The organism is Collinsella sp. AF04-24 (genome assembly GCF_003465685.1).
GTDB lineage: Bacteria > Actinomycetota > Coriobacteriia > Coriobacteriales > Coriobacteriaceae > Collinsella > Collinsella aerofaciens_AP.
Genome location: NZ_QSBK01000015.1, coordinates 1 through 57,671 on the forward strand (window position 1 = coordinate 1; position 57,671 = coordinate 57,671).

The 57,671-nt window shown below is 61.3% G+C and carries 46 protein-coding genes (1 of these 46 running past the window's edge); 27 read left to right on the forward strand and 19 right to left on the reverse strand.

The features are described 5' to 3' along the window. Nucleotides 1-267: 267 nt before the first annotated feature. Together DWV32_RS07000 and DWV32_RS07005 are read right to left on the reverse strand one after the other, a co-directional pair. A complete protein-coding gene (locus DWV32_RS07000) occupies nucleotides 268-1,779 on the reverse strand; it encodes a nucleoside hydrolase-like domain-containing protein (protein ID WP_117757696.1) in 1,512 nt (503 codons plus the stop codon). Nucleotides 1,780-2,044: 265 nt separating this feature from the next. Beyond that, on the reverse strand, nucleotides 2,045-3,382 hold the full coding sequence (locus DWV32_RS07005; protein WP_117757697.1) for a PHB depolymerase family esterase: 1,338 nt from the start codon (nucleotides 3,380-3,382) through the stop codon (nucleotides 2,045-2,047). Between the two features lie 490 nt (nucleotides 3,383-3,872). Between DWV32_RS07005 and DWV32_RS07010 the strand changes: the two genes are divergently transcribed. Continuing rightward, a complete protein-coding gene (locus DWV32_RS07010) occupies nucleotides 3,873-5,300 on the forward strand; it encodes a PTS transporter subunit EIIC (RefSeq protein WP_117757698.1) in 1,428 nt (475 codons plus the stop codon). Nucleotides 5,301-5,526: 226 nt separating this feature from the next. After that, complete coding sequence (locus DWV32_RS07015; protein ID WP_117757699.1) at nucleotides 5,527-6,840, forward strand: DUF4038 domain-containing protein; 1,314 nt, start codon at nucleotides 5,527-5,529, stop codon at nucleotides 6,838-6,840. Nucleotides 6,841-6,990: 150 nt separating this feature from the next. Here the strand turns inward: DWV32_RS07015 and DWV32_RS07020 are convergent, their stop codons facing one another. Next, nucleotides 6,991-7,845 (reverse strand): MurR/RpiR family transcriptional regulator, encoded by an 855-nt coding sequence (locus tag DWV32_RS07020; protein WP_117757700.1) that lies wholly within the window; start codon nucleotides 7,843-7,845, stop codon nucleotides 6,991-6,993. Between the two features lie 285 nt (nucleotides 7,846-8,130). Then, entirely contained in the window at nucleotides 8,131-10,746 is a 2,616-nt protein-coding gene (locus DWV32_RS07025; protein WP_158566106.1) for a glycosyl hydrolase, read from the reverse strand. Nucleotides 10,747-10,843: 97 nt separating this feature from the next. Between DWV32_RS07025 and DWV32_RS10145 the strand changes: the two genes are divergently transcribed. The 4 genes from DWV32_RS10145 to DWV32_RS07050 all read left to right on the forward strand — a co-directional run bounded on the left by DWV32_RS10145 (nucleotide 10,844) and on the right by DWV32_RS07050 (nucleotide 14,991). Beyond that, entirely contained in the window at nucleotides 10,844-11,872 is a 1,029-nt protein-coding gene (locus tag DWV32_RS10145; RefSeq protein ID WP_158566108.1) for an AraC family transcriptional regulator, read from the forward strand. A 247-nt stretch (nucleotides 11,873-12,119) separates the two neighbouring features. Then, a complete protein-coding gene (locus DWV32_RS07040) occupies nucleotides 12,120-13,559 on the forward strand; it encodes a glycoside hydrolase family 1 protein (RefSeq protein WP_117757703.1) in 1,440 nt (479 codons plus the stop codon). Between the two features lie 103 nt (nucleotides 13,560-13,662). Beyond that, nucleotides 13,663-14,199 (forward strand): PTS glucose transporter subunit IIA, encoded by a 537-nt coding sequence (locus DWV32_RS07045; RefSeq protein WP_117634515.1) that lies wholly within the window; start codon nucleotides 13,663-13,665, stop codon nucleotides 14,197-14,199. Nucleotides 14,200-14,433: 234 nt separating this feature from the next. Next, the gene (locus DWV32_RS07050; RefSeq protein WP_117757704.1) at nucleotides 14,434-14,991 is read left to right on the forward strand and encodes a hypothetical protein; all 558 of its coding nucleotides are present in this window, start codon (nucleotides 14,434-14,436) and stop codon (nucleotides 14,989-14,991) included. A gap of 493 nt (nucleotides 14,992-15,484) precedes the next feature. Here the strand turns inward: DWV32_RS07050 and DWV32_RS07055 are convergent, their stop codons facing one another. From DWV32_RS07055 to trxA, 8 genes are all read right to left on the reverse strand, one after another. Next, on the reverse strand, nucleotides 15,485-16,153 hold the full coding sequence (locus DWV32_RS07055) for an HAD family hydrolase (protein WP_117757705.1): 669 nt from the start codon (nucleotides 16,151-16,153) through the stop codon (nucleotides 15,485-15,487). 105 nt (nucleotides 16,154-16,258) lie between these two features. Then, complete coding sequence (hypE, locus tag DWV32_RS07060) at nucleotides 16,259-17,293, reverse strand: hydrogenase expression/formation protein HypE (protein WP_117757706.1); 1,035 nt, start codon at nucleotides 17,291-17,293, stop codon at nucleotides 16,259-16,261. Nucleotides 17,294-17,341: 48 nt separating this feature from the next. Beyond that, nucleotides 17,342-18,454 carry a hydrogenase formation protein HypD gene (hypD, locus tag DWV32_RS07065; RefSeq protein WP_117757707.1) on the reverse strand — a complete coding sequence of 371 codons (1,113 nt, stop codon included), beginning with the start codon at nucleotides 18,452-18,454 and terminating at the stop codon, nucleotides 17,342-17,344. Next, nucleotides 18,454-18,714 carry a HypC/HybG/HupF family hydrogenase formation chaperone gene (locus tag DWV32_RS07070; protein ID WP_117757708.1) on the reverse strand — a complete coding sequence of 87 codons (261 nt, stop codon included), beginning with the start codon at nucleotides 18,712-18,714 and terminating at the stop codon, nucleotides 18,454-18,456. The genes hypD and DWV32_RS07070 overlap by 1 nt, the downstream gene beginning before the upstream one ends. Nucleotides 18,715-18,845: 131 nt before the next feature. Next, nucleotides 18,846-21,302, reverse strand: a complete 2,457-nt coding sequence (hypF, locus tag DWV32_RS07075; protein WP_117757709.1) for a carbamoyltransferase HypF — start codon at nucleotides 21,300-21,302, stop codon at nucleotides 18,846-18,848. Nucleotides 21,303-21,420: 118 nt separating this feature from the next. After that, nucleotides 21,421-21,915 (reverse strand): nickel-responsive transcriptional regulator NikR, encoded by a 495-nt coding sequence (nikR, locus tag DWV32_RS07080; RefSeq protein WP_117757710.1) that lies wholly within the window; start codon nucleotides 21,913-21,915, stop codon nucleotides 21,421-21,423. Between the two features lies 1 nt (nucleotide 21,916). Next, the gene (locus DWV32_RS07085; RefSeq protein WP_006235225.1) at nucleotides 21,917-22,165 is read right to left on the reverse strand and encodes a hypothetical protein; all 249 of its coding nucleotides are present in this window, start codon (nucleotides 22,163-22,165) and stop codon (nucleotides 21,917-21,919) included. Between the two features lie 221 nt (nucleotides 22,166-22,386). Continuing rightward, nucleotides 22,387-22,707, reverse strand: coding sequence for a thioredoxin (gene trxA, locus DWV32_RS07090; protein ID WP_117757734.1), 321 nt, complete (start codon nucleotides 22,705-22,707; stop codon nucleotides 22,387-22,389). A 136-nt stretch (nucleotides 22,708-22,843) separates the two neighbouring features. Here trxA and DWV32_RS07095 point away from each other — a divergent pair, with 136 nt between their 5' ends. After that, nucleotides 22,844-23,419 (forward strand): hypothetical protein, encoded by a 576-nt coding sequence (locus tag DWV32_RS07095; RefSeq protein ID WP_117564541.1) that lies wholly within the window; start codon nucleotides 22,844-22,846, stop codon nucleotides 23,417-23,419. A gap of 18 nt (nucleotides 23,420-23,437) precedes the next feature. On the opposite strand, the gene DWV32_RS07100 is transcribed toward DWV32_RS07095, so the two are convergent. Further along, nucleotides 23,438-23,860, reverse strand: coding sequence for a GHKL domain-containing protein (locus tag DWV32_RS07100; RefSeq protein ID WP_158561612.1), 423 nt, complete (start codon nucleotides 23,858-23,860; stop codon nucleotides 23,438-23,440). A 292-nt stretch (nucleotides 23,861-24,152) separates the two neighbouring features. Here DWV32_RS07100 and DWV32_RS07105 point away from each other — a divergent pair, with 292 nt between their 5' ends. The 6 genes from DWV32_RS07105 (at nucleotide 24,153) to DWV32_RS07135 (ending at nucleotide 31,384) form a co-directional block, all read left to right on the forward strand. After that, complete coding sequence (locus DWV32_RS07105) at nucleotides 24,153-25,259, forward strand: hypothetical protein (RefSeq protein ID WP_233540429.1); 1,107 nt, start codon at nucleotides 24,153-24,155, stop codon at nucleotides 25,257-25,259. A gap of 82 nt (nucleotides 25,260-25,341) precedes the next feature. Beyond that, nucleotides 25,342-26,523 carry an IS3 family transposase gene (locus DWV32_RS07110; RefSeq protein WP_117757713.1) on the forward strand — a complete coding sequence of 394 codons (1,182 nt, stop codon included), beginning with the start codon at nucleotides 25,342-25,344 and terminating at the stop codon, nucleotides 26,521-26,523. 994 nt (nucleotides 26,524-27,517) lie between these two features. Further along, nucleotides 27,518-28,543 carry a quinolinate synthase NadA gene (nadA, locus tag DWV32_RS07120; RefSeq protein WP_117736750.1) on the forward strand — a complete coding sequence of 342 codons (1,026 nt, stop codon included), beginning with the start codon at nucleotides 27,518-27,520 and terminating at the stop codon, nucleotides 28,541-28,543. A 55-nt stretch (nucleotides 28,544-28,598) separates the two neighbouring features. Next, nucleotides 28,599-29,975 carry an L-aspartate oxidase gene (locus DWV32_RS07125; RefSeq protein WP_233540430.1) on the forward strand — a complete coding sequence of 459 codons (1,377 nt, stop codon included), beginning with the start codon at nucleotides 28,599-28,601 and terminating at the stop codon, nucleotides 29,973-29,975. A gap of 3 nt (nucleotides 29,976-29,978) precedes the next feature. Continuing rightward, entirely contained in the window at nucleotides 29,979-30,839 is an 861-nt protein-coding gene (gene nadC, locus DWV32_RS07130; RefSeq protein WP_117757715.1) for a carboxylating nicotinate-nucleotide diphosphorylase, read from the forward strand. Beyond that, nucleotides 30,839-31,384 (forward strand): transcription repressor NadR, encoded by a 546-nt coding sequence (locus DWV32_RS07135; protein WP_117757716.1) that lies wholly within the window; start codon nucleotides 30,839-30,841, stop codon nucleotides 31,382-31,384. Before nadC ends, DWV32_RS07135 begins: the two co-directional genes overlap by 1 nt. Nucleotides 31,385-31,621: 237 nt before the next feature. On the opposite strand, the gene DWV32_RS07140 is transcribed toward DWV32_RS07135, so the two are convergent. Continuing rightward, nucleotides 31,622-31,807, reverse strand: a complete 186-nt coding sequence (locus DWV32_RS07140; RefSeq protein ID WP_006235216.1) for a DUF362 domain-containing protein — start codon at nucleotides 31,805-31,807, stop codon at nucleotides 31,622-31,624. A 656-nt stretch (nucleotides 31,808-32,463) separates the two neighbouring features. Here DWV32_RS07140 and dnaK point away from each other — a divergent pair. The 6 genes from dnaK to tnpA all read left to right on the forward strand — a co-directional run bounded on the left by dnaK (nucleotide 32,464) and on the right by tnpA (nucleotide 40,136). Further along, complete coding sequence (dnaK, locus tag DWV32_RS07145) at nucleotides 32,464-34,353, forward strand: molecular chaperone DnaK (RefSeq protein ID WP_117757717.1); 1,890 nt, start codon at nucleotides 32,464-32,466, stop codon at nucleotides 34,351-34,353. Between the two features lie 2 nt (nucleotides 34,354-34,355). After that, nucleotides 34,356-35,198: a nucleotide exchange factor GrpE gene (locus DWV32_RS07150; protein ID WP_117757718.1), complete on the forward strand. Its 843-nt coding sequence runs from the start codon at nucleotides 34,356-34,358 to the stop codon at nucleotides 35,196-35,198. A gap of 107 nt (nucleotides 35,199-35,305) precedes the next feature. Beyond that, on the forward strand, nucleotides 35,306-36,271 hold the full coding sequence (locus tag DWV32_RS07155; protein ID WP_117757719.1) for a DnaJ C-terminal domain-containing protein: 966 nt from the start codon (nucleotides 35,306-35,308) through the stop codon (nucleotides 36,269-36,271). Between the two features lie 72 nt (nucleotides 36,272-36,343). Then, nucleotides 36,344-36,760, forward strand: a complete 417-nt coding sequence (locus DWV32_RS07160; protein ID WP_089573643.1) for a heat shock protein transcriptional repressor HspR — start codon at nucleotides 36,344-36,346, stop codon at nucleotides 36,758-36,760. 287 nt (nucleotides 36,761-37,047) lie between these two features. Further along, a complete protein-coding gene (locus DWV32_RS07165; RefSeq protein ID WP_117757720.1) occupies nucleotides 37,048-39,348 on the forward strand; it encodes a hydratase in 2,301 nt (766 codons plus the stop codon). 329 nt (nucleotides 39,349-39,677) lie between these two features. Continuing rightward, nucleotides 39,678-40,136: an IS200/IS605 family transposase gene (tnpA, locus tag DWV32_RS07170; protein WP_089573702.1), complete on the forward strand. Its 459-nt coding sequence runs from the start codon at nucleotides 39,678-39,680 to the stop codon at nucleotides 40,134-40,136. 175 nt (nucleotides 40,137-40,311) lie between these two features. Here the strand turns inward: tnpA and DWV32_RS07175 are convergent, their stop codons facing one another. Beyond that, complete coding sequence (locus DWV32_RS07175) at nucleotides 40,312-40,959, reverse strand: hypothetical protein (protein ID WP_117757721.1); 648 nt, start codon at nucleotides 40,957-40,959, stop codon at nucleotides 40,312-40,314. 669 nt (nucleotides 40,960-41,628) lie between these two features. Here DWV32_RS07175 and DWV32_RS07180 point away from each other — a divergent pair. Further along, nucleotides 41,629-42,744 (forward strand): ATP-binding protein, encoded by a 1,116-nt coding sequence (locus DWV32_RS07180; protein ID WP_158559633.1) that lies wholly within the window; start codon nucleotides 41,629-41,631, stop codon nucleotides 42,742-42,744. 245 nt (nucleotides 42,745-42,989) lie between these two features. Here DWV32_RS07180 and DWV32_RS07185 read toward each other — a convergent pair whose 3' ends face one another. Continuing rightward, nucleotides 42,990-43,658 (reverse strand): hypothetical protein, encoded by a 669-nt coding sequence (locus DWV32_RS07185; RefSeq protein ID WP_089573291.1) that lies wholly within the window; start codon nucleotides 43,656-43,658, stop codon nucleotides 42,990-42,992. A gap of 401 nt (nucleotides 43,659-44,059) precedes the next feature. Here DWV32_RS07185 and clpB point away from each other — a divergent pair, with 401 nt between their 5' ends. From clpB to DWV32_RS07200, 3 genes are all read left to right on the forward strand, one after another. Then, nucleotides 44,060-46,687: an ATP-dependent chaperone ClpB gene (gene clpB, locus DWV32_RS07190; RefSeq protein ID WP_117757722.1), complete on the forward strand. Its 2,628-nt coding sequence runs from the start codon at nucleotides 44,060-44,062 to the stop codon at nucleotides 46,685-46,687. A 134-nt stretch (nucleotides 46,688-46,821) separates the two neighbouring features. Further along, entirely contained in the window at nucleotides 46,822-47,016 is a 195-nt protein-coding gene (locus tag DWV32_RS07195) for a hypothetical protein (RefSeq protein WP_233502698.1), read from the forward strand. 208 nt (nucleotides 47,017-47,224) lie between these two features. Beyond that, nucleotides 47,225-48,577 carry an ATP-binding protein gene (locus tag DWV32_RS07200; protein ID WP_117757723.1) on the forward strand — a complete coding sequence of 451 codons (1,353 nt, stop codon included), beginning with the start codon at nucleotides 47,225-47,227 and terminating at the stop codon, nucleotides 48,575-48,577. 73 nt (nucleotides 48,578-48,650) lie between these two features. Here DWV32_RS07200 and DWV32_RS07205 read toward each other — a convergent pair whose 3' ends face one another. From DWV32_RS07205 to DWV32_RS07215, 3 genes are all read right to left on the reverse strand, one after another. Next, the gene (locus DWV32_RS07205; RefSeq protein WP_117757724.1) at nucleotides 48,651-50,153 is read right to left on the reverse strand and encodes a hypothetical protein; all 1,503 of its coding nucleotides are present in this window, start codon (nucleotides 50,151-50,153) and stop codon (nucleotides 48,651-48,653) included. 238 nt (nucleotides 50,154-50,391) lie between these two features. Then, nucleotides 50,392-51,399: a DUF5692 family protein gene (locus tag DWV32_RS07210; protein WP_117757725.1), complete on the reverse strand. Its 1,008-nt coding sequence runs from the start codon at nucleotides 51,397-51,399 to the stop codon at nucleotides 50,392-50,394. A 63-nt stretch (nucleotides 51,400-51,462) separates the two neighbouring features. After that, nucleotides 51,463-52,125 carry a TetR/AcrR family transcriptional regulator gene (locus DWV32_RS07215; RefSeq protein WP_117757726.1) on the reverse strand — a complete coding sequence of 221 codons (663 nt, stop codon included), beginning with the start codon at nucleotides 52,123-52,125 and terminating at the stop codon, nucleotides 51,463-51,465. 187 nt (nucleotides 52,126-52,312) lie between these two features. Between DWV32_RS07215 and DWV32_RS07220 the strand changes: the two genes are divergently transcribed. From DWV32_RS07220 to DWV32_RS07235, 4 genes are all read left to right on the forward strand, one after another. Further along, nucleotides 52,313-55,090 carry an FAD-dependent oxidoreductase gene (locus DWV32_RS07220; protein WP_187361841.1) on the forward strand — a complete coding sequence of 926 codons (2,778 nt, stop codon included), beginning with the start codon at nucleotides 52,313-52,315 and terminating at the stop codon, nucleotides 55,088-55,090. A gap of 34 nt (nucleotides 55,091-55,124) precedes the next feature. After that, nucleotides 55,125-55,550 carry a hydrogenase maturation nickel metallochaperone HypA gene (locus DWV32_RS07225; protein WP_117757727.1) on the forward strand — a complete coding sequence of 142 codons (426 nt, stop codon included), beginning with the start codon at nucleotides 55,125-55,127 and terminating at the stop codon, nucleotides 55,548-55,550. A 386-nt stretch (nucleotides 55,551-55,936) separates the two neighbouring features. Further along, entirely contained in the window at nucleotides 55,937-56,926 is a 990-nt protein-coding gene (locus DWV32_RS07230; protein ID WP_117757728.1) for a PTS sugar transporter subunit IIB, read from the forward strand. Between the two features lie 18 nt (nucleotides 56,927-56,944). Next, a protein-coding gene (locus tag DWV32_RS07235) for a mannose/fructose/sorbose family PTS transporter subunit IIC (RefSeq protein ID WP_117629683.1) crosses the window boundary here: on the forward strand, nucleotides 56,945-57,671 show its 5' portion. 92 nt of this gene lie beyond the right edge of the window; the window shows 727 of its 819 coding nt (coding positions 1-727); its start codon is at nucleotides 56,945-56,947; its stop codon lies off the right edge, out of view.

Here is a 57,671-nt window from a genome sequence, read left to right on the forward strand (position 1 = left end):
GCGGGGGCTCCTGTCGTTTCCGTGCCCCTGGATTGGGTCATAGTGTCTGTCGTTGCCAAAACATCGGCGTTGCCGCTGCTGTGGGGGTACTCATTGGGGACGTACTTAAATGAGTGCCCGCAGAATGAGAGTGGATAATCTCCCGTTTTTGGTCTGTTTGCGGGCTCAAAGTGGGAGATTATCCACCCTCGTCATTTTGGCACTTGGGGACGTTCCTTTTGTGCCGACATCTGGGGACACTCCTTGTCGAATGTGGGCCGCCGGTTGCTATGCGACGGTGATAGCGACCTGGGCGTAGCGGCTGCAGGGGCGCTCGGCGCGCGTCTGCACGGTGAGGGTGAGCACGAAGCGGTCACCGGGCCGTGCGTCGGCGGGCACGACGAAAGTGGTGTCCACTGTGCATTCTTGCCACAGCGACAGATCCTGGGCGCCCGCATAGCTCGACGGGTCCACGGCGACATCCCAATGTGCATCAAAGCCCTTGTCGTCGGGGTCGACGATGGTCGCTGCAAGGGTGGCGCGCTCGCCGGCTGTAGCGCTGCGGTCGGCTGTGACCTCGACAACATATGCCGGATGCGAGCAAACTGCCGGATCATGGGCGCACCATTGCGCGCGGGCGGCAAAGTCTTCCTGATAGGCACGCAGGTAGGGATTGGGGTTGTCGCCTACGGGCGTGCTGATGGCGGCAAGGCCGGCGGGTGCGTCCGCATCAGGATACCCATCAAGAAACATGCGGCCGAGCAACGTATCGAAGCCGCGGTCATCGATGCCGCGCAGGCCAAACGGCAGCAGCGGAATATAGGTCATGCTGTCGCCTTCGGCCATAAAGTCGCCGCGCTCAAACTGCATCGCGGGTATGCCTTCTAGACCCCAATCCAGACGAGCATGCTTGCCAAACTGAAAGCGTTCGGGCTCGTTTTCGTAGACCTTACCGTCGCCGTAGAGCATATAGCGCGCCATGAGGGGGCCGTTGCCCTGCGTGAGATTTTGCTCGGGCCAAGGAGCCTTAAACAGCGGCAGCGTATCGGGCTGAGCCATCTTGGCGTCGACATAGCCGCCATACATATAGGGCACGCACCAAAAGATGAGCTCGGGAAAGAGCTCGCGCCCATGGTCGAGCCATGAGTTGTCCTGCCCTACGCCATCGGCAACCCCCATCACGCGCACCTTCCGATAGATCCGCTGCCGCACGGCGGGCCACTCGGGTGCGTTCTGCCATTGTTCGGCGATGGACATGAGGGCGCGAACGATAGTGTTCATACCGCCCCAGCTGAGCAGCCACAGCGCGCGGGGGTCATCATCCATGATGGCGTCGGCGATGACGCGCGACCCGGGCGTTTCCTCGCGCACGTCGCCCTCGAAGGCGGCGTTGCCCATATAGGTGCGCTCGATCATCTGAGCGGGCGTGGGGAAGGACGGCTCGCCGGCGGCAGCGGCGTTAGCGTTGAGCTGCGGCCAGGCCTGGGCATATTCGTTGCTCCACAGGCTTTCGATCCAACCCTCGGGGAATGGGCGATACTCCATGAGCGAGCCAGCTTCGGGGTCGGGCTCGTGCGGAACGACGTCCCAGGTATAGGAGCGCACGCCTTTGGTCCGCCAATGCGGATTCACCTCGCCCAGCGTGTGGACGCCATCGCCAAGAAAGTGATATTGCGAAGCCGTGTACACCACAGCCTGCACATCGAGCACATTGAGATACAGAGCCAAGTGAACCAGAGAGTTCATATCATCGACTTCCATATCGGTGGTGACAATCACCCGAGTCAAATTCTGAGACATAGGAACAACTCCAACCACGATTTTTTTCAGCCAGTTACGCGCAAGGCAAGACGGGACCCACGCTCACATCGCCACCGACCCAGCGGCCCGCCGGAAGCGCCCGGCCAGCGTTTCGAACAACGTTAACTCAGGGTGCCCCGCCCTTTAGTTTTGTGAACATTCCGCAGCGCGGGCCCGTTTATCCGATGCTCCGAAGGAGCAGGATGAACGGGCCCATGCGCGAGGACGTTCACAAAACTAAAGGGCGGGGCACCCGATGGAATGGTTACCTCGAAACCCTGGCCGACCACTCCCAGCAGCCCACCGGCTCGCCGTCGATGAGTACGTTGCCCCCGTCGAAGTCTTGATAACACAGGTCGTTGAACTGGTGAATCCACACGCCGTGATTGAACGTCTTCTTGGCCGAGCCGTCGGCCTCACGGTACACGCCGGTCAGGTCCTCGACATGGCTAAAGTAGGTGAGGTGCACGTTGGCGTCGGCATCACGCAGGCGCACCGTGAGCGGCAGCACCGTCTGCTGCGGGCACACGAGCTCGTCGCCCTTGGAGTGCGTAAACCACAGCGGCGTCTTGGAGAGTGCGGCCACGTCCTCGTCCGTGGCGTTGTACCACGGTGCGCAGCAGGGAAGGCCCGCGGCGAAGAAATCGGGGTAGTCGGCGCACAGGCGCAGGGTCATAAAGCCGCCGTTGGAAAGGCCGGCGACCACGATGCGGTCGGTGTCGATGCGGTCGGCATGCTCGGCGACAAACTCGTCGATGAGCGCCTTAATGACGGGGGAGTAGATGCTCTGGTTGGAGTGGCCGAGCTGCTCAGTGCCGTTGTCCATCCAAAACGTGGGCGACTGCGGCACGAGAACCCAGGCAAAGCCGCCAAAGTAGCGTTGGATCTGCGCCTGGCTGATGGCCGTCACGCGGTTGCCGATATAAGCGCGCGTGGCGCCCTCGCCTTGCGTAGCGCCCTTGCCCTCGCCAGCGCCGTGCAGGTACACCACGAGCGGGGCCTTCTGGGGCACGACTGTCGTTTCGGGCGCGAAGGGGTTGAAGCAGGCGGAGTCCTCGGCCTTAAAGCTGGGCTCAAAGAAGCCGTACTCGAGCGCGATGCCGTTGACGGCGGTCTTTTGCGTGGCATTGCTCCAGCCCTTGAGCGCGGGACAGATGTCGCCGCGGCAGGTGTCAAAGACCAGGCCGCAGGTTGGATCGTCACCGTCATTGCCGGGAAGGGCCGCGAGCTGCGTGATGCGCAGCTGGTCGTCGAGCAAGCGCGAGCCCATCACGCTGCCCTCGATCTTCTTGGTCAGGCGCTGCTCGGCGATCTCGAGCGCCACATGGGTACCAAAGGCGAGCTTGCGTCCGCACTCATCGCACGGATAGGCGGCGAGGACGTCGACATAGCCTACGGAAGGTGCGGCGTGGTCGGCGCCGCGCTCTTTGCGCATCAGGATCTCGCCCGTGCGTTCATGGCGCTCTACATATATATGGAAGGTGCGCGCATCGATATCGTTGGCGCGAACGGTGCACGGCAGGTCGAGCACGACTTTGCTGATCCAGGGGCCAAAGTCTCCCAGCGTGGTGACGGTTGCGTAGGTGCACGATTTGAGTTCCATGAGCTGCCTCCTCTGCGCCGCGAGTGGTAAACATCAGCGGCAATACAACTTAAACATGTTTAGTTTAATGCAGAGCTACAGAACAGGCAGATGAACTCGGTAAACGGTCAAAATGAACACTCAACAAATTACTAAACATTCGTTTATCACCATTTAGCAGGGCTTTTGTTGATGGGTCAACAAAGAATAGAGGTGTTTACCAAATTAAAAGACCACGTAAATAGGCATTTAGCAGCAGAGCATCAAATAGACAATCCCTTACCGTTAAAGTACGTTCACCCCCGATTTCCTACCGTTCACCGGACTACAGACGGCAAAATTGCCACAAATTAGACGTTCCGTGTAAACTAAAGTCCGTAAACGTTCAGTAAACACATTGTTTACGACAGCGTATCCAAGGGTTCGGTGGCCGTAAGGGGTTATAGTCGCCGAGCCAAAGGCGTGCCTACGCCCAAACGAGTAGGCACACGATGATATGGGGAGGGGTCCCATGGCAGTAGATAACAAGCAGATTGCCACCGATGTCCTCGAGCTCGTGGGCGGTGCGGAGAATGTTTCCGTCGCCACCAACTGCATGACGCGTCTGCGTCTGACGCTCAAGGACAACAACAAGGCCGACGTGGAGAAGATCAAGAAGGTCAAGGGTGTTCTGGGTTGCCAGTTCGCCGGCAGCCAGCTCCAGGTCATCATCGGCCAGAACGTGCCCAAGGTGCTCGCCGAGTTCGTCGCCATGTCCGGCGTCAAGCAGGGTGCCGCGGTCGACGAGAACCTCGATGCTCCCAAGGAGAAGTTCGAGCTCAAGAACCTGCCGAACATCATCCTCGACTATCTGTCGGGCTCCATGACCCAGCTGATCCCGCTGCTCATGGCCGGCGGTCTGTTCCGCACCATCGCTGCGGTCCTCGGTCCCACCATGCTCGGCGTTCTCTCTGACACCGATCCGACCTACACGTTCCTCTACACCACCCTGTACGAGGCCACGTTCACCTTTATCCCCATCTACCTGGGCTATGCCGCCGCTAAGAAGCTCGGCGCCTCCCCGGTTCTGGGCATGCTCCTCGGCGGCGCCCTCATGGCCCCGTCCGTCGTGAGTGTCGCGACCCAGGATGGCGGCGGAATCATCTCCGTCTACGGCATTCAGATCGCCGCTGCCAACTATCAGCAGTCCGTCCTGCCGATTATCCTTTCGGTGCCTGTCCTCTACTTCGTCGAGAAGTTCTTTAAGAAGGTCATGCCCGACGTGCTCTCCACGGTCTTCACGCCGTTCTGCACCATGATCGTTACCATCCCCATCGCCTTCATCGTCCTCGCCCCGCTCGGCAACGAGATCGGCAGCCTCATCGCTAACGCCCTCTTCGGTCTCGCTGACATGGGTGGCATCGGTATCCTGCTCGTCATGGCCGTCCTCGGCGCCTTCTGGCAGCTCTTCGTGGTCTGCGGTATGCACATGCCCGTCATCCTGCTCGCTCAGGTTCAGATCATCGCTGCCGGCTACGATCCCTTCGTCTTCGTTTCCACCAACTGCGCTATGGCCGCTGTCTGGGGCTGCGCCTTTGGTGCCTTCCTCAAGATGAAGAACCCCGACGAGAAGGGTCTTGCCCTGGGTTACGTCATCTCCGCCATCGCCGGCGGCGTCACCGAGCCCGCGCTCTTCGGTATCCTCATGCGCTTCCGCCGCACCACGCTCGGCATGTTCATCGGCGGTGCCATCGGCGCTGTGTTCTCGGGCCTCATGGGCGTTACCTATTACCTCGCAGGCGGTGCCTCCAACTTCCTGGTCTTCACCAACTACCTGCAGGGTGGCCAGATGAACACCGTCTGGGCTATCGTCGGTATGGCAATCTCCTTTGCTATTGCCGCTGCCGTCGTCTTTGTCTCCGGCTTCTCCAAGGAGGAGCTCGCCGAGATGGAGGCCTAGTCGCCCCGGCCTTGGTCTAAATAAGACCCCCTACACGACAGGGCCCCGCTTGGCATAAGCCCGGCGGGGCCTTCCTGTAGACTTTTTAGGAGAGACGTAAGGGCCCTGTGCTTCGCGTGCATTCAATTTGAGCTGAGCAACTGCAGCCGCAGACTCTATTGTGATAATGCGGCATGCGACTTCTTTACCTCCCTCCTAGCAAGTCTCCCCAAGAGAAAGGTGCCATATGAGCTTGGGAAAACTGACCGTCAATACCCGTGAGGACGGGTTCCTCTGCGACGGCAAACCATTCTTTTGGTTTGCCGATACGTGTTGGAGTGCCTTTACGAGCATCACCGAGGACGATTGGGACTACTACCTGACCCGCCGTGCCGAGCAGGGCATGAACGTGCTGCAGATCAACACCCTTCCGCAGTGGGACCGCTGCCTGCCCGACCTGGGCATTTGGCCCTACGCGAGCGAGGATGGCGTGCACTTTGATTGGAGCGTACCCAACCAGGAGTACTGGGACCGCGCCCGCCGCATGTGCCAGGCAGCCGTGGAGCACGGCATTCGCCCGGCGCTCGTGCTCATGTGGTGCAACTACGTGCCCGGTACCTGGGGCTCCGTGATCGCCGAGCGCCTGGGTGCCGAGGTCATGCCGCGCGAGGAGGTTCGCGCCCACGTTGCCCGCGTCGTCGAGAACCTGGGCGAGTTCGACCCCGTCTATGTGGTGACAGGCGACACCGACTTTAAGACCGACGAGGCTATCGCCTATTACGGGGATGCACTCGACGAGGTCACCAAGCTGGCTCCCGAGTCCTTGCACACCATGCATATCAACCGTGGCAACCGCGCCCTGCCCGAGCAGTTTGCCGATCGCTTGGACTTCTACATGTTCCAGCCCGGCCACAACTATAGCGGTCAGGAGGAAGCTTGGAAGCTGCCCGAGGATTTTCGCGCGCAGTATCCCAAAAAGCCGATGGTCAATTCCGAGCCCTGCTACGAGCAAATGGGCGCGAGCCGCAACGTGTACTGGCGTTTTACCGCGCAGGATTGTCGCGCGAGTGTTTGGTCGAGCATTCTGGCCGGTGCCAGTGCCGGCATTACCTACGGTGCGCACGGCGTGTGGAACTGGCAGACCTCTCAGAGCCGTGGCAGCGTCCTTGGCGAGGGCTTTGACATGCCGTTCCGCTGGCAAGAGTGCCTGCAGTTTGCGGGCGTGTGGGACTTTGGCCTGATCGAGCACGTGCTGCGCGGCCTGGGTGCCACGAGCGCGGATGGGTCGGCAGCCGTTGAACCCGCGCAGGAGCTGCTTGACGATGCGCGCGAGGCCATCCGTGTGGCGCGCGTGGGCGAACGCGTGGTGGTCTATCTGCCGAGGACCACGGCCGTCAAGCTCAAACTCGAGGGCGGCACCACCGCCTGGAATGCTGTGGCGTTTGACCTAGAGAACAAGCGCGTGGCAAACCTGCCCGTCAAGGATGCCGATGGCGAGGTTCGCGTGGCCCAGCATCCCTTCGAGCACGATGCACTCCTGGTGGTCTCGCCCGCTCAGTAGCGCGCGGTTCCAACGCGACCAGCGGCAAAAAGGCCCGAGTAAGGACTACAGAATGAGGGTGGATAATCTTCCGTTTTTTGCCTGTGTACAGGCTCAAAGTGGGAGATTATCCACCCTCGTCATTTAAGTGTCCAAAAATCCTCTCTCGTTTTACTTGAGCCCGGGCAGCCTGGTAAAGGGGAAGGACTGCTCGAGGAACTCGGAGCAGCGGGCGTAATCTTTGGCAAAGTAGCTGCTGTAGAGCGAATCGAGCACGTATTGCACGGCGATGTGGCTGGCAAACTGCGTAATGCGGTGCGTCATGCTCTCGTGGTCGCTCACCGTGAGATAGGCGGCAAAGCCCGGGTGAATCCGGGCGCAATAGGGCGTGCCGATGACGATGACCGGGACATGTCGACTGCAGAGGATCGGCAAGATCTCCTTGAAGTTGGGGGCAAGGCCGCTGTAGGAGATGACGATTGCCACATGGTCGGGGCCCGAGGCGAGCGCCGTGCGCACTTGGGCCTCGATATTGTCGTAGCACGTCGAGCTCTTACCGGCGGAAAGCAGGCGATCGCGGAACATTCCCGCCGGATACAGGTTATGCGAGCCCGTGTAGATGTCCACGGTGTCGGCGCGCAAGATAAGCTTGGCGGCGTAGTCGAGCTGTGCCGGGTCGAGGATCTCGCGCGTCTCGGAAAGCGTAGTCTCGTACAGTCGCGCCATGCGCTCGGAGATCTCCTGGGCGCTGGAGGTCGCATCAAAGGGAAAGTTGATATCCACCTCGGGGGCGGAGTCTGCGCGCGAGGCTGCGCGCATCAGCTCGACCTTGAGTTCTTTGAAACCTTCGAGGCCGAGCTTTTTGCAAAAGCGGTGGATGCTCGCAACGGAGACATTGGCCTGGCGCGCAAATTCCTTAATGGAGAGCCCGCGGACGTCCTCGCCCATGGCAAGAACCGTCTGCCCGAGCTGTTGCTCGGTGGGGGTGAGCTCCTTGCCTTGGGTGATTTTGCGCTTGATGTCCATATGACTCCTATGCGTTCGTATCGCGATGTATCAATCATAGCGGTAAACAAAACGCCCGGCTTGGCTGGGGAGAGCAAGCCCTTTCTATGGTCCACCGTTCTAACGAACGGCGGACCGCTTGACGCTGCGCGGGCCCCAAGCACCCCATCTTGCCGCTCAGCTTCGACGGCATGGGCAAAAGCCCTATGCCGCCTTGCTTCGTGGCAACCTGGGGCACTTGGAACCCGCTCGCTGACTTAGATTCAACCAAGGATTTTGCCTTGATTGAAGTGGGCTTCGATGCCGTTAGCCAAGCAGGCGCACGGGGCCGAGCAGGCCGCTGGGCTCGGAGGGTTCGGTGAGGGCGAAGATGTCGGGGATGGCGTGGTCGAGGGTGTTGATCACATCGATTGTGAGCGTGTGCTCGCCGGCGGCAAGGGTGCCGAGCTCAAAGCGGTAGGGCGGACAGATGCGGCAGCCCAGGTCCACATCGTCAAGTGCGACCGTGGCGGTCTCAAAGACCTCGCCCAGGTCGAGCGCGGCGCCGGTGAGGTTCTCAGCAACGGCAAAGCTTGCCTGGTAGCGGAAAGTGCCTGCCTTGCCGGGGAATTCGGCGCAGGAAAGATCGTGCAGGTCGCCAAGCTCGACGGCCTCGCCAAAGACCAGGTGCGCGGTATCGGCGCCGGGCGCTGCAAAGGAGACGTTCCAGGGGCCGTCAACGCGCGTGACCTCACGCTCGGCATCGGAGTTTCCGCGCTCGGCGGCAGCGGGCGCGGAAACTCCGAGCACCACAATGCAGCTCTCGTAGGGCGCGAGCTCAAGCGTGCCGTCAAAGGCGATGGGTGCGCTGCCGTTGAGCAAATCGAGGCGCACGCCGTGCACGGGCGCGCCGTCTGCGAACTCAACATGCGTGTGAATGCCCTGCTTGGGATGCTCGTTTACCAGCATGAGGTAGCTCTCGCCGGCGCGGTCGTAGCGAAGCGCGCGCAGCCACGGCTGCGGCTCGGTGCACGACACGGTCTGCATGCCGGCTGCGCTCAGCACACCCGCAAGCTCGGAAGTGGCAACAACACGCACACGTGCAAGCTCGCTGGCCTCCACGGGGGCAAAGCCCGCGCGGCTGGCAGCTTCGCCGTCATAGCGCTTGCTCGGCAGCTTATCCAGGGCATATACGCCAACGCCTGCGGCCGCAGTGCGCGCGGCAAAGTCGAGCAGGGCCTCGCCGGCATATTCGGCGCCGGGCATCACCAGACAGCGGTACGCCTGGCCGTTCACGCTAAAGCCGCTGCCGTCTGCGGCGACCTCCACGGAGTAGCGCTCGGTATCTTCAAACGCCTCGGCCGGCACGATATCGAAATCGATCTGCGCGCGCACGAGCTCGGCGGCGGCATGCTGCATAAACGAGGCCTCGCCCGCCCACTCGGCATCGGCGTGGTACAGAAGTGCCACCGGCGTGGTGACCCGCCCACCCGAAAGCAGGCTCGAGGTGCGGTTCATGTAGCTCATGAGCTTGCCAAAGTGCGCAAACTGGGGGTTCTGACCGTGCGCGTAAAAGTGCGGCGGGCAGTCGAAGTCGGGGAAGGTGGCCATGCTAAAGGCGTGCGGCACAAACCAGTTGACGCCGCGCACCATAACGTGGTCGGCGATCCACTTCATCTCGCGTAGGCCCTCATGCCAGCCAAAAGCGCCAAAGACCTCGGCCATGCAGCGGCCCTGCTTTTTGGGGTCGAGATGCGCTGCCGAGGACCCCAGCTTGGGCAGCACGTAGTTGTAGAACTCCAGGTCCCACACGCCGCGACCGTAGGAGTGGAGTCCCTGGTCCATGCCGGGGATGAGCTGGTTGATCACGATGTCCACGCCCGCCATGTCCTGGCCGCCCACGGCGCGGAAGTAGTGGCCGGCGCCCACGCCCAGGCGCGCGTGGCAGTCCTTGTCCTCGATCACGTGGCCGATATACTGCACGCCGTGCGCGCGGCACCAGTCGCCGAGCTGGTCGCAGAAGCACTCCTTGTAGAACGTGCTCGCGATGTCCATGTACACGTGGCGCACGTGCGCGCCGGCGTCCTTGCGATCCCACAGGTGCGGGAGCTCGTCCAGGTAGCGCTCGCCCAGCGCCGCGCGCAGGCGGCGCTCGAGCTCGGCCGACCAGGGCAGGGGCGCGGTGGCCTTACCGATGAGTGTGTCGGAGATACCATCGGCGCCGGTGACACCTTTCTCGTTGGCAAAGCCGGGTTCATCGGAGAAAAAGCCCAGGATGGTCTTGCCAAACTCATCGCCCAGATGCGCAAAGTGCGGCTCGTACACGGCATCGATGAGCTGCGTCACCGAGGCGCGGTCGACCATGTTGATGTAGTCCTCGTTGTAGGAGGTCTTGCCGCTCGTGAACACCACGCACGCCTGCGTGGTGCCGGCCGGTGCGTCAAAGACCAAGCGGCAGGGCATGCCGTGCTCGTCCTCAATCACGTGGTGCTCGACCTCGACGGTGCGCCCTGCCTGCATAAACGTTACGCCATAGAAGCGCTCCGTCTTGTCGAACATGTTGGTGAGCACGATGCTCGCCTGCGGCGTGGGGCCCACCACGTCGATGGTGCGGTGGGTGAGGACAATCTTGCGGAGCTCGGGCGACGCCTCCCTGACGGTGCCGTTGGCGTATCCAGTGGGAAAGTGCGCGTCGTCCAAGATCCAGATCTTGAGGCCCAGCTGCTTGCACGTGTCGATCACAAAGCGCAGGTCGCGCCACCAGCCCTCACCGCAAAAATCGGGATGCGGACGGCTCTCGAGGCAGATCTCGTGGATATCGGCGCCGGCAATCTTTTCCAAATACTCGGCAATGGTCTGTTGGTCCTCGCCCTTCATCCACAAAAACGGGAGCACGTGGTTGTCGTAGGCACCGTTGAGCACCTGCTGGTAGTACGCGGTCATGGATCCTCCTTGCAAGCCGATGGTGGGCAGCGTATGTTGCATGACTCCATTCTGGCGTGCGGACGGCGGCGTGCTAATATCCAAATCACGGCAGAATATGACCGAATCAACGATTGGCGGGGCCATGGAGATCTTGGAGCTCGAGTGCCGGCTGAGCGAGCTGAGCGCCAGCGAGAGGCGATATAGGAATGAGGCTCCCTTTGACTGGTCGATCATGACCGATCGCGTTGAGGTCGATGGACGGTCGGTGCGAAAGATCGGGCAGATTGGGGCGGAATATGCTCAGGCCGGAATGCCAGCTGGCCTGATGATCAGGAGAAACTCGCGCTTTAACGCGGTACCCGAGCACGTGCACGACTACGTTGAGATCAGCTATGTGTACCGGGGGCGCTGTCCGCAGACGGTTGCGGGGGAGAAGCTCGTGCTCGAACGCAACGAGGTGCTGCTGCTCGATGCCGCCTGCCCGCATGCGGTGGCGGCGCTCGACGAGGAAGACATCATGCTAAGTATGACCGTTTCACGCACCTTTTTGCAGCGCAGCCTCGAGGCGAGCCTCTCGCGCGAGAGCGCGGTATCGCGGTTTTTGTTCAACGCGCTCAACAGCGAGACCGACCATCGCGGGCACGTGCACTTTCGCTGCGGGGAGAGCCGGCGCGTGCGGCGCTACATGCAGGAGATGCTCTGCGAACACTACGAGCCGAGCCTCAACAGCGCCGAGATCGTTCTGCGCCTGTTTCAGCTCCTGTTGGCCGAGCTCATGGATTGCTACGAGCGCGAGCTCGTGCGCGGCGCGGCGGCGGGGCGCGATGAGTCGGGGCGCGCGGCCTCGCTCGTGGCGGGGATGCTCGGCTATATTGAGCGTTCGTTTGCCGCCTGCTCGCTCGAGGAGATGGCGGCACGCTTTCATGTGAGCCCTAACTACGCGTCGGCGCTGCTCAAGCAGCATGTGGGAAAGACCTACCGACAGCTGGTCCAGGAGCGCAGGCTCGCGCGTGCCGCGGAGCTCTTGCGCGCGGGTGCCACGGCCGAGGCGGCGGCGCGTGCCGTTGGCTACGAGAACATGAGCTTTTTCTATCGCAAGTTCCGCACCGCCTACGGCTGCACACCGGCAAAATACCGTGGATGAGCAAGACGGAACGGACTTTTAGCCATCGATATGCTACGGCTAATAGGCCGTTTCGTTTCATCCACCCGGGTTGGAGGGTGGCCGTCAGGTCGATTTTTGCCTCGTCTAGGCCTCGGTATCAAAAAGTGTCAGCCGGCGGACGCGCTGGGGCGAAAAGAAGTGTCCAATGCGCCGCCTCCGCGCCTTGGGCGCCCGGGCGCGCGCGATACTCAGCTCAGCACATAAAACCAGCTGCGAGGAGGCACATATGGGATTTCCCGAGGGATTCTTTTGGGGCGGCGCCACGGCCGCAAACCAGTTTGAGGGCGCATGGAACGTTGACGGCCGCGGCCCCAGCGTAGACGACCACTTCCTGGGCGGCAGCTACAAGGAGCCGCGTCAGATTACGCTCGACATCGACCCCAACCGCTTCTACCCCAATCACGACGGTATCGACTTCTACCATCACTACGAGGAGGATATCGCGCTGTTCGCCGAGATGGGCTTCAAGATGTTCCGCATGTCCATTTCCTGGAGCCGCATCTTCCCCAACGGTGACGATGCCGAGCCCAACGAGGCCGGCCTCGCCTTCTACGACCGCGTCTTCGACTGCCTGCGCGCGCACAACATCGAGCCGCTTGTTACGCTTAGCCACTACGAGATGCCCTATGCCCTGGTCGAGAAGTACAACGGTTGGGAGAGCCGCGAGCTTATCGGATTCTTTGAGCGCTATGCCCAGACCGTGCTCGAGCGCTATCACGACAAGGTGACCTACTGGCTCACCTTCAACGAGATCAACTGTGGCACTCTGGACCTGGGCAACCTCTTTGAGACCAGCATGATTCGCGGCTACGAGGGCCCGGCCTCCGGCGCCCACACCACTCCGCAGCAGCGCTTCCAGGCCCTCCACCACCAGTTTGTGGCGAGCGGTCGCGCCATCCGCTATGCGCACGAGCACTTCCCCAAGCTCAAGATGGGCAACATGGACTGCTTTATCCTGTCCTATGCCGCCACGTGCGACCCGGCCGACGTCCTTGCCACCCAGCAGGAGATGAACACCATGAACTGGTACTGCTCCGACGTGCAGGTGCGCGGCAAGTACCCGTTCTACGCCAAGCGCTTCTGGGCCGAGAACGGCATCGAGCTTGACATCGCCGACGGCGACCTGCAGGACATCGCCGACGGCAAGGTCGACTTCTACACCTTTAGCTACTACATGTCGGGCACCGTGGGCACCCATAAGGACCACGAGATGACCGAGGGCAATATGGCCTTTGGCGGCAAGAACCCCTACCTCGAGAGCACCGACTGGGGGTGGCAGATTGACCCGACGGGCCTGCGTATCGCCCTCAACGAGATCTACGCCCGCTACGAGATTCCGCTGATGGTGGTCGAGAACGGCATGGGCGCCTACGACGAGGTGGAGGAGGACGGCTCCATCCACGATCCGTACCGTATCGCCTACCTCCAGAGCCATGTCAAGGCCATGGGCGAGGCCATCGAGGACGGTGTCGACCTGATCGCCTATACCTGGTGGGGTCCCATCGACCTGGTCTCGGCCGGCACCGGCGAGATGCGCAAGCGCTACGGCTTTATCCACGTCGATAAGTACGATGACGGCACCGGCACCTACGAGCGCCGCCGCAAGGACAGCTTCTTCGCCTACCAGAAGATTATCAAGTCCAACGGTACCGAGGGCCTGGCTTAATCGGGTTCCGATTCGAACCTCTGCCTTAGTTTTTAGGCCATTTGGCACTATAATCACCATAGGCATGCGCATAACGTTGCGCTTAATCAAGAGGAGAAAACGTATGGGTCTGTTTGACATGTTCAAGAAGAAGGCTGAGCCCGCGGCTGCCGCTGCTCCGTCCTCCATCTCTGCTTCTGCCGGCGCCGACGTGCTGTGCTCACCCGTCAAGGGCAAGGTCATCAAGATGGCCGACGTGCCCGATCCCGTCTTTGGCGGCGAGGTCCTGGGCAAGGGCTGCGCCGTGTGGCCCGAGGACGATCTGGTCTACGCTCCCTGCGACGGCAAGGTGACCGTCACCATGGGTCACGCCGTGGGCCTGCAGTCCGATAGCGGCATCGAGGTTCTGGTGCACGTTGGCGTCGATACCGTCAACATGAACGGCGACGGCTTCGAGGGCTTCGTCAAGGCCGACGACGTCGTGAAGGCCGGCCAGCCCATGCTCAAGATCGACCGTGCCAAGATCGCTGCCGCCGGTTACAAGGACTGCGTCGTCGTGGCCGTGTCCAACACCGCCGAGTTTGCCGATGTCGAACTCGCCGTCGAGGCCGACTCCGCTGTCGCCGCCGGTGACGCCATCGTTAAGGTCGTCCGCAAGTAAACTGCGACATCCAAAGGATGTGCAAAGGTGGTCGGGTTTTCCGGCCACCTTTTTTATTGCACCGCGGGGAAGCGTTTTATTGCACGTTGGGCGGACCGGTAAACCGTTCGGACGTTAAATCGAGCCGACTGCGCCTTTGCTTTGCCGGGGGTGTTCGTTATCGGCTAGTATGGCCTTATTGTTACGACGCGCACCGCGTCGGGAAGCGCGGTGCCGCTTGTTGGGAGGAATGTCATGAAGAAGAAGCTGCTGCTTGCGCCCCTGATGGCTGTTCTGGTCGCGTGCGTGGTTGTGCTTTCCGGCTGCGGAGGTCCTTCGGTTGAGGAGCTCATCACCGAGGATCTTACGACGCAGTTTGACGAGGTCAAGAACGGCGGCGACGACTTCCTCGCCGGCCTGGAAGAGGCCTCGGGCGACGAGTTCGAGCAGCTGGGCATCGATCCCAAGGAGTACGCCAAGAGCTATCTCGAGGGTTTTGACTACAAGATCGGCGATGTGACGGTCGACGAGGACAAGGGCACCGCGACTGCCGATGTCACCATTACCTGCAAGTCCATGAACAAGATCGTTGAAGATTTCGCCACCCAGTATCAGGAGAAGATCGCGGCGCTCGATACGATGCCTTCCGAGGACGACCTGTACAAGATGGCCGGCCAGGTCATGGTCGACGTGACCAAGGCCGCTAAGACCAAGGACACCAAGGTTACCTTCAAGTACACCGCCAATGACGATGGCGAGTGGTCTGCTGACGATTCCGCAACCACCGAGATGATGAATGCGATGATGAGCTAGGGGAGTTACGCGGTAGTTCGTTACGGCGTTTTACCAAACGCCGTAACTGCCCGACGCTGCGCGGGCACCAGAGCGACAACTTGTCATTCAAAGAGGACGGCATGACCAGAAGGTCTATACCGTCCTCTTTTCATGCCAATTTGTTCGCACTGGTGCCCGCTCGCTGCCCGTCCTCTACCTGCGGCGTTGCCATGGTAGTCATTGAGGCGGCACTTGGGGACGTTCCTTTTCTGCCGGCAGTTGGGGACACTCCTTGTATCAACGCCGTATCAAATGCTCGGGAAAATGCGACCCGGTTTTTTGGCCGAATTCCGGGTCGCGGTTTCCGGATGGGGCGGGTTGCGGAAACCGCGACCCGGAATATTGCTCTGAAACGGGATACGGTTTCCCCGACGCGCCTCAAACGGAAAGTGCATCCCATTTCGGAGCTCCAAAACGGGATGCACTTTCCGCGTGGAAGAATTGTCGCAGCTGCGTTAAGCGGTGTCGCTCGCTACTCGCCCAAGATTAGCTCGGCGAGTTCGTCCTGCGTATCTACCACGTAGTCGGCGCCGGCGGCTTCCAGCTCTGCGCGGCCGCGGAAGCCCCAGCTGACGCCCGCGCTCTTAAGGCCGGCGTTGTGGCCGGTCAGAACATCGACATTCGAATCGCCCACATAGAGCGTGGTTGCCGGATCGGCGCCCAGCTCTTTCATCACATGCAACGTGACGGGTGCCTCGGGCTTGGGCGGAAATGCGCCCACACGGCCCTGTACCAGCGCAAAGCGATCGGGGCCAAAGTATTTCTCGATAAGCGGGGCTGCCGAAATATGATCCTTGTTGGTGAGCACGGCAAGCTGAACGCCCGCTGTGCGCAGACGGTCGAGCATCTCAATCGTGCCGGCGTAGGGTGAGGTGTGGTCCTCCTTGTGCTCGCCGTAATAGGCCCTAAACTCGGCAAGCGTCTGCTCAAACATACGGCCGTCGCCCGCGTACTCGGCGGGCATAAAGCGCTCGACCAGCTTGAGCATGCCGTTTCCCACCTTGTAGCGGTACTCGTCTACGGCAAACGTGGGCCAGCCGTGCATCTCGCAGGTATGGTTGCTGGCGGCCGCCAGGTCCTCGAGCGTGTTGAGGATGGTGCCATCCAGATCAAAGATCACATGGGAAAAAGCTGCTGCCATGGGTGCTCCTGCCGCTTGAGTTGTAAAACGCACCCCATGATACTGGGCATGCGTGCCGGGCATGTTTGGAATCTGAATATCTTTAATAGCCCTGAGCCTTTGTCGTTAGCAAATCCTCGGCAGTTGTTCTCCCACAAGCATGTCGAGGATACGGGTCGAGCCCCAGCCGGTGCGTACGCGCACGGCGGGACGGGCGCCCTCGGCAAGTGGCAGCACGCGACCGATGATGGCGGCGTTCTCGCCGTAGCGGGCGGCGCGCATGGCTGCCAGCGCGGCATCGGCTTGCTCGGCCGGCACCACGGCAACCATCTTGCCCTCGTTTGCCACCTGCAGCACATCGTAACCGAGCATCTCACATGCCGCCTGCACGTCGGGGCGCACGGGCACGGCATCCTCGTCGATCTCCATGGCAACGCCGCTGGCCTGGGCAAACTCGTTGAGCGTGGATGCCAGGCCGCCGCGCGTGGGGTCGCGGAAGCAGCGGGTGTCGGGGGCGGCGGCGAGCACGTCGGCAATCAGATGATTGAGCGGCGCAGCATCGCTTTCGATGTCGCTCGAAAACGCCAAGCCCTCGCGCTGGCTCATGATGGCGATGCCGTGGTCGCCGAGCGTACCCGATACCAGGATGGCGTCGCCGGGCCGACAGTTCGCACCGCTGAGCGTTACGCCCGCGGGCACTTCGCCCACGCCGGCGGTATTGATGTAGACGCCGTCGGCACCGCCACGCTCGACCACCTTGGTGTCGCCGGTGATTATGGACACGCCCGCCTCGCGCGCCGTTTCGGCCATGGTCTGCACAATCTGGCGCAGCTTGTCCATGGGATAGCCCTCTTCGAGGATAAAGCCGCATGAGAGGTAGCGCACGTTAGCGCCCGAGGTCGCGACGTCGTTGACGGTTCCGCATACGGCGAGTCGGCCGATATTGCCGCCGGGGAAGAACTGCGGCGTTACCACAAAGCTGTCGGTCGACATGGCGATTCGCCCGCTTGCGGGCAGTGCGGCGACACCGGCATCGTTGCCCGCAAGCAGCTCGGGCGACCCAAAGGCATCCAGAAAGACCTCATCGATAATGCGCTTCATCATCTGGCCGCCGGAGCCGTGGCCCAGCAGGACAGTGCTATCGGTGGCAGTACGGGACATATCGAAAACTCCAATCGTGGGTGGTGCCGGTACGCGGGGGCGTCCGGGCTAGTCGCGGTATCTAAAGTACGCCGCGCAGCTGCCTTCGGAGTTCACCATGCAGGGGCCGACGGGGTGTTCGGGCGTACATGCGTGGCCGAACAGCGGGCAGTCGCTCGGTGTGATGGCTCCGCGCAGCACGTCGCCGCAGCGGCACCCGCGTGGCTCGACCGTCGCCTCAACGGGCACGTCAAAGCGGGCGCCGGCATCAAAGCGCGCGAATTCGGGTCGGATGGAAAGACCCGAAGCCGCAATCGGCCCCAGCCCGCGCCACGTGGTGTCGCATGGCTCAAACACCTGCTCGACCAGCTGGCGCGCTACGGGATTGCCGTCTGCATTGACGCCACGGCGGTAGGCGTTGTCGATTGCGGGCCTGTGCTCGACAATCATCTGGACCAGCATGCAGATGCCCTGCAAGATATCGACCGGCTCAAACCCGGTGACTACGCCGGGGGTCTCGAACTCATCGACCAAAAACCCAAAGGGTGCCAGGCCTGTGATGGTAGCGACGTGACCAGGCAGGATAAAGCCGTCGATGGCGGTCTCGGGGTCGTTGGAGATCGCACGCAGAGCCGGCGGCGTGGTCTTGTGAGCACAGTAGACCGAGAAGTTCTGGAGCCCGCGCGCGTCGGCCTCCAGGATAGCGGCGGCAATGGTGGGCGTTGTGGTCTCAAAGCCGACGCCCATAAAGATGACCGGGCGTTCGGGATTTTGCTCGGCAATGTCGAGTGCGTCGAGCGGAGAGTAGACGATGCGGATGTCGCGCCCCGCCGCCTTTTGCGCGGCAAGCGAGGTGGACGATCCGGGCACGCGCATCATGTCGCCAAAGGTGGTGATGATGGCGCCGTCCATGTTGGAAAGCGCGATTGCGTGATCGATGTCGCGGTTGGCGGTGACGCAAACGGGGCACCCCGGGCCGCTTAGCAGTTTGAGCCCCGTCGGCATAATGGAGCGAAAGCCATAGCGGCCAATGCTCACGGTATGCGTACCGCAGACTTCCATAAGGTTGATGCTGCGGTTGCCGACAAGCTCATGAATACGATCGATGAGCTCGCGGGCCAGCTTGGGGTCGCGAAATGCCGAAAAGTCGATACCGGAGCGAACCGGCTGCGCCGCCGCCACTAGTATGCCTCGGCTGGGTTGGTGGCGAGTTGGTCCTCTTTGGCCAGCTCGGTCATGGTATTGACGAGCTCGAGTGTCTCTTGGGCTTCCTGCTCGTCGACAATCTGAATGCCAAAGCCGGCGTGCACGAGAATATAGTCGCCTACCTGTGCCGTCGGCACGAGGCGCAGCGAAACGGGGCGCTCGATACCCATCATGTCGACGGTCGCCTTAAGGTCGTCGTCGCGTTTGACCACTTTACCGGGAACGGCAAGGCACATAATGTTCCCCTTTTATACGTTTTGCGCTGGATAGGCGCCTAATTACCCATCAGTTGATGGTAGCGCTCGCGGGAGTCACGAGCAAACGCGTTACACCTGTGAGACGGCGGCGCGCAGGCTGGCAAAACAGCCTATCGAGACGCCGCCTGCGTGAGGCGAGCGCGAGCGATGGCGGCCTGACCGTAGGCGACGCAGCCGTCGTTGACGGGCACAGTGTGGGGGACCAAGACGGCAAGACCGGCGTCTTTGAGTTCATGGGTAAGGAGCTTAAGCAAAAGCCGGTTCATGAACACACCGCCCGAGAGCGCGACGGTATCGAGGTTTTCGCGATTGCAGATCTCGCACGCGATGTGGGTCGTAGCGTGCGTAATGGCGATGTGAAACTCGAGGGCGAGCCTGTCGGCCGGCGTGCCTGCCTCAATTCCATTCAGAAGAGATTCGATGAGCGGTTGGGGGTCCAAGATGGGGGAGTCGTCGGCAGACGTGAATACGCCTGCATGATTGCCGTCGAGACGAACGGTCTTACCGCCGAGCGCGGGCCAGGCGGCGGCTTCGAGTTCGATGGCGGGCTCGCCCTCGTAGGTTGCCTTGTCGCAGATGCCCAGAATTGCCGCCGCGGCATCAAAGAGACGCCCCATGCTGCTGGTACGCGGGCTGTTGATGCCGCGCTCGATCATGGTGGCTGTCACGCTGCGCGTTTGCTCGTCGAGGGCGCCCAATAGCCCCGCGGCACCCGGGTGCTCGAGCAGGCCGAGCTCGCTCAGCAGGGCAAAGGCATTGCGGCGGGCGTCGCGCACGGAGGCCGCCCCGCCGGGGAGCGCCCAGGTGCGCAGGTGCGCGGCGCGTTCAAAATCGGCAAGGCCGGCAACAAGAAACTCGCCGCCCCAAATGGTCCCATCGGTGCCGGCGCCGGTGCCGTCAAAGGCGATGCCAAGGACACGCGCGTCGGTTGTAAGCTGGCCCGCGGCGATGGCCTCGGCCATCACGCTCGCGATATGTGCATGATGATGTTGGACTTCGATAAGCGGCAGATTGTGCTTCCGTGCCAGTTCACGCGCCCACTGGCTCGACAGATAGCTGGGATGCATGTCACATGCCAAGGCGGCAGGCGCCAGGTCAAAGAGGTTTTCCAAGCGCGTGCGCGCGGCGTTCCAGGCATCGAAGGTCTCGCCGTTTTCGACATCGCCGATATGCTGCGACACAAAACAGGCCACATGGCCGTCGGCGTCCTCGCGCGTGAGCGCGATCGTAGCTTTTTGCTGCGGCCCGCAGGCGAGCACGCAGGGTGCAGTGCCGTCGAGCGCCGGCAGCGCTAACGGCTGCGGCGCATATCCGCGTGCGCGACGCACAGGCATGGCGGCGCCATCGACCACGCGTACCACGGAGTCGTCGTAGCGCGAGAGAATCGCGCGGTCGTTGCCGAGCAGCGCGTCGGCAATGCCGGCGGCAACGAGGCGCTCCCAGGCAAGATCGTCATCGGTCTCGATGGGCTCTTCGCTCAGGTTTCCGCTGGTCATGACGAGCGCGTGCATACCGCGGGCTTCTGCCGCGGCAAGCAACAGATGCTGAAGCGGGGTGTAGGGGAGCATAACACCGAGCTCTGGAAGGTCGTGCGCGACGGACGGCGCGAGCGCGAGGGCGTTGGGGGAGCTGCCGCTCTCGCAAACGGCACGTCGGCGCAGCAGCACAATGGGGCGAATGCTGCCGGCCAGCAAGCCGCGTGCAACGTCGTTGACATGGCACAGGCGTTCAGCGTCGGCAAGGTCGCGTACCATAACGGCAAGCGGTTTGTTGCTGCGGCGTTTGCGGCGGCGAAGCTCGGCTACCGCCTGCTCGTTGGAAGCGTCGCATGCCAAGTGAAATCCGCCCAGACCCTTGATGGCGACGATACCGCCACCGGCCAGCAGCTCAACACAGCGGTCGATAATGGCGTCGCTGGTCTCGCGCGTGGTGCCGACGGCCGGCAACGCGGCGGCTTCGCCCGGCTCACCGCCCACGCTCGCTTCGCGCCACGTGATATGCGGCCCGCAATCAAAGCAGGCATCGGGCTGCGCGTGAAAACGCCGGTCGAGTGGGTCGGCATACTCCGCGGCACACTCAGGACACATGGGAAAACAATTCATCGACGTGGCCGCTCGGTCATAAGGCAGCGACCGGATGATGGTAAAGCGCGGTCCGCAGTTGGTACAGTTGATAAAAGGGTAGTGATAGCGCCGATCGGCGGGGTCGAACAACTCGCGCAGACAATCATCGCAGGTGGCGATATCGGGTGAGACGAGCGTCGTGTGCGCGGTCTGGTCCTGCGATGCTACGATGCGAAAACCCTGTTCATTGGCGGTATCCCAACCGTGGGCTGCCAGGTCCACAACCTCGACATATTCTACGCGGGCTGCCGCAGGCGCATGCGCAGAAAGCGCGGCAACAAAAGCATCGAGCGCATCGGCCGGAGCGTGCGCCTCGATATGCACGCCGTCGCCCGCGTTGAGCACCCATCCGCAAATGCCATGCGCCATGGCCTCGCGATACACAAACGGCCGCATGCCAACGCCCTGCACAATGCCCGTCACATGAATATGCACATGCCGCATGTGGCTTCCCCTCGTCAAAACCGACCAAAAAGGGACAGGTTTATTTTGGTCGGTAAAACTTCTAAACCTGCCAAAACAAACCTGTCCCTTTTTGGCAGGTGCGCTGCGGGAAATCCCGCTACAGCCCCAGGCTCTGCTTGGTGGCGGCGCAGGTGAGCTCGCCGTGCTTAACGCCGCGCAGTCCCAGCAACCGGTCCGCTAGCTCATAGACGCGTTTGCCGCGACCCTTGAGCGCCAGAATCTCCAGGCAGTTGTGGTGGTCCAGATGCACGTGCATGGTCGAGACAATCTCGTCGGTGTAGTCGTGCTGCACCTCGTCCAGACGGCGCGTCAGATCGCCGGTATGGTGGTCATAGATCATGGTGAGCGAACCGATGACCTGCTCGTCGGGCGTGCGCATCTGCTCCTTGGCGATCGAGGCGCGAATCAGATCGCGTACGGCCTCGGATCGGTTAGCCACGTCACCGCGGCGCGCGATCTGCTCGTCAAAGCGGCGCAGCAGGTCGTCGGGCGCGGTGACCGAAAAGCGGACCAGCTCGGAGCTGGAGCCGCTGTAGCGGCAGCTTGCATCGTCGTCCGCACCGTGATTGTGCGCGTGCTCGTGCTCGGCCACGTTACACCAGTTTCACAGAGCCGACGGAGTTGTGGTCGGCCTCGATGGCCTCCTCGTAGCCCTCGAGCGCATCGTGCGCCTCGTGGAGTGCCGCCATGGCGGCCTCGAGCTTGGCGCCAATGCGCTCCATGTCAAAGTTCTCGGTCGCATGCAGCAGCTGATGGCTCCACTCGTGAGCGAGCTCAATGGTGTCGTCGACCTGCTTGACGCTCATGGCAAGCTGGCTCATGTTCATTCCGACGTCATGCATGGGGAGTCTCCTTTTGTACGGGGCGATATGGTGGTTCAGATTCTACTACGCCCGCCTTGAGCGCCGCCGCATAAGAAAACGGGTGCGAGTCCGTCTGGCCCGCACCCGTTCACTGGGGGCTGTTTGTATCTACCATACTATCCGTGGTCGCATACCTTGCGTTTGGCACTCCGGCGAGCGGTGCGAAACCGCTCATGGACGGCAGATGGGTAACAAGCGTATTACAGATGTTTCTCCAGCAGCGCCTGCAGCCTCGCCTTGGGTAGGGCGCCAACCGAGCGGTCGACCTCCTCGCCGTTCTTAAAGACGATCAGCGTGGGGATGCTCATGACGCCAAACTTCATGGCCAGGTCCTGGTTGTCGTCGACGTTGCACTTGGCCACAGCCAACTTGCCGGCCAGCTCGTCGGCAACCTCGTCTACGATGGGCGAGAGCGAGCGGCAGGGGCCGCACCACGGGGCCCAAAAATCAACCAGTACGGGCAGGCTATCGTTGATGACAGCGCCGAAGTTCTCGGGGGTAATCTGCTTAATGTCAGCCATGGTGACCTCCATAATACGACGCGGCTCGGCCGCGTAAAACTCAGTACGACCGTGCTTATACCCAGCGGCCCGCAAAGCAACCACTCGCGGGCGGCTCTTTTATATAATGGTGGGCACGCAAACGATTGGAGAGCGCATGCCCACGTCACAAAGCCAGAAAAAAGAAGCCATCGCTCAGGCGACCGAGCAGGAGCTCGCGTCGCTTGCAGATCGCGGTGTGCGTATCGCGGGCAACGCGTGCTCGCCGATTGTGCTGGTCAAAGGCGATTTGGATGAAGCCGAGTGCTCGGGCGGCGAGCTGGCCGCCGGCGCGGATGGCGCCGCGTTGCGCAAGGCGCTCGGTGCCATCGGATATGCCCCCGAGGATTTTTGTGTGCTGGCAAGCGTCGCCGGCGCGGGCGACGGAGCGGTCGCGGCGGGCGAGGCCCTGACGTGCGACCTGTTCCGCGAGGCGCTGGAGACCTTGGACCCCGAGGCGGTGCTGCTGCTGGACAACAGTGCGGCCGATGTCATGCGCGAGACCTATGCCGATATGCTTGTGGCAATTGATGACTTTGACACCGCCATGCTCAAGCCCGGCCTGGTCGCCCATGTGCAGGGGCGCCGCGTGCTGGCGCTCGACGGTTTTGAGGCGGCGCTCACCGACAAGGCCGCCAAGCAGCGCATGTGGGCCTACATTAAGCAGCTGACCCCGGCGGCTGCACCGCTGTAGCGAGGTTGGCGGCAGCCCCTACATCACAGCGCGCAGCTCAAACCGATCGCCGTTAATGCGGAACTGGCAGTTGCCGTTCATGCGCTCCACGGCGAGTTTAATGCTCTTGGTGCCAAAGCCGTGACCGGCGTGCTGAGCCACGGGCGTGCCGTCGACCATGTGCGGCGCCCGTCCAAATGTGTTGGAAACCAGCAATAGAAGCTGACCGTCTTCGTAGCGAAGGTCCAGGTCGACAAACCGCTTGCCTTCGGGGGCGGTGCTCGCCGCGGCGATGGCATTGTCCAGGGCGTTCGATACCACACTGAACAGATCGGCATCGCCCACGTGGACGGTTTCGGGCACGGCGGCTCGCAGGTCGGCGGTGATGCCGTGCGCGTTGATGTCCGCGGAAAGCGACGAGAGCGCAATGTTGACCGTTTCGTTGGCGCAGTAGCGGCGCACAGCGGTGCGGTCGTTGGTCTCGCAAAGCGCGTCGATACGCTCGAGCGCCTCATCGGTGTGACCCTCTTCGATCAGGGCCGCAAGACCGCGCAGGTAGTGGCGTATGTCGTATCACATTGAGACCAAGTCAAGAAGAATCGCTTCGGTCGAATCGCGTCTTTTGGGTGAGTTCTCAACGTCCGCTGCCGCTGGTTTCCACCGTATGCCGAAAACACCCGGACGATGCCGTGCAAATCGCTTCGCTCTGCTATAGTCTCCCAAATTCACGTTTTCTATTGGGATGGTGGTTAATATGGGCGACATACTCGAATCGTTCCTGCGCGTGGCGATGGTGGTGTTCATCGTCGGTCCGCTCACTGCATGGGTCGCCCGTCGCGGCGCGCGCGAGCGCAGTGAGGCGACGGACAGCCTCGATCGCTTCACGGTGCGCATGCCCGCTGCCATTCGCACGATTATCGCCTGCTGCGCCGTCGCGTTCGAACTGCTCATGCTGGGTGTCTACGTCTGGCAGGGCGTCTCGTTGGGCGAGTGGGACCACGAACTTGTGTGGTTCGGTCACGCCATGGCGCTCGCGGGCATGGCCATCTGGGCCCTGCTGAGCATCCCGCGCATCGACGTGGACGGTGAGCGAATTCTCTCGCGTAACGCCTTCGGCATCCGCAAGGAGACGACGTTTGGCAACATCACCCGTGCAACGCTTCACACGCAGATGATGAGGATCGACCTGTTCGAGGGCGACCGGAAGTTCTGCTCGATAAGCCTCGAGGGGGTGTGCTCGCTCAACCTCCTCGCCCGTCTGGAGGAAGAGGGCATCGAGGTCTCGGACGCTGTTGACGGCCCGATGACCAAGGCGGGTCTGTGTTGGTCTGCCATCAAGCCGTTGACGATTGTTTTCAACGGTATGGCGCTCGTCTTCTCGCTCGTGATCGCCTTCATGGCTGTTTTCACCGACGCCGGTGCTCGTCTGCTCCTGCTCGTCCCATGCCTCTTCCTGTTCATAGGGGGACTCCTGCCTCTGCTCATGCTCAGCATGCCCGCCCGTGGTATCTACGAGATCGGCAGACAGGAGCGCGAACTCGGTTTCTCCTTCGCCGAGGAGATGGCGAGCCGAGGTGCCACGGGCACTTCGCTTGTCGACGACGATTGGTTCATCGAGATCAGCAATGCCCGCGTCGTGGCGTTTCGCCGCGATTACCTCAAGAAGGTCACGGCGCACGAGGACAGCGAGAGCGGCGACCGTTGCACGGTGACCACGAAAGGCGGTCGCAAAATCAAGGTGTATGCAGCGGGCAGCACGCTCGAGGACCTGCGCTCGTGGTTCAAACAGGGTGCCAAGGCCAGAAGCACGCTCGACCGTGCAGAGGACGCGCTCGAGACGACGTCTGATTGGGTTGTCTGACCTGTATCGTCTTTTCGGACACGCATGCTAGAGGCCCAATCCTTTAGAATGCATTCATCGACGACCGAGAGGACGGTATGCTATGTCCAACCCAGCCGCCAAGTACACCGACGAGTTCAGGCGCGAGACCGCCGACTACATCATCTCGACGGGCAGGCCGATAACGGAATGCTGCGCAGAACTGGGCCTGAATTCCAAGACCGTGATCAAGTGGGTGCAGAACCGCCGGCGCGAGCTTGCCGGCGGGCCCGACCCCAAGGCCGAGGACCGCGAGCTTCGCGAGGCGAAAAGGCGCATACGCGAGCTCGAGATGGAGAACGCCTTCTTGAAAAAAAGCCGCGGCCTTCTTCGCCAAAAGCCAGGCGTAGCCGCATGCTACCGGATGATGTTGGCGGAGAAGGCCGAATTCCCGGTGAAAATGATGGCCCGCGTGCTCGGCGTGAGCCGATCGGGCTTCTACTCGTGGCTCTCCAACGGCTGCCCGCGAGAAGACTGGTCGGCCGAGCGCGAGGCGGTCCGGCGCGTGTGGCTGGAGTCGGACCGCAGGTTCGGCTTCCGGTTCGTGAAATGCTTCCTGCCCGGCGAGTTCTCCGGATTGACCCTGTACAGGGTGCGCAAGCTGATGCGCGAGCTGGGAATACGCGGCTGCACGCCCAACGCCAGGAAGCGCACCACCATCCCCGACCCGAAGGCCAGGCCCCGGCCCGACCTGGTGCGCCGCGACTTCACCAGTCCCGTTCCAACCTGCAAGCTCGTGGGCGACATCACCTACCTGCGCACCGGCGAGGGATGGCTGTACCTGTCGACGGTCATCGACCTCAACACCCGCATGGTGGTGGGCTGGTCGCTCTCCGAGCGCATGACCGCCGACATCGTGGTTTCGGCGCTGGCGTCGGCCAAATCGCGCGGCTACGTGGCCGGCAACGCGATATTCCACGCCGACCGCGGCGCCCAGTACACCAGCAGGCTTCTGGCCGAATGGGCGCGCGACAACGACGTGCGGCTGTCCTGCAGCCGCGCCGGCAACTGCCACGACAACGCGGTGGCCGAGTCGTTCCTCGCCACGCTGAAGAACGAGATGTACTACAGGCGCAGCTTCCCGACCAGGGATTCCGCCAAGCACGCGGTGGTCGAGTTCATCGAGGCGTACTACAACCGCCGAAGGCCCCGCTCGACGATCGGCTACAAGGTGCCGGCCGAGGCCATGGCGGCCTTCTTCGAGAGAACCGAGCCCAAGCTCGAGGCCATGCCTATGGCCGCTTGATTTCTCGAGCATGCGTGTCCGAAATCTTGACACAGGTCAGAAGGCCTCGATGCCAGCGCTGCGCCGATATGGGGCAGCGGCCCCCCGTTGGCCGCCATGGCCCTGACTTCCGAGCGTATGCTGGCGCCGCTCGTCTTAAGACGTTGACCTCCATCCGGAGCCTGCGGTTCTCGCGCTCGGGCTCCAGGATCCGGTTCTACTCGGGCGTGCGGTTGTCGGCGGCGCGCGGCGAGCCGGTCTCGTTTATCGACTTGACCCGCCTCTCCACGGTGCTCTTGTCGAGGTCGCACTCGTCCATGGCCTCGCGCCTGGGCTTTCCGGCGTTGTGGAGATCGACTATCTTCCTCTTGAACTCGTCGGTGAAATGCCTCGGTCTGGGGCCGGTCGAGGCCGAGCCCCCGGTCCGGCTGGGGTAGCATGTCGCTGCGGACCATTGTCTTTCCTCTCGTTGAATATCTAGGCGCTGACGATTCTAGGCGATGGCCCTCTCTTGCTTCTTACACCTCGATTGTGCTCGCTACCCCCAGCGGGCCCGGATCGAGCGATTCGGGCCCGCTTTTGGGGCCTGCCGGAAACCCGGTGGTCAAAAAGGGCCAAATATGAGTACTGTTACCAGTTTGGTGGCAGCCAAATGGCCTCAAAAATCGGTGCCAGAGGCCAAAAGTGCATCGATTTTCGTTCTTCAGAGTCGCGATCGGGCTCCAAACAAGGCGATTTTGCTGCTCTGGACCGGAAAATCGATGCTACTAATTTGGTGACAGTACTCATATTTGGCCCTTTTTGACCACTGCCCCTTGGTCCAGGACAAAACGGGCTGCCCGAATCATGGGGCGGGTCCATTTTCGGCTGTCCTCAGCTTGCCAGTTCGAAAATGGACCCGCCCCAAGATTGAATCTTTATTCCAACTTTACACCTGGCTTTACAGCTGTCTTGTCAGCTGTAAAGCCAGGTGTCATACTAAAGCCCCAAGATTCGCCAAAAGAGAGGGGCCTTGATGGCACAGAGCGCGAACATGGATGCATCGGAGCTTGCACGCGATATCGCGGCCGGCCTAGCATCGGCAACGACGGCAACGGAGCGCGCGGCACTGGTGCCCGCAGAGCTCGTCGAGGCCATTCAGCAACTAAAAGCCCAACGTGACGCGGTAATCCTGGCGCACTACTATGTGGCGCCCGAGGTCCAAGCCGTTGCCGATTACGTCGGCGACAGTTTCTACCTGGCAAAACTCGCCAAGAGCCTGCCGCAGCAGACTATCGTGCTGTGCGGCGTGGAGTTTATGGGCGAGAGTGCCAAGCTGCTCAACCCCACCAAGACCGTGCTGCTGCCCGAGCCGGGCGCGGACTGCCCCATGGCTCACATGGTCAAGCGCGAGACGGTCGACGCGGCGCGCGCCGAGTACGGTGACGACCTTGCCGTGGTCTGCTACGTCAATTCGACGGTCGAGATCAAGAGCTGGAGTGACGTGTGCGTCACCAGCTCCAACGCCGTCAAGATCGTGTCCGAGCTGCCGCAGCAGCACATCCTGTTCATCCCTGACCAAAACCTGGGCCGCTTCGTGGCCGAGCAGGTGCCGCAAAAGCACGTCATTCTCAACAACGGCTACTGCCCGCGCCATCACATCATCACCGTCGAGCAGATCGTCGACGCGACGGAGGCCCACCCCGACGCGCTCGTGCTGGCGCATCCTGAGTGCAAGGCCGACGTCCTGGCCGAGGCCGACTACATCGGCTCCACCGCCGGCATCATCAAGTATGCCGAGGAGTCGGACGCGAGCGAGTTCATCATCGTGACGGTCCGCGGCGTGCTTTACGAGCTCGAGCGCCGCTGTCAGGGCGCCGGTAAGAAGTTCTACTTCCCCGCGGTGCAGCCCACCTGCGTCAACATGGATCTCATCACGCTCGAAAAACTCGTTCGCTGCCTGGAGACGGGCGAGGGCGAGGTGCAGATCGGCGTGTCGGACGAGGCCGCCGACCAGGCCAAGCTCACGCTCGACCGCATGCTCGAGTACGCAGCGCGCTAGAACAATGCGGCATGAGGGACGGTCCCTTATGCCACATTCAAGGGAGAGGATTCCTGTGGAAACCAAGCAATACCCCGACATGGAGTGCGACGTCGTCATTGCCGGCTGCGGCGTGGCGGGCCTATACGCGGCCCTCAACCTGCCGACGAGCACGCGCGTGGTCATGCTCTCCAAGGGCGCTGTCGACGAGTGCGATTCTATGCTCGCGCAGGGCGGCATCTGCGTGCTGCCCGAAGGCTCGGACTACGATGCCTTCTTTGAGGACACCATGCACGCCGGCCACTACGAGAACCGCCGCGAGAGCGTCGACATCATGATTCGCTCAAGCCGCTCGGTCATCAATGACCTGCTAGCGATGGGCGTGGATTTTGAGCGCAAGGCCGACGGCAGTCTCGACTTTACCCGCGAGGGCGCGCACAGCCGTCCGCGCATTGCCTTCCATGCCGATATTACGGGCAAGGAGATCACGACCAAGCTGCTCCAGGCCGTTCGCAAGCTTGATAACGTGCAGATTTTGGAGCACGTGGCCATGACCGACATCCTGACGGGCGAGCGTGACGGCGCCACGGTGTGCACCGGCGTCGTCGCCGTTTCCGTGGACGAGGACAACTCGGTCCGTCCCGCCGACGAGCTGGCAAATGCCGCCGAGGGCGTGCATGCCGGCGAGCCGTTTAAAATCCATGCCCGCCACACGCTGTGGGCGACGGGCGGCATCGGCGGCGTATACGACCATTCGACCAACTACCCGCAGCTCACGGGCGATGCCTGCTACATTGCTCAGGAGCATGGCATTAAGATGGAGCACCTGGACTACGTGCAGATTCACCCCACGGGACTGTTCTCGCCGCAGCCGGGCCGCACCTTCCTGATCAGCGAGAGCTGCCGCGGCGAGGGCGCGATTCTGCTCAACGCCGCCGGCGAGCGCTTTGCCGATGAGCTTCAGCCGCGCGATGTGGTCGCCGCCGCCATTCGCGAGCAGATGAAGCAGGACGGCACCGAGCACGAGTGGCTGAGCTTTGCCCCCGTCGAGCGCGACGTGGTGACCGGGCATTTTGCCAATATCCGTGCGCGCTGCCTGGAGGACGGACGCGACATCCTGGACGAGCCCATCCCTGTCACACCCACGCAGCACTACTTTATGGGCGGCGTATGGGTCGACAAGGACGGCCGCACCTCGATGCCCGAGCTCTACGCCGCCGGCGAGACGGCTTGCAATGGCGTGCACGGCAAGAACCGCCTGGCTTCCAACAGCCTGCTCGAGTCTCTAGTCTGGGGTCGCCGCGCTGCTTGGCGTATGCGCACCGGCGAGTCGCTGACCGTGGAGCAGGCCGGTGAGCCCGCGCTTGACGGACGCCACCGCGCCCTGAGCGCCGACACCCTGGCAATCGATGATTTGGCCCGTGCCGCCGGCACGCAAGCCGTGGAGGAGTAGACCATGAATCCCATTACTATGAAACTCGTCGTCGATGATCTGATTTTGCAGGCTCTGCGCGAGGACATTACCTTTGAGGACGTGAGTACGGCGAGCGTGTGCCCCACGGCGCGTCCCGCTACCGTTGAGCTCATCGCCAAGGCCGACGGCATTATCGCCGGCCTAGACGTATTCGCCCGCACCTTTGAGCTGCTGGATCCGCAGAGCTCCGTGTTGTTCGATGTCTCGGATGGCGACGAGGTGCACGCTGGCGATCACGTGGGCCAGGTGCGCGGCGACGCGCGCGTGCTGCTTTCGGGCGAGCGCGTGGCGCTCAACTACCTGCAGCGCATGAGCGGCATCGCCACCTACACGCACAACATGGCGGCTGCGCTCGAGGGCACCAAGACCGTGCTTGTCGACACGCGCAAGACCACGCCGGGCATGCGTGTCTTCGAGAAGGCCGCAGTCGAGATCGGCGGCGGCAGCAACCACCGCTATAACCTGTCGACGGCTGTCATGCTCAAGGACAACCACATCGACGCCGCCGGTGGCGTGGCACGCGCGATTGAGATGGCGCGCGCCCATGCGTCGTTTACCACGACGGTCGAGATTGAGTGCGAGAACCTGGATATGGTGCGCGAGGCAGTTGAGGCCGGTGCCGATATCATCATGCTCGACAACATGACCCACGACGACATGGCCGCCGCTATCGAGCTTATCGCCGGTCGCGCCAAGACCGAGTGCTCGGGCAACGTAGACGCCAACAATATCCGCGCACTCGCCGACCTGGGCGTTGACTTTATTAGTTCGGGCGCTCTGACGCATTCTGCGCCGATCCTCGACCTTTCGCTTAAGCACCTGCGTCTGCTGGACGGTAAATAATGAATGCCCGCGAGCGTCGCCGTTCCATCATGGCCGTGCTCGAGGGAGCAAAAGATCCTGTCTCGGGCAGTGCGCTTGCCCGCGAGGTGGGCGTGAGCCGCCAGGTCGTGGTTCAGGACATCGCCCTGCTGCGCGCCGACGGGCACGATATCGTCGCCACCAATCGCGGCTATGTACTACAGGAGGCCCCCAGCAGCCCCGCCGTGCCCACGCGCTTGGTCAAGGTTCGCCACAGCGTGGAGCAGGCAGGCGATGAGCTCACGAGTATCGTCGACGCCGGCGGCGCCGTGCTCAACGTGATCGTCAATCACCGCGTGTACGGTAAGATCACGGCCGATCTGGATATCCGTAACCGCCGCGATATCGAGCGCTATCTGCACGACATTGCCAGTGGCAAGAGCTTTCCGCTGCTGACGGTAACCAGCGGCTATCACTTCCACCGCATTGCGGCAGAAGACGAGCAAACCCTCGACGAGATCGAGGCCATGCTCAAAGAGAAAGGCTACTTGGCGGACCTAATGCCCTACGAGGACGATCTGTCGTAGCCGATGCTGCAAACGTCCCTAAGCGGCAATCTGACGTTCAATCGTCGGTCGCGTACCAAAGTACGCTTCCCTCCTCTTTCACGTCACCTTGCTCGCTTAGGGACGTTTTCGCTGACGTGAGCTCAACCTGCGATGGTGCCTAATTGGTTATCCGCACAAAAAAGGAGGCCTCCGCGGCGATGCGGAGGCCTCCTTTTTGTGCACGGTGTACTTGTGAGTGTGCAAGTGGGGGAGTTGTTACTCCTCGACGATCTCGGTGATCGCGCCGGCGGGGCAAGCGTCCTGGCAAGCGCCACAGGCGACGCAGGAATCCTCGTCAGCGACGGTGGCGACGTCCTGGAGCTCCAGAACGCCAGCGGGGCAGGAGTCGACGCAAACGCCACAAGCGATGCACTCGTCGGCATCAATTACGGGATGAGCCATGGTAGTTTCCTCTCTGTTGACCGACGCTACAGGCGATGTGCGTCGGTTTGATTCGGGCAAAAACATACCACGGGAGCGACCGTTTGCAATACCCTCTGACCGGCATCTTCATACCGTTCGCCGAGTATGCCACGGCTTACTAAAAAATATGCAGGTGAGGCCGTTGAGCTGCGCAAATGTTAGCTAAAGGTGACTTGAAATATTGAGCTATTGAGCGCGCCTGCGGAAAGGGCATCCCGTTATTTGGCCGAAAAACGGGTCGCAGTTTCCGGTTGGGCCCGCTAGCGGAAACCGCGACCCGGTATCAGCTCTCAAAACGGGACACGGTTTCCGGTTGGGCTTTAAGACGGAAACTGCGACCCGGAATCCACGCTCAAACCGGGATGAGCTTTCCGCAAGGCAGCCCAGGCGCCCCCGGACGCAAACCTCAGTCATCTCTACATAGATCTCAATAGATTTGCCGAGAACTCAAACAGTGCGTCTACCTGCGCTTTTGCGAACCTAAACTCTCAGCAACAAGAAATCTTATATGAATTGACTTAGATTTTGTATATTCCGGCCCATAAGGGGATACACTACATCCTGAAAGACAAGCCGAAGCACCGCGCGGCAGACCGCCGAGGCGGCGCGAACGCACAAGAGAGAGGGAATTTCTAATGGGCAAGATTCTTGGTATCGACCTTGGTACTACTAACTCCGCTATGGCCGTCCTCGAGGGCGGTTCTCCGACCATCATCGTGAACGCCGAGGGCGACCGCACCACCCCGTCCGTCGTGGGCTTCCGTGCCGACGGCGACCGCGTCGTGGGTAAGGCCGCTAAGAACCAGGCTGTCACCAACCCCAAGAACACCGTGTTCTCCATCAAGCGCTTCATGGGCCGCAAGTACTCCGAGTGCACCTCCGAGCTCAAGACCGTGCCGTATGAGGTCAAGGAGGGCCAGGGTGGCCGTGCCGTCGTCGACATCGAGGGCAAGGATTACACCGCCGAGCAGGTGAGCGCCATGGTGCTCGCAAAGATGAAGGCCGACGCCGAGAAGTATCTGGGCGAGACCGTCACCGACGCAGTCATTACCGTCCCGGCATACTTCAACGACGCCCAGCGTCAGGCCACCAAGGACGCCGGTAAGATCGCCGGCCTCAACGTCAAGCGTATCGTCAACGAGCCGACCGCTGCTGCTCTGGCCTATGGCCTGGACAAGCAGGGCTCCGACCAGCGCATCCTGGTCTTCGACCTGGGCGGCGGCACCTTCGACGTCTCCATCCTCGACCTCGCCGACGGCGTGTTTGAGGTTCTGTCCACCTCGGGCGACAACCACCTGGGCGGCGACGACTGGGATCAGCGCGTCATCGACTGGATGGCTGACAAGTTCCAGCAGGAGAACGGTGTCGACCTGCGTCAGGACCCCATGGCCCTGCAGCGTCTGAAGGAGGCCGCCGAGAACGCCAAGAAGGAGCTCTCCGCAGCCCAGCAGTCCACCATCAACCTGCCGTTCATTACCATGAACCAGTCCGGCCCGCTGCACCTCAACTACACGCTGACCCGCGCCGAGTTCGAGAAGATCACCCGTGACCTGCTCGAGCGCTGCAAACAGCCTGTCACCAACGCCCTGCGTGACGCTAAGCTCAAGCTCTCCGATCTGACCGAGGTCATCCTCGTCGGCGGCTCCACCCGTATGCCCGCCGTCCAGGATCTGGTCAAGACCATGACCGGCAAGCAGCCCAACATGTCCGTGAACCCCGACGAGGTCGTTGCCGACGGCGCCGCCGTCCAGGGCGGCGTGCTCACCGGCGACGTCGAGGGCATCCTGCTGCTCGACGTCACCCCGCTGTCGCTGGGCGTCGAGACCATGGGCGGCATCATGACCAAGATGATCGACCGCAACACCACGATTCCGACCTCCAAGACCGAGGTCTACTCCACCGCTGCCGACAACCAGACCAGCGTCGAGATCAACGTGCTCCAGGGCGAGCGCGAGCTTGCTCGCGACAACAAGTCGCTCGGTAAGTTCCAGCTGACCGGTATCCCGGCTGCCCGCCGCGGCGTGCCGCAGATCGAGGTCACCTTCGACATCGACGCCAACGGCATCGTCAAGGTTTCCGCTAAGGACAAGGGCACCGGCAAGGAGCAGCAGATCACCATCTCCGGCTCCACCGCGCTTTCCGATGACGAAGTCGATCGTATGGTAAAGGACGCCGAGGCTCATGCCGAGGAGGACAAGAAGCAGAAGGAAGAGGTCGAGGTTCGCAACCAGACCGACAGCCTGTGCTACTCCACCGAGCAGACCCTCAACGAGCTGGGCGACAAGGTTTCCGCCGATGTGAAGTCCAAGGCCGAGGCCGCTATCGCCGACGCCAAGAAGGCGCTCGAGGGCTCTGACGTCGAGGCCATCAAGGCCGCTGGCGAGTCCCTGCAGTCCGTGGCCTACGAGCTGGCTCAGGTTGTCTACGCCGACGCTCAGCAGCAGACCGACGGCGCCGCCGGTGCCCAGGCCGACGATGACGTCGTCGACGCCGACTACGAGGTTGTGGACGACGAGGACAAGTAATCATGTCCGCCCGTAAAGCTCGCACGGAGGCGGCTGCCGCTGGCGCCGCCCCCGTTGACTCTGAGGAGAAGGACGTGAAGATTCCCGTAGAGGCCGTCGACGATACCGAGGCCAACGAGGCCGCGGCCGCCGAGGCTGCCGAGAACCAGGTAGAGGATTCCAACAAGGAGGCGACGATGACCGAGGACGAGATGGTGGAAGCTGCTATCCGCGCCGGTGAGGAAGCCGCCGACAACGACTTTAAGCTCAAGTTCGAGCAGGCCCAAAAGGAGCTTGCCGACGTGCGCCGTGAGCTCGATGCTGCGGCAGAGGCTCAGAAGGCCGCCGAGGACAAGGCAAAGGACGCCACCGAGCGCACCGCCCGTCTGCAGGCCGACTGGGAGAACTTCCGTCGTCGCACCGCCAACGAGCGCATCGCCGAGCGCGAGCGCGCGACCGAGAAGCTCGTCACTGCGCTGCTGCCGGTGGTCGACGATATCGAGCGTGCGATCGACCATGCCCGCAGCCAGGAGCTTGCCGATGACTTTAAGCAGTTCGTCGACGGCGTCGATGCGGTGCATGCCAAGCTGCTCGATGTGTTTGCGCACGAGGGCGTTGAGCCCATCGACCCCAAGGGCGAGGCGTTCGATCCGCTCGAGCACCAGGCCGTGGGTCGCGTTGAGGACGCATCGCAGTACGACGAGACCGTCAACGACGTGTACCAGAAGGGCTACCGCATGGCGGATCGCATTCTGCGTTCCGCGATGGTGACGGTGACCTACGGTGGCGAGAAGCGCCCCGCACCGGAGCCCGAAGCGGCGCCCGAGGATGCTACGGCCGACACGGCCGAGAGCACCGAGGAGTAATTGAAAAGGGCCCCGGGGCAACACCCGGGGCCCTTTCTGGCCTAGTGCCATATGAAAGCATGAGCCGCCGTCCGCTGGACGGCGGATGAAACAGGAGAGGAGCTACGATGGCTGCAGGCAAAACCTTCTATGACATCCTGGGCGTATCCAAGAGCGCCTCCGACAAAGAGATCAAGAGCGCGTTTCGCAAGCTCGCGCAAAAATATCACCCCGATGCCGGCGGCGACGAGGCCAAGTTTAAGGAGATTAGCGAGGCCTACGAGACGCTTTCGGACGAGAAGAAGCGCAAAGAGTACGACCAGATGCTCATGTTCGGCGGTATGCCGGGCGCGGGCGGCGCGTATGGCGGTGGCTACGGCGCCGGTGCCGGCGCGAGCGGCTGGGGCGATATCTTCGACAGCATCTTTAGCGGCAACGGTGCCTGGGGCAGCGATTGGGGCTCAGGCTTTGCCGGCGCTACGGGCGCTGCCGGTGCCGGCGCGGGCCGCAGCCGTGCTCGCAAGGGCGGCGACCTGTCGCTGACCGTCGATGTGACGGCCGAGGACGCGTTTCGCGGCGTGACGCACAAGGTCACCTACCGCATTCCCTCGACGGGCGAGCAGCAGACCATCACGGTCTCGGTGCCTGCGGGTGCGGTCGACGGCGGCAAGCTGCGCTACAAGCGTCGCGGCGAGTATGGCGTTGCCGGCGGCGAGCGCGGCGACCTGGTCGTGACCACGCACGTGGAGGAGCATCCACTGTTTAAGCGTAAAGGTGCCGACGTGACCATGGAGGTACCGGTCTCGGTCTATGAGGCGGCACTCGGCTGCACGGTGGACGTGCCGACGCCCGGCGGTGCGACGGTTCGTCTGAAGGTGCCCGCGGGTACCCAGACGGGCAAGAAGTTCCGCTTTAAGGAGATGGGTGCGCCCGACGTTAAGCACCGTGGCCGCACGGGTGCGCTGCTCGTCGAGATCAAGGTGCAGGTCCCCACGAACCTGTCCGACGACGAGCGCGATGCCATGACCAAGCTGCGCGAGGCCGACACGCGCGACTATCGCGAGAAGGTCAACCGTTACAAGGCGACGTACTAGGGCGGTCGTGGCGCACGCCTGCGCCCGCGGGCTTATGATGGACGATAACGAGACGGAAAGGGGTCAGGTAGCATGGCCGAGGACAATAGGAACAAACCGCTGTACATGATCAGCGTGGCGGCCGAGCTGACCGGCATGCATCCGCAGACTCTGCGCGTCTACGAGTCCAAGGGCCTGGTGAACCCCCAGCGCTCGGGCGGCAACACGCGTCTGTATTCGCGTGCCGATATCGAGCGTCTGGAACTCATCAACCAGCTGACCGACGAGGGCATCAACCTCGCCGGCGTGGTGCGCATCCTCGATATGAAGGAGCGTGCCGAGGAGCGCGAGCGCGAGAACGAAAAACTCCGTGCCCGCGTGCGCCAGCTCGAGGACGAGCTGCACGAGTACAAGATGCAGAAGAAGATCACCGCCCTGGCCCCGCGTGACGGCTCGGTCAACCCCGAGCAAGTCATGCGCAAGCTGCTAGGTACGGGTAGCGACCTATAGCTCCGCCGACGCTGCCGGGCACTCATTGGGGACAGACTTAAATGAGTGCCCGCAGAATGAGAGTGGATAATCTCCCGTTTTTGGCCTGTTTGCAGGCTCAAAGTGGGAGATTATCCACTCTCGTCATTTCGGCGTCTAAGTCTGCCCCCGGCACCCAACTCGTTCTTTGCTTTACTGAGATAAAGTGAACGTGCAGATTCGTAACCCACTCGCAACCGTTCTATGGCACGATATTGAACGAATGTATGCTATGCGCCCAAATCGTTTTGGGCAGAGTGGGAGACAGTATGGTCAAGCTGTACGAGGACGGCATCTACCTGCGCGGCGGCAGCGAGGTTGTGCCTGCGGCCGAGGCTGCCGAGCGCGGTATTACGCAGACGCCCGAGGATGCCAAGCGCGGCACCATCGCGTATTCGATCCTCCAGGCACACAATACGTCCGGAGATCCCGAGGCACTCAAGATTCGCTTCGACGCCATGGCGAGCCACGACATCACCTTTGTCGGCATCATCCAGACGGCGCGCGCCTCGGGCATGGAGCAGTTCCCGCTGCCTTACGTGCTCACCAACTGCCATAATTCGCTGTGCGCCGTGGGCGGCACCATCAACGAGGACGACCACGTTTTCGGTCTCTCGGCCGCCAAGAAGTACGGTGGCATCTTCGTTCCGCCGCATATCGCCGTTATCCACTCCTTTATGCGTGAGAACTTCGCGGGCTGCGGCAAGATGATCCTGGGTTCCGACTCGCACACCCGCTACGGCGCTCTGGGCACTATGGCCGTGGGCGAGGGCGGCGGCGAGCTGGCAAAGCAACTGCTGCGCGACACCTACGACGTCGCCTATCCCGGCGTCGTCGCCATCTACCTCACGGGTGCCCCGCGCCCCGGCGTCGGCCCGCACGATGTGGCGCTCGCCATCATCCGCGCTGTCTTTGCCAAGGGCTACGTCAAGAACAAGGTCATGGAGTTTGTGGGCCCCGGCATCGCGAGCATGACGACCGACTACCGCAACGGCGTCGACGTCATGACCACCGAGACCACCTGTCTGTCGAGCATCTGGGCCACCGACGAGGACACGCACGCATTCCTGGCCATGCACGGCCGCGGCGACGACTACCGCGAGCTCAAGCCTGCCGATGTTGCCTACTACGACGGCTGCGTCGAGGTCGATCTGTCGAGCATCAAGCCCATGATTGCGCTGCCGTTCCATCCTTCCAACGGCTTTGAGATTGACGAGCTCAACGAGAACCTCGAGGACATCCTTCACGAGGTGGAGCTCGAGGCCGCTAAGATCGGCGAGGGCAAGACGCACTTTAGCCTGCTCGACAAGATTGTCGACGGCAAGCTGCACGTGCAGCAGGGCGTTATCGCCGGCTGCTCGGGCGGCAACTACGACTCCGTGGTCCAGGCTGCCCGCGTGCTCAAGGGCGCCAACACCGGCTGCGGCGAGTTCTCGCTGTCGGTCTATCCCACGAGCCAGCCCGTGGCACTCGAGCTTACACGCCGCGGCTATATCTACGACCTTATGGAGGCCGGCGCGATCGTGCGCACGGCATTCTGCGGCCCGTGCTTCGGTGCCGGCGACACGCCCGCCAACAACGGCCTGTCGATCCGCCACACTACGCGCAACTTCCCCAACCGCGAGGGCTCCAAGCCGGGCAATGGCCAGCTGAGCGCCGTGGCTCTGATGGACGCCCGTTCCATTGCGGCGACGGCTGCCAACGGCGGCATCCTGACGCCGGCGACCGACCTGCCCGAGGACACCTGGGACGAGGCTTGCGAGTACACCTTCGACGACGCGCCGTACAAGAAGCGCGTGTACTGGGGCTTTGGCAAGGCGGAGCCTGCCGACGAGCTGGTCGAAGGCCCCAACATCAAGCTGTGGCCCGCGATGGAGCCTCTCGGCGACGACATTCTGCTCAAGGTGTGCTCCAAGATCATGGACCCGGTCACTACGACCGACGAGCTCATTCCTTCGGGCGAGACGAGCTCCTTCCGCTCCAACCCGCTGGGCCTGGCCGAGTTTACGCTGAGCCGCCGCGATCCGGCCTACGTCGGTCGTTCCAAGGAGGTCGACGCCGTGGAGAAGCGTCGCGTGGCCGGCGAGGCCGCGGGTGACCTGGCGGCGCTCGATGCCGAGCTTGCCGGCGTGTTTGAGGCACTGGCTGGCGCGGGTGTCGCGGCCGATGCCAAGGCGACCGAGTACGGCTCCATGCTCTATGCCAAGAAGCCGGGCGACGGTTCTGCCCGCGAGCAGGCCGCGAGCTGCCAGCGCGTGATCGGCGGCCTGGCCAACATCGTTCACGAGTACGCCACCAAGCGCTATCGCTCCAACGTGATGAACTGGGGCATGGTGCCCTTCCAGATGGAGGCCGAGCCCAGCTTTGAGGTGGGCGACTACGTCTTTGTGCCGGGCATCCGTGCCGCGCTCGATGGCGACCTAAAGGACATCGCCGCCTACGTGGTGCGCGCCGATGGTGCGGTCGAGCAGATTGTGCTCTACATTGCCGATATGACGGCCGAAGAACGTGCCATCGTCAAGGCCGGCTGTCTGATCAACTACAACAAGTTCAAGGCCGCTGCCGAGTAACGCACTTAATTGTCCGCCCGGGGCTTACCCTTTCCCGCCCGCTCACGCGCTTCGCGAGGGTCGCGTTCGGGAAAGGGTAAGCCCCGGGCTACATTTCTGCGTTCTCGTTGGGTCTTGAGGGACGCTAATAAATAGACTTACTTGATGCCGCCCCTTTTTATTGGGGCGGCTTCTTTTTTTTTCAAGACTTTAGTCTGCTGGCCGCGCAGCGGCCAGCTTTAAACCACCCGCTACGCGGGTGGAGACAAACGGCTTTACAAAGCCACCCCTCCGACCGATATTGACGATTGTTCAGGCCGTCAAGAATTCGAGTCGAAGGGGTGGTCGCCATGGCCCAGAAGGCCTACAGCCTTTCCCACACGAAGTGGATGTGCAAGTACCACATCGTGTTCACGCCGAAGTATAGGCGCAAAGTGATCTACAACCAAATCAGGAGCGACATAGGGGAGATCCTCAGGAAGCTGTGCGAGTACAAGGGGATCGAGATAATCGAGGGGCACCTGATGCCCGACCACGTGCACGTGCTGCTGGCGATCCCGCCGAAGTACAGCGTCGCGAGCGTCATGGGCTACCTGAAGGGGAAGAGCTCGCTGATGATATTCGACAGGCACGCCAACCTCAAGTACAAGTTCGGCAACAGGAAGTTCTGGGCGGAGGGCTACTACGTGTCCACCGTCGGCCTGAACGAGGCGACGATCGCCAAGTACATCAGGGAGCAGGAGTCCCACGACATCGCACTGGACAGGCTGAGCGTGAAGGAGTACGAGGACCCCTTCAAGAGGGGGTGATGCTGCCGGTTCGACCGGCGCGCCACGGGTCAAGATGCACTAGGCCTGGACGAAGTCCGGGCCCGCGCCTTTAGACGCGAGCCCGGGGCCCGTGGGTTATACCCTAAGAGCAAACCACCCTTTTTAAGGGTGGTTCTGATTTGGACCACCACAAAGGTGCCTGCCCGACGGGTCCTTATTTCGATGGGGTCCAGGTTATTTCGTCGTCAAATAGCCAAGTGCGTGCCGAGCCACTGTTGCGCGCTGTCTGCGGATCGGGCTCGCAGGTTTGTTCGTAGGCATCTTCGGTACACTGATCCATAAAACTGACGACTGCCGTCTGGTCGCCCTCCATGACGTAGATTACGTCGCCATCCGAGATATAGGCCCCCGGCCCTTCATTGTCCACATAGCCGGGGTCGTATGAGACGTTGCACAGTCTGCTCCCGTTTGCCGCATCGAGTTCAAGGGTCGAATAATACCCGCCATTCATTTGGCTGTTCTTGGCTCGATATATTACGGCGCCGTACCACCGCTTAAACGTCTTGCCTTTGAGCAACTCGGCTGCCCTACCGATAAGCTGCTCATCTTTGGTGTAGCGCATGGCCCCAAGTTCGATACGGGGATAGTTGCTGACCCCAAGCGCTGCGGGCGTACCGTCAAAATCGACGGTGATCGAATCGGGTTTGACGATATCGGTGAGGATTTCGATGGGATAGCTTACGGTCTCAACCGCCGCCTGCGTTGCAGAGGCGGGGAGAAATGCGAGATAGATAATTCCTACGCCGACTGCGGTAATCGCAAACGCTAAGACGAGCAGGCCGATATAGGTGGAGCGTTTCACGGCGAGTACCTCGCAAACAGTATGCATTCATTAAGATAAGTGATACCAGCTTACGACAATATTCAAAAGAAAGCGACCGTCCGGAATGAGGGGGCTGAAAGGCCCCATTGGGCTTCGATTTGGGGTCGCCAAACGTAGGCTGGGCTTGATGCCGCCTCTTTTAATCGGGGCTGATTCTTCTCTGGACCACCACAAAGGGGATGCAGTTCATTTGTGGTGGTTTCGTTTGTCTCGATCTGTAACGTCTTGGCCGCTAAAAGTGGGCCTGGTGTTACAGGTTGAGATTTTCGGACGGGGCTCCGCGGTTAATCTCGATCTGTAACATCTGGGCCCCAATTTGCCGAGTAGTTGTTACAGATTGAGACAAACGGTTGCCGTCGATCGCTTCATCTAAATCTGTAACACCTGGGACCGAAAAGGGCCGCTGGATGTTACAGGTTGAGACAGCGGGGTGTGTTGGAGCGAAAACCACCACAAAGGCCCCTTGCGGTGGTTTTTGAGGGGCCAAATGTTTTCCTGTTAGAGTCCAACGCGGACTGTTGGCACCTTTAGTTGTTAGCGGCGGGAAACGGCCGCATGATTAAATAGTTGAACTATTCTCACTACTTTCACTATTTGCACTATTGATACTATAATCACGATAACGACGACAGTAGGAAGGTGGGGACATTGAAGCGCACGATAATCAACCCGTTTAAGCCGACCGCTGGCGCTGAACCTCCGGTCCTTATCGGACGCGAGCGGGTTATTGATGATTTTAGGGACGGCATCGAAGAAGGCGTGGGCGCCCCCGGAAGGCTCATGCGCATTACCGGCCCGCGCGGGTCGGGCAAGACGGCGCTGTTGACAGAGCTCGGCGATATTGCGAAGTCGTATGGTTGGCGCGTGGTTGACGTGACTGCGGCGGGCAGTATCGTCGACGCCATCCAACATGAGCTCGCACGCACCTCGGACAATACCGAGCTTCATTTAGAAGCAAGTCTTGGTGTGGTGAAAGCGGGCGTATCTAAGTCCTTGACCGGGCCTGAGACGTTGCGGGGCGTCTTGACGAGCGTGGCGTCGCGGGAAACGCAACATGGTGCCGGTCTGCTGGTGACGGTCGATGAAATACAGGATGCGGATGCTGATGACGTGCGGCTCGTTGCAGCGGCCGTGCAGCACCTTATCCGCGAACGCAAGAATATCGCGTTTGTATTTGCTGGCTTGACCATGGGCGTAATGGACCTCATCAACGGCCGTGCCCTTACATTTCTACAACGAGCTAAGGCTGAGGAGCTCGCCTCGATTCCGCTGTCGGATGTTTCGGATTCGATGGCTTCAACCGTGGAAGGTGCCGGTTTGCACTTGGATGGCAAGGCGCTTGAAATGACGGCTTGTGCTACGAGGGGATATGCGTATCTCGTGCAACTCGTGGGCTATCGCGTATTCGCGAATGCGCGCAGGCATGCCGACCGCGATGCGTCGATTTCACTTGAGGATGCCCAGAAGGGCATTGAAGATGCGTATGGGGAGTTTGAGGGCTCCGTGCTCGACGTTGCCCTTGCCGATTTGCCGCTTCGCGCGATTGAGTACCTCATTGCCATGGCCAAGCATGAGGGGAATGTGCCGACCAAAGAGATCGCAGCGGGGCTCTCCTTGCCCCCTGCGAGCCTGACAGCGACACGACGGCAACTTATCAAGGCACAGGTTATCGATGCGCCCTCACGCGGCATGGTGAGGTTCTCGATTCCATTGCTGCGCGAATATCTGCTTAAGAGCTCGAATGAAATCCTATCAAGATATTGATATTTGTCGGATAGCTTGAAGGGGCCAAAAGCCAACGTCGGAGACTAAAAACGGCCTTCAACGCCGGCGATTGGTCCCTGCCAACCCAAAGAAGCCGCCGCAGGGATGGTTCCTGCGGCGGCTTCTTGCATCGTAGGGCGGAAATGATCGCCGAAAACCACCACAAAGGGGACGGGCACCTTTGTGGTGGTGGGGAGCGAGCTCGATGTCGCCGTTCGGGTTGAGCAACATTTCGATGAAAACCTCTACAGGATTTCGTCCGGGCTGGCGGATTTGGTCGTTTTGGGGATGCCGAGTTTGGACGATGCGAAATCGTCAACATTGTCCTTGATCCCATCTTTAGTGAAGACGGTGACCGTATAGGTGCTGTGCCCAAATTCGCTTTTGTCGCGTATCGCCCAGGCCTGCCAGTAGGCAGCTCTGCCTCGCTCTCTGATTTTTCCAATGCGGCGGAGTTCTGTTCGCTTTAATTTCTGGTCGCTGTCGACGGTTCGGCCGACCTCATCGGTGAGCCCGCACTGTTCAAGCAGTTTGTCGAGGACTTGGTTCATGTGACGCTCATCGGTGTTTGGAGCATAGTCGTAAGCGAGGGTGATGGAGGCAAGGGGTTGGTCATCGATCAGATAGTTCATCGCTTGAGGTTCAAGGTTGAAGTAGGGAGAACGTCCGTCGACCTGACCGAGCAGCGGCAGCTTTGACCGCCAAAGCCCGGTGGGAATTGCATCTTCGTAGAGCACACCGCGGCAGATAAAGGAGAGCGAGGTGGCACGCGAGCCGGCGTCGACCATCCCGCACAAATCGAAGGGCGAGGCGATACCCAGGGAAAAGGGTGTGACGACGATAAGAAAGAGCATCACGATGGGTATGGCGAGAATGGCAATGACGTTGCGAGCAGTAGAATAAGACGACTTCATATCTGCTCCTTGAGACGAAGAGCTATCAAGAACGAGAGAAATGAATATGCTTTAATCACAGTTCATTTTAACCTCAATACGAGCAGGAATAACGGATATTAGGAGCGAGCTCGATGTTGATGTGGACCAACACAAAGGTGCCTGTCCCCTTTGTGGTGGTTCCGTTTGTCTCGATCTGTAACACCTGGGACCGAAAAGGGCTGCCAGATGTTACAGATTGAGACAGTTGGGTTCCACGGTCGCGCCGGACCGACACTCTCAAGTCCTATCTTTCAATCACTCAGAAAATCTTATATATAGGGACTTAGATTTGTGTATAAGATCGCGTAAAGCTGGCAACAATACTTCTCGAACAACGTGAAGCCGCCCCGTAGGGCGGCCACCCCAAGAGAGGTGATTCCATGAGAATCGATAAGCTAGCAATGACGTCGCGCGAGGCGCTGCAGACCGCCATGGGCACGGCTGCCGATGCGCAGGCCGGCGCGGTGGAGCCGATTCACCTGCTGTCCGCCCTGCTCGGTGCCGGCGAGCGCAATATCTCCGTGATCATCGAGCGCATCGGTGCCGACCCGGCTCAGCTCGCACGCTCCACGCAGGATGCCATCGACCATGCACCCAAGGTTTCGGGCGAGGGCCAGCAGATGGGTCTTTCCAATGAGCTCGTCCGCGTCATCGAGAAGGCCGAGAAGAAGGCCACCAAGATGGGCGACAGCTTTGTGGTGACCGAGCATCTGCTGATGGCGCTTGCCGAGGACAAGGGCGAGGCTGGTCGCGTGCTGCGCGACGCCGGCGTCACCAAGGAGCGCATCGAGCAGGTTTACGAGGAGCTGCGTGGCGATGACCGCGTGACGTCTGCCGAGGACAAGACCCAGTTTGAGGCGCTGGAGCAGTACGGCCGCAATATCTGCGACCTTGCCCGCGCCGGCAAGCTCGACCCGGTCATCGGCCGTACCGATGAGATTCGCCGCACCATCCAGGTCCTGTCCCGCCGCACCAAGAACAACCCTGTGCTCATCGGCGAGCCGGGCGTGGGCAAGACGGCCATCGTCGAGGGCATCGCCCAGCGCATCGTTGCCGGTGACGTGCCAAGCACTCTGCGCGACCGCGACCTCATCGAGCTCGACATGAGCGCGCTGGTCGCCGGCGCCAAGTACCGCGGCGAGTTCGAGGACCGCTTGAAGGCCGTGCTCAAAGAAGTGCAAAAATCCGAGGGCAAGGTCATCCTGTTCATCGATGAGCTCCACACCATCGTGGGCGCGGGTGCCACCGAGGGCTCTATGGACGCCGGCAATATCCTCAAGCCGGCGCTCGCCCGTGGGGATCTGCATGCAATCGGCGCGACCACGCTCGACGAATACCGCAAGTACATCGAGAAGGATGCGGCGCTCGCCCGTCGTTTCCAGACCGTGATGGTCAGCGAGCCTACCGTCGAGGACACCATCTCGATCCTGCGTGGCCTCAAGGAGAAGTACGAGATCTTCCACGGCGTGCACATCACCGATAGCGCACTCGTGGCCGCCGCCGACCTTTCCGACCGCTACATCGCCGACCGCTTCCTGCCCGACAAGGCCATCGACCTGGTCGATGAGGCCGCAAGCCGCTTGCGCATGGAGCTCGACAGCATGCCGGTCGAGATTGACGCCACCACGCGTCAGCTCACCCAGCTGCAGATCGAGGAGCAGGCACTCATGAAGGAGACCGACGACGCCTCCAAGGAGCGTCTGGAGGCTCTGCGCCAAGAGATCGCCGAGGTCCAAGAAAAGCTCAACGTGCAAAAGGCCGGCTGGCTCAACCAGAAGAACGCCATCGACCACGTGCAGGAGCTTAAGGGCCAGCTCGACGAGGCCAAGAGCGAAGAGGAGCGCGCGACGCGCAATGGCGATCTGGGCCGTGCGTCCGAGCTGCGCTACTCCGTGATTCCGGGTCTGCAGCAGCAGATTCAGGATTCCGAGGCTGCGCTCGAGGCGCAAAAGCAGCAGGACGGCGAGGGCCTCAACGAGCAGGTGACCTCCGATGAGATCGCCGAGGTCGTGAGCGCCTGGACCGGCGTGCCCGTGTCCAAGATGATGCAGGGCGAGCTCGACAAGCTGAAGGGCTTGGAGGGCGAGCTGCATAAGCGCGTCATCGGCCAGGACGAGGCGGTCTCCGCTGTCGCCGCGGCCGTGCGCCGCAGCCGTGCGGGCCTCTCCGACCCAGACAAGCCCATCGGCAGCTTCTTCTTCCTGGGCCCCACCGGCGTGGGCAAGACCGAGCTCGCCAAGGCGCTGGCCGAGTGCCTGTTCGACGACGAGCGCGCGCTCGTGCGTATCGACATGTCCGAGTACATGGAGAAGTTCAGCGTCCAGCGTCTGATCGGTGCGCCTCCGGGATACGTGGGCTACGACGAGGGCGGCCAGCTTACCGAGGCCGTGCGCCGTCGTCCGTACTCCGTGATTTTGCTCGACGAGATGGAGAAGGCTCATCCGGATGTCTTTAACGTGCTGCTGCAGGTGCTTGATGACGGCCGTCTGACCGATGGCCAGGGTCGCCAGGTGTCCTTCAAGAACACGATCATCATCATGACGTCTAACGTGGGCTCCAAGGCCATCGCCGATCTGTCCGGTAAGGACGAGGAGGAGATGCGCCATCAGGTCGACGCCGCCATGGCTCAGACCTTCCGCCCCGAGTTCCTCAACCGTATCGACGATATCGTGGTGTTCCATCCGCTCGGCATGGCGCAGATCGAGAAGATCGTCGACATCCAGCTTGCCGACGTCCGCGCGCGTCTGGCCAAGGAGCGCATGACGCTTGCCATCACCCCGGCGGCCAAGCAGATGCTCGCCGTGGGTGGCCTGGACCCCGTGTTCGGTGCCCGTCCGCTCAAGCGCCTGGTCCAGCGCGAGGTCGTGGACGCCATCGCCGCCGCCATCATCGACGGTACGGTGCGCGAGGGCGATCAGGTGACGGTCGATGCCGACAAGGACGGCGGCTTTACCGTCGTGTGCGACAACACGCCGTCTGCTACCTACGAGGTCCCCGACGCCGAGTAGATTTATGGGACATGCCTTAAAATCTGCCAGCCGTCTCTAAACGCCAAGGGCGGCGGATCCAATTGGGTCCGCCGCCCTTTTTCGTGCGACAATCGATAATGTTGAACACGATTGCATGGCAAGGAGATATGCAGATGATAGACAAGAACAAGACGAATGCGCCGGTCGCCAACGCCGCGCCGGCCGCACCCAAGCCTGCACCCAAGCCTGTGCCCAAGCCGCGCGACCCCTACATCCGTGCCGAGAACGAGGATGACGACGGCTACGATCCTTATAGCGATCGCCGCCCCGAGCGCGAGCCCCTCTTCGAAGCTGACCCCTGGCGTTAAGTAGCTCATTTGGGACGGGGCTTTTTTAGCTACTTTGTTTTCGGCTAGAGGCGTTCATGCCTGCCCCCCTCGGCCGCTCGATATCCTCCGGGAGGGGCCACTAATAGAAAACTTGCTTATCCATTAATCAAGATACGCACAATCTTGCTCTCCTGCTAATCAAGAATCGTTATAATCTTGATTAGCAGGAGAGCAAGATTGGAGAATTATGGCATTCAACGACTTGGTGGCTCAAAAAATAAAGGACTTTGAGCAACAGGGGATTCCGCAGGTCTTTGAGCGCGACCTTGATCTGGGCAACCCGCAGGAGCCAAAGCGCGACAACATCGTATATGTGATTGTGGGCGCCCGTCGTTGTGGAAAGACGTATCGCCTGTATCAGGAGATGCGGCGGCTTCAGGGCCAAGGCGTCGAGCTTGACCGGATGCTATATTTCAATTTTGAGGATGAGCGCTTGCGTCCGTATGAGCCATCGCTACTAGCGGACGTGCTCGATACATTCTATGCACTATATCCTGCTGCTCGAGGCGAGGGCGCCTACCTTTTCTTTGACGAGATCCAGGAAATACCCGAATGGGGTGCGTTTCTGCGACGCGTGGTCGATACGGAGAAGGCGACCGTTTACGTGACGGGATCTTCTTCTAAGATGCTGTCCTCAGAACTTAAGAGCGAGTTCAGGGGCCGTTCTCTTGTGCGAGAGCTTTTTCCGTTGAGTTTTTCGGAATACGTCCGATATAAGACGGGGAGCGTTCCTGAGTCGAACGCGCCCTTCTCCTCAAGCGCTGCAGCGTTGCTCCGACACCATCTGGTCGGATATCTCGAGCGAGGGGGATTCATCGCGACACTTGAGCAGACGCCCGCAGACGCGATTCAGCTGCTACAGGAATATGCGTCGCGAACGGTCGCTATGGACGTTGTGGAGCGTTACGACGTCAAGAGCCCTCGTTTGGCCTCACTGTTTCTGACGCGGTGTATGGCATCTTCGGGACGAGAGCTGTCGGTGAACAAGGTGTACAACGAGTTCAAGAGCAGGCAGATACCCGTCAGTCGTAATTCGCTCAGCGACTTACTTGAGTATTACGAGGACGCCTACCTGCTGTTTTCTGTGCCGGAGTTTACGCGTTCACTTGCAAATAATACGCGGTCTGCGTCTAAAGTCTACGCTGTCGATCCTGCGATGGTTGGAGCATTCTCTCCCGCATCGGCATTGGACCAGGGCCAGAGGCTCGAGACTGCGGTGTTCAATGCGCTCAGAAGAAGGACTCCTGCGGTGCGGGTCGGTTCGGTCTGCCGCCTACTGGTCAAGGAGAAGAATAAAAGCCATGAGGTTGACTTTGTGGCTGGGGATGCACTTCTCATGCAGGCTTATAGCCTGACTCAGGTGAGTGTGGATATGGCAAGCGAGAAAACGCGCGAACGCGAAATTGCAGCCCTCGATGCCTCGATGGCCCAGTTTGATCTTGGCGAGTCGGTAATCGTTACTATGGATGAACAGGCCGATATTCCATGTGAACACGGTGTGGTACACGCTGTGCCCGCATGGAAGTGGCTCCTTGCCTAATCATCTACGGATCTGTGGGGCCAGGACCTCCTGGCCCCTTCATCACGGTTGGGGAGTACCATGATGCGCCCGGCTAGTCCTGGGCCTTGATGCTCAGCAGCAGAATCTGGGCGATGTAGTCGCATTCGAGCTTGGTGGCAGCGTCGGCCTTGCCGTCTTTGCCGACCAGCACGCTCTTGATCTGGCTGTAGGTGTAGCGGTTGCCGGTCGTAAGCTCGACAAGCTCAATGGCTGTGTCCATGGGATAGGTCGACACGGGGTTCTGCGTGCGCCCGTTGATGGTCTGGGGCACCACGTACGGATAGACGGGGCCGCTGGCGTAGACGGTATAACCGTTGCCTAGATTGGCCGCACCCAAAACCGTATCGCCCTCATCGGGCGTAAAGCTCTCGCCCTCGCGCACCGCGACGAGCGTCACAATCGGCGTATCGCTGTCGCCGGCAAGATAGATGCATAGCGTGCTGCCATTTTGCCAAGTCTCGACCTTGCCGTACCATTCGACGGGGATATCGAGCTGGTAGAGGTCGGTTGCCTTGTGACGGGCGTCGGCATCACGGGCTGCCTGTGCCTTTTGCGCGCTCACGGCATTGACGGCGGCGTCGCGCCGCGCGGTTGCCGCCTGCTGGAGCACCTTGGCGGTGGCGGCGGAGCTCGCGCCGCCTTCCTCGGCATACTTGGCGGCGGCGTCGATCTGGTCGTTGGTTACCGTGTCGGCCGAAGGCACCTTGAGTTTAAAGGCAGCCTGGGCACTTAAATCCTGTCCATCGCTCTTAACGGTGACCTGCGTCTTGGTGGTCGGGACGGTATAGATGGTGCCGTCGGCCGCGATGGGGGAGGCAGCGATGGAGAGCGTGTAATCGCCGGGCAGCAGTTTGATGCCGCGGCCGTGCTCGTCAACGTAGAGCGTTTCGCTCACAGAAGAGCCGTCGGAGTCCTGGCCACTCACCTGCACGGGGATCTTTGAGCCGGTGGAGCAGTCGAGTCCCGCGGCATGTACGCCAATTTGCACCGACATCATGGTATGGGCGTTTGCGGCAACTACGGCGGCCTGCTCTTGCTGGTATCCGTTCCAAGCCGCATAGCCCGCGCCGCCGGCGACGAGCGCGACGGCCACGACACCGGCGACCATCAGATTGCGGCGCTTGGGCGACATCTTACGATGACGAACCTCGGCTTCGTGTGCCGAGGGAGCGGACGGCAGGGGAATATCTCCCATGGCGATGGTCTCGTCGACGACTGGTGCGGAACCCAGGCCAGGAAGCTCGCGGGTCAGCGAATCCTCGGCCGGCAAGCTGTCGAGCAAGACGGTTTCCTCGCCCGTGTCGGATTCGAGCTGATTGCCGGCCTCGCTTTCGGTGTCTTCGTGACCTGCCTCGTCTTCGGTGGGCGCGGCGCCATCGTCTTTTGCATCCTGATCATCGAGCTGCGCCTCGATTTCCGGCTCATCCTGCACATTAACGCTCGAATCGTCAAACGTAATCTCGGCCAGCGCGATCTGGTCTAGACTCTCCAGGGCCTCGGCACACGCTTCTGCATCTTGGACCGCATCCTCTTGGCCCATCGTCTCATCTTTCATATATCCCCCAAGCTCAATATCGGGACAACAATGTACCCAAAAACGGGGCTCCATAGAGCCGCCGCATGATTTGAAATCCGATTTTATATATGCGCGTGTTTTTGAATAGATGAATAGAGGCGCAACGACAAAAAGCCCCCGGAAAGCGAGCGAAACGCTTTTCGGGGGCTCTGCGAGACATTGGATTGAAAGGCCTGGTGAGCGGGCCTATGCCCAAGTGCCAACAGCGGCCAACATGTTACTCGGCGTGCGCGTAATCAACCTTGGCACGGCGAGCGGTGGCCTTCTCCCAATCGCTGGTGCCCTCAAAGACATCCTGCTTGTAGGGATTGCGGCCGAGCTTCTTGGCGCGGTAGGCGATGTAGATGATCGCGGCGACGTTGGCGACCAGTGCGGCGATCGAGACCGCGGTAGCGGCGCCGGGGTCGAGCGTGGAGTGGGTCACAAAGATGGACTCCTCCTGGAAGTACGGGAACACCTGGGCAAACATGCACCAAATGGCCAGCGTAAAGGCGCGGTTCTGGATCCAGCCGCCCTTGTTCCAGATAAAGGCGGCGACGGTGGGCGCCAGCAGCAGCGCAAAGCCGCAGAACCAGGAGTGGGTGGGCAGGCAGTTGTAGGTGTAGCAGAAGTTCCAGATGTCGTAGGCGATGATGTAGACCCAGGTCATGTCGGGCCACAGCATGTCGGTCTTGTCCTCGGAGGCGTAGACGCTCCACCAACCGGTCATGCAGAAGATGTTGATGATACCGGCGATGCCGTTGAACACGTTGTTCCAGCCGGCCAACTGCGTAGCACCTTCGGAGGTGACCCAGGTGGACTCGCCCAGGACAAAGAAGTGATAGGCGCTCTCGAAGTCGGACACGACGGCGATCATGATGTTGATGGCGACGATCACAAACGGCCACGCGCGGAACCAGTGCGCCTTGCCGATCTTGCCCCACTGATACTTAATGGCGATGAAGCCCCAGCAACCGGCCAACGCCGCGTAGACCTTGGCGTAGTGGAACCAGCTGTTCTGGTACACATGGGTGGGGTTGGTGAGCGCCCACTCGGCACCCTGCGAAACGCCGACGGCGATGGCGACGCAGTAGATGGTCATGGCCAGCGGAGCCACGCCAAAGATGATGGCCGCGCCGAGCTTGGTGCGGCGGCCGACCTCGTTGAGCACGATCAGGCCGATAAAGACCATGGCCCAGCCGGCCCAGTGGATAAGGGTATCGCTACCCCAAACATCGAACAGCATGCTGCTCTCCTTTCACAAGCCCGCGGCCCCTCTTCCGATCGCGGGCAGTTTGACCAAATGTCGTCAGTTCTGGGGCTTGCGCTCCGGATACTTGGCGGTGTAGCCCTCGATGTGGAGTGTCGAGGCGATGATTTCCTTGACCGTCTCGTCGGGCACATCGGGGTGCGTGCGGATATACATCAACAACCCCATGATGAGGGTGTAGAACGTCTCGTAGACATGGTCGATGCGTAGCTCATGATGGGCGACAAAATCCACCACGGTGGTGTCGCAGATATACTGCGCCACGCGTTGGACCACGTTGTGCAAAAAGCCGCCGTAGAGCGCGCCGCTGCTGGAGGTCAGGGTGCTCGGCAGTTCGTGGCCGCTGGCGACCAGGCGCTTAAAGAGCGGGGCGACGGTGTCGAGCGCCCCCTCGATGTCGCCAACCGTGCGGCTGGCATTCCACTGCTCGAGCTCAGTAATGAAGCCGTCGATTGCCTCGTCCATGACAGCGGTGACGGCGGCGTCCATATCGGCAAAGTAGTGGTAGAACAATGAACGCGTGCAGCCGGCTCGCTTGGTCACAGCCGATACCGATAGGTGGGACACGCCCAGCTCGGAGCTTACGGTGCGCACGGCATCGAGAATCTCGCGACGGCGTTCGTCGCCCGTCAAGCGCTTTGCCGCGCTATCGGATGCGGGGACGGCATCGACCACAGAGGTACCTGCCGTGTTGTTGCCCATGTTTTGCCGCCTTTCATCCTCTTTTGCTTGACCGTTCGCCTAACAGTCTTGAATATTGTTGACGGTTCGTCAATACTATTTTTGACACAATGTCAACAATATTGGGCGAACGGCATGGGGGCATGTCGGGCCCGTAAAAAGAGGGGCGCTGCGGCCTCGTTGGGCTGCGGCAAGAGAAGGGACAACCATGATTCTCAACGGACCGGGGATTAGTTACACCGAGCCCGATATCGGCGCGGAGTTTGTGCCGCCGCTGCCGGAGCATCCGCGCGAGGCAATCGTCAAGCTGTGCGAGCACTGCACCAACCGTCTGCTGCATCGCGACGAGCTGCTGGGCTATGAGTACTGGTCGTTTGCCGAGGCCGCAACCGACGAGCAGGCCGAAGTGCTCTGCAAGATGAAGATGCGTCGTCCCTATACGCTGCCCGAGATGGTCAAGCTCACCGGCATGCCCGAGGCCGATATCGAGAAGATGCTCGACGACATGAGCTACACGGGTCTGCTCGAGTACAACTGGGAAAACCCCGAGCGCGCCAAGCAGTGGGTACTGCCCATGCTGGTGCCGGGTTCCGCCGAGTTCCTCAACATGCGCGTGAGCCAGCTCGAGGAGCATCCGGTCTATGCCAAGTTCTTTGAGCAGGCGTCCAAGGGGCCGCTGTCCCGCGCCACGCCGATGGTGCCGCCCGGAGGCGCCGGTATCGGCATGCACGTCATTCCGGTCGAGAAGGCCATCGACGCCGCAAGCACCTCGGTGCCTATTGAGCATATCGAGCATTGGCTCGACAAATACGAGGGTAAGTATGCCGCTAGCACCTGCAGCTGCCGCGCGAGCCGTCGCGTGATGGGTGAGGGCTGCGCCGACGACCCGGCCGATTGGTGCATCGCCGTGGGCGATATGGCCGACTACGTGGTCGAGACCGATCGTGGCCATTACGTGACCCGCGACGAGGTTTACGACATCTTGCGCCAGGCCGAGGACAACGGCTTTGTGCACCAGATCACCAACATTGACGGTGAGAACAAAATCTTCGCCATCTGCAACTGCAACGTCAACGTGTGCTACGCCCTGCGCACCTCGCAGCTGTTCAACACGCCCAACCTGTCGCGCTCGGCCTATGTCGCCAAGGTCGAGAAGGACAAGTGCGTGGCCTGCGGTCGCTGCGTTGAGGTGTGCCCGGCCGGCGCCGCCAAGCTGGGCCAGAAGCTCTGCAGCAAAAAGTCCGGCGGACAGGTGCCCGAGTATCCGCGCCAGGAGCTGCCCGATGCCACCAAGTGGGACCACACCAAGTGGTCGCCCAACTACCGCAACGACAACCGCATCGAGACGCATGAGTCCGGCACCGCTCCCTGCAAGACGGCCTGCCCCGCGCACGTTGCCGTTCAGGGCTATTTGAAGCTCGCGGCTCAGGGTCGCTATGACGAGGCCCTAGCACTCATTAAGCGCGAGAACCCGCTGCCCGCTATCTGCGGCCGTGTGTGCAACCGCCGCTGCGAGGACGCCTGCACCCGTGGTCGCGTGGACGAGGCCGTGGCCATCGACGAGGTCAAGAAGTTTATCGCCCAGCGCGATCTGGACGCCGCGACCCGCTATGTCCCACCTGTGGTGACCCCGACGCGTGCTGGCGGCTTCGATCAGAAGATCGCCATCATCGGTGCCGGCCCGGCCGGTCTGTCCTGCGCTTTCTACCTGGCCGAGAAGGGCTACAAGCCCGTCGTGTTCGAGAAAAACGAGCGCCCGGGCGGCATGCTCACCTATGGCATTCCCAGCTTTAAGCTGCAGAAAGACGTTATCGAGGCCGAGGTCGAGGTTATTCGCCTGATGGGTGCCGAGTTCCGCTATGGCGTGGAAGTCGGTCGCGACGTGACGCTCGACGAGCTGCGCGCGCAGGGCTTTAAGGCCTTCTACGTTGCCATTGGCTGCCAGGGCGGCCGCCTTGCCGGCATTCCGGGCGAGGATGCCGAGGACGTGACCGTGGCCGTCGACTTCCTTCGCGAGGTTAACAGCGGCAAGATCGACGCGCTGCCCGGCCGCACCATTGTGGTGGGCGGCGGCAACGTTGCTATCGATGTCGCGCGCAACGCCTGCCGTTTGGGTTCCGAGCACGTTGAGATGTTCTGCCTGGAGAGTGAGGCCCAGATGCCCGCCAGCGAGGAGGAGCGTCGCGAGGCCACCGAGGACGGCGCGCACATCAGCTGCGGTTGGGGCCCCAAGGAGGTTCACCTGGACGAGGCCGGTCATGTGCGCGGCATCACCTTCAAGCGCTGCACGCGTGTCTTTGACGACGAGGGCCGTTTTGCGCCCGAGTACGACGAGAACGACCTGCGCCGTGTCGATGCCGACCGTGTCGTCATGTCGATTGGCCAGTCCATTGTGTGGGGCGACCTGCTGGCTGGCTCCAAGGTGGAGCTTGGCCGCGGTCAGGGTGCCCTTGCCGATCCTCAGACCTACCAGACCGCCGAGCCAGACATCTTTGTGGGCGGCGACGTCTACACCGGTCCGAGTTTTGCCATCGATGCCATCGCCGCCGGTCACGAGGCCGCCGTGTCCATCCACCGCTTTGTGCAGCCGGGCTCCACGCTCACGATCGGCCGCAACCAGCGCCGCTACACCGCGCTCGACCGCGACGACGTCGTGATCGAGAGCTACGACAACGCGAGCCGCGAGGTTGCCCATGTGGACCGCGAGCGCGAGAAGGCCGCGCCGTTTAGCGAGTACGTCGAGACCTTTACCGAGGAGCAGGTGCGCGCCGAGACCGCCCGCTGCCTTGGCTGCGGCGCCTCGATCGTCGACCCCAACAAGTGCATCGGCTGCGGCCTGTGCACCACCAAGTGCGCGTTCGATGCCATCCATCTGGATCGCGACCGCCCCGAGTGCTCAACGATGGTCAAATACGAGCAAAAGCTCCCCAGCCTGGGCAAGTACGCACTCAAGCGTGCCATCAAGATCAAATTTGGTCGCAAGTAAGTAGTCATAACGGGAACGGCGGAAGGAATTAAAAGTGCACGAGCTCGGAATCGTGTATCACATCATTCGCGATGTCGAGAATGTGGCTCGCGCCAACGGCGTAAGTCGCGTTTCGAGCGTGACGTTGCTGTTGGGCGAGGTCTCGGGCGTCGTTCCCGACTTGCTGCTCGACGCTTGGCGCTGGGCAGCGGATAAAAAGCCTATCACCGAGGGCTCGGAGCTTATCGTGGAGCCCGTTGAGGCCGTGACACATTGCGAGGCGTGCGGCCGCGACTACGCGACGGTCGAGCACGGCAAGACCTGTCCCCATTGCGGTAGCGGCGAGACTTATCTGCTGCAGGGCCAGGATGTCATGATCAAGCAGATCGAGACCCCCGACGAGGACCCGGCAGACGCTACCCCTGATGGTCCCGCTGCTCCTGACGCCGTCGACGCCGCCAACCCTCTCCACATCGCCTAACTTAGTTATTGGGGACGTTCTTAAACGACTAGTCATTAAAGAACGTCCCCAATGACTATTCTATTTTGACGGCTTGCTAAAGCATAACTAACGAAATTAGTCAAGTCACGTCTGTTTAAACAAAATATCGAAGAGTCAAGCAGGTTCTTATCCGATTTAAATCGGTATTAATGAATGCTGTGCTTGTATCTGTTTTCTAAGATGGTCAAACTAATTATGTTTAGCGAGGAATAGCTGAAAACCAGCGATGTAACCAACTTGTAACAAAGCAGGACGTTTAAACAAATAATCCAACCGTTCACATTTTTTCCTATAATTTAGCCACGCTTGCGGCTATACTCTTTTTTGTCGTGTAGGAATTACGTAGACAAAAAGGAGGTTATGTGATGGTAAGTATTGTTCTTGCTAGCCATGGTGACTTGGCGGCTGGAATCAAGCAGACGGGCTCGATGGTCTTTGGCGATCAGCCGTCTGTAGCCGTGGTCTCGCTCGAGCCGAGCATGGGCCCCGACGACTTCCGCGCCAAGGTCGAGGAGGCAATCGCTTCCTTCGAGGACCAGGAGCAGGTGCTCTTCCTCGTTGATCTGTGGGGCGGCACGCCCTTCAACCAGATCAGCGGTCTCATCGAGGGCCATGATTCCTGGGCTATCGTCACCGGTGTCAACCTGCCTATGCTCATCGAGGCATATTCGCAGCGCTTTGACGCAAAGAACACTGCACATGCGATCGCAAAACATCTCGTGACTGAGGCTAAGGCCGGCGTGCGCGTCAAGCCCGAGTCTCTGGAGCCCGAGGAGAAGAAGCCGGCTGCGGCCGCCGCTGCTCCTGCAGGCGCCATCCCTCCGGGAACGGTCATCGGCGACGGGCACATCAAGATCGCCCACGTCCGTATCGACACCCGTCTGCTTCATGGTCAGGTGGCCACCACGTGGACCAAGCAGATCAACCCCAACCGCATCATCGTGGTTTCCGACGGCGTTGCTCACGACGAGCTCCGCAAGACCATGATCGAGCAGGCTGCCCCTCCGGGAGTCCATGCCAACGTCGTGCCTATCAAGAAGATGGCCGAGGTCGTCAAGGACACCCGTTTTGGTGACACCAAGGCGCTGCTGCTCTTCGAGAACCCGCAGGATCTGCTCAAGGCCATCGAGGCCGGCGTCGACATCAAGGAAGTCAACATCGGTTCTATGGCCCACTCCAAGGGCAAGGTCGTCGTTACCAACGCCGTCGCTATGGGCGATGACGACGTCAAGACCCTCGAGGCCCTCAAGGCCAAGGGCGTCAAGTTCGAGGTCCGCAAGGTTCCTTCGGATTCCTCCGAGGATCTCGACGCCATGTTGAAGAAAGCTAAGGCCGAACTGGCCGCTCAAGCATAGTAAAGGAGGGTCCGATACATGTCCGCGCTTACTATTCTTCTAATCGCGATTATCGCGCTGCTTGCCGGTATGGAAGGCATTCTGGATCAGTTCCAGTTCCATCAGCCGCTCGTTGCGTGCACGCTTATCGGTCTCGTAACCGGTCACCTTCAGGAGGGCATCCTCCTGGGCGGCTCGCTTCAGATGATGGCTCTTGGTTGGGCTAACGTCGGCGCCGCTGTTGCGCCTGACGCCGCTCTGGCCTCGGTCGCTTCTTCGATCATCATGGTGCTCGCCCTCAACGGTGGCGCCACCGATTCGGCTAAGGCAGTTACCGCCGCCATCGCCGTCGCCGTGCCTCTGTCCGTCGCCGGCCTGTTCCTGACCATGATCTGCCGTACCCTGGCCACCGCTATGGTCCACGGCATGGACGCCTGCGCCGAGAAGGGCGACTTCGCCGGCATCGAGCGCTGGCAGTACGCCGGCATCCTCATGCAGGGTGTTCGTATCGCCATCCCGGCAGTGCTGCTGTGCATCATCCCGGCCGAGGCCGTTACCAACGCGCTTAACGCTATGCCCGACTGGCTGTCCGGCGGCATGGCTGTCGGCGGCGGCATGGTCGCTTCCGTCGGTTACGCCATGGTCATCAACATGATGGCCACCAAGGAGACCTGGCCGTTCTTCATCCTCGGCTTTGTCCTGGCTGCCATCCCTCAGCTCACGCTGATTGCCCTGGGCCTCATCGGCATCTCCCTTGCCCTCATCT

Coding starts and splice junctions, on each gene's coding strand:
- DWV32_RS07155 (WP_117757719.1), top strand. CDS start 35,306: ATGGCTGCAGGCAAAACCTTCTATGACATCCTGGGCGTATCCAAGAGC.
- dnaK (WP_117757717.1), top strand. CDS start 32,464: ATGGGCAAGATTCTTGGTATCGACCTTGGTACTACTAACTCCGCTATG.
- DWV32_RS07230 (WP_117757728.1), top strand. CDS start 55,937: ATGGTAAGTATTGTTCTTGCTAGCCATGGTGACTTGGCGGCTGGAATC.
- DWV32_RS07020 (WP_117757700.1), bottom strand. CDS start 7,845: ATGGACATCAAGCGCAAAATCACCCAAGGCAAGGAGCTCACCCCCACC.
- DWV32_RS07010 (WP_117757698.1), top strand. CDS start 3,873: ATGGCAGTAGATAACAAGCAGATTGCCACCGATGTCCTCGAGCTCGTG.
- DWV32_RS07195 (WP_233502698.1), top strand. CDS start 46,822: ATGATAGACAAGAACAAGACGAATGCGCCGGTCGCCAACGCCGCGCCG.
- DWV32_RS07185 (WP_089573291.1), bottom strand. CDS start 43,658: ATGAAGTCGTCTTATTCTACTGCTCGCAACGTCATTGCCATTCTCGCC.
- DWV32_RS07160 (WP_089573643.1), top strand. CDS start 36,344: ATGGCCGAGGACAATAGGAACAAACCGCTGTACATGATCAGCGTGGCG.
- DWV32_RS07135 (WP_117757716.1), top strand. CDS start 30,839: ATGAATGCCCGCGAGCGTCGCCGTTCCATCATGGCCGTGCTCGAGGGA.
- DWV32_RS07040 (WP_117757703.1), top strand. CDS start 12,120: ATGGGATTTCCCGAGGGATTCTTTTGGGGCGGCGCCACGGCCGCAAAC.
- DWV32_RS07070 (WP_117757708.1), bottom strand. CDS start 18,714: ATGTGCCTTGCCGTTCCCGGTAAAGTGGTCAAACGCGACGACGACCTT.
- DWV32_RS07055 (WP_117757705.1), bottom strand. CDS start 16,153: ATGGCAGCAGCTTTTTCCCATGTGATCTTTGATCTGGATGGCACCATC.
- hypE (WP_117757706.1), bottom strand. CDS start 17,293: ATGTCCCGTACTGCCACCGATAGCACTGTCCTGCTGGGCCACGGCTCC.
- DWV32_RS07005 (WP_117757697.1), bottom strand. CDS start 3,382: ATGGAACTCAAATCGTGCACCTACGCAACCGTCACCACGCTGGGAGAC.
- DWV32_RS07165 (WP_117757720.1), top strand. CDS start 37,048: ATGGTCAAGCTGTACGAGGACGGCATCTACCTGCGCGGCGGCAGCGAG.
- DWV32_RS07110 (WP_117757713.1), top strand. CDS start 25,342: ATGTCCAACCCAGCCGCCAAGTACACCGACGAGTTCAGGCGCGAGACC.
- DWV32_RS07105 (WP_233540429.1), top strand. CDS start 24,153: ATGGGCGACATACTCGAATCGTTCCTGCGCGTGGCGATGGTGGTGTTC.
- trxA (WP_117757734.1), bottom strand. CDS start 22,707: ATGGCTGACATTAAGCAGATTACCCCCGAGAACTTCGGCGCTGTCATC.
- DWV32_RS07150 (WP_117757718.1), top strand. CDS start 34,356: ATGTCCGCCCGTAAAGCTCGCACGGAGGCGGCTGCCGCTGGCGCCGCC.
- nadC (WP_117757715.1), top strand. CDS start 29,979: ATGAATCCCATTACTATGAAACTCGTCGTCGATGATCTGATTTTGCAG.
- DWV32_RS07015 (WP_117757699.1), top strand. CDS start 5,527: ATGAGCTTGGGAAAACTGACCGTCAATACCCGTGAGGACGGGTTCCTC.
- DWV32_RS07215 (WP_117757726.1), bottom strand. CDS start 52,125: ATGGGCAACAACACGGCAGGTACCTCTGTGGTCGATGCCGTCCCCGCA.
- DWV32_RS07000 (WP_117757696.1), bottom strand. CDS start 1,779: ATGTCTCAGAATTTGACTCGGGTGATTGTCACCACCGATATGGAAGTC.
- DWV32_RS07095 (WP_117564541.1), top strand. CDS start 22,844: ATGCCCACGTCACAAAGCCAGAAAAAAGAAGCCATCGCTCAGGCGACC.
- DWV32_RS07140 (WP_006235216.1), bottom strand. CDS start 31,807: ATGGCTCATCCCGTAATTGATGCCGACGAGTGCATCGCTTGTGGCGTT.
- tnpA (WP_089573702.1), top strand. CDS start 39,678: ATGGCCCAGAAGGCCTACAGCCTTTCCCACACGAAGTGGATGTGCAAG.
- DWV32_RS07050 (WP_117757704.1), top strand. CDS start 14,434: ATGAAGAAGAAGCTGCTGCTTGCGCCCCTGATGGCTGTTCTGGTCGCG.
- clpB (WP_117757722.1), top strand. CDS start 44,060: ATGAGAATCGATAAGCTAGCAATGACGTCGCGCGAGGCGCTGCAGACC.
- DWV32_RS10145 (WP_158566108.1), top strand. CDS start 10,844: ATGACCGAATCAACGATTGGCGGGGCCATGGAGATCTTGGAGCTCGAG.
- nadA (WP_117736750.1), top strand. CDS start 27,518: ATGGCACAGAGCGCGAACATGGATGCATCGGAGCTTGCACGCGATATC.
- hypF (WP_117757709.1), bottom strand. CDS start 21,302: ATGCGGCATGTGCATATTCATGTGACGGGCATTGTGCAGGGCGTTGGC.
- DWV32_RS07210 (WP_117757725.1), bottom strand. CDS start 51,399: ATGCTGTTCGATGTTTGGGGTAGCGATACCCTTATCCACTGGGCCGGC.
- DWV32_RS07205 (WP_117757724.1), bottom strand. CDS start 50,153: ATGAAAGATGAGACGATGGGCCAAGAGGATGCGGTCCAAGATGCAGAA.
- DWV32_RS07045 (WP_117634515.1), top strand. CDS start 13,663: ATGGGTCTGTTTGACATGTTCAAGAAGAAGGCTGAGCCCGCGGCTGCC.
- DWV32_RS07085 (WP_006235225.1), bottom strand. CDS start 22,165: ATGCATGACGTCGGAATGAACATGAGCCAGCTTGCCATGAGCGTCAAG.
- DWV32_RS07220 (WP_187361841.1), top strand. CDS start 52,313: ATGATTCTCAACGGACCGGGGATTAGTTACACCGAGCCCGATATCGGC.
- DWV32_RS07025 (WP_158566106.1), bottom strand. CDS start 10,746: ATGACCGCGTACTACCAGCAGGTGCTCAACGGTGCCTACGACAACCAC.
- DWV32_RS07200 (WP_117757723.1), top strand. CDS start 47,225: ATGGCATTCAACGACTTGGTGGCTCAAAAAATAAAGGACTTTGAGCAA.